Raw genomic sequence first — 56,391 nt, 5'->3', positions numbered from 1 at the left:
GTAGAGCCGTGCCGCCGTCGCCAGGTCGCCGTCGCGTTCGTGGAGGTATGCCGCCACCGCGGTGTGACGGGGCAGCGAGTCGTCCAGTTCCGCGAGCGCTGCCAGGCCCGCGCGCGGTCCGTCGGCCTCGCCCACGGCGACCGCGCGGTTGAGGCGGACGACCGGGCTGTCGGTCAGGTGCGTGAGCTCGTCGTACCACTCGACGATCTGCACCCAGTCGGTCTCCTCGGCGGTGGGCGCGTCGGCGTGCAGTGCCGCGATGGCCGCCTGGGCCTGGAACTCGCCGAGCCGGTCGCGGGCGAGCGCCGCCTGGAGGATGTCGACGCCTTCGGCGATCGCCTTGGTGTCCCACTTGCCGCGGTCCTGCTCGGCGAGCGGCACCAGGCTGCCGTCGGGCGCGGTCCGCGACGCGCGCCGGGCGTGGTGGAGCAGCATGAGGGCGAGCAGCCCCGCCACCTCGGGGTGGTCGATCGCCGCCGCGAGCTGCCGGGTGAGCCGGATGGCCTCGGCGGCGAGGTCGAGGTCGCCGGAGTAGCCCTCGTTGAAGACCAGGTAGAGGACGCGCAGCACGGTGGCGACGTCGCCGGGCCGGTCGAACCGCACGTCGGAGACGGTGCGCTTGGCGCGGCTGATGCGCTGCGCCATGGTCGCCTCGGGCACCAGGTAGGCCTGGGCGATCTGCCGGGTGGTGAGGCCGCCGACGGCGCGCAGGGTGAGCGCGACCGCGGACGACGCCGTCAGCGAGGGGTGGGCGCACAGGAAGTACAGCTGGAGCGTGTCGTCGACCGCGGACGCGGCCCCGGGCGCCGGCTCCTCGTCGACCACGTCCTCCCGCCGGCGGCGTGCGGCGTCCGACCGGGTCGCGTCGAGGAACTTGCGCCAGGCCACGGTGATCAGCCAGCCCTTCGCATCCCGCGGAGGGTCGGCCGGCCAGACGCGGACGGCCTCGACCAGGGCGTCCTGTACGGCGTCCTCGGCCGCCGCGAAGTCGGCTCCGCGGCGGACGAGGACGGTGAGCACGCTCGGCGTGAGGCTCCTGAGCAGGGCCTCGTCGATCGATGAGGTCACTTGAAGGAGCACTCCGTGACATTGGGCGCCGCGGCCAGGAACGGGCGCACCTCCAGCCACTCGTGGATCGGCTTGCCGCCCGCACCGGGGGCGGCGGACAGTTCCCCGGCCAGCTCGACGGCGCGCTCGTGGCTGTCGACGTCGATCACCATCCACCCGGCGATGAGGTCCTTGGTCTCGGCGAACGGGCCGTCGGTGACCGGCGGGCGCCCCTCACCGTCGTACCGGACCCAGCTCCCTTCGGAGGCGAGCGCCTGGCTGTCGACCAACTCTCCGGTCTTCTCGAGCCGGTCCGCGAAGTCCTGCATGTACTGCACGTGCGCCGAGATCTCCTGGGGCGTCCACTGGTCCATGGGCACGTCGTTGACCGCCGCAGGAGCGCCGCGGTAGTGCTTGAGCAGCAGGTACTTGGCCATGATGTTCTCCTCGGTGCTGGTGCGACCCATTGTGGTCGCGTTCACCCCGGGGACGGAGCAGGTCGCGGGTTCTCGACATCCGCGGCCGAACTTTTTTCGCCGACCTCCCGAGGCCCCGATCAGGATGAAGTGAGCTGACTCACCCTCTTCGCTGGGCAGCCTTCAGGGGCCGCCGTATAGTTGCGCTATGAGCAACCATGCGGCAGATGGAGAAACAACAGGTCACACGGTGAGTGGCGTGCAGTCCGTCGACCGTGCGGTCAGCGTCCTGGAGATCCTCGCCCACCGTGGCGAAGCGGGTGTCAGCGAGGTCGCCGCCGAGATCGACGTCCACAAGTCGACCGCGTTCCGCCTCCTCGGTGCGCTGGAGGCGCGCGGTCTTGTCGAGCAGACGACCGAGCGGGGCAAGTACCGGCTCAGCTTCGGGATCGTGCGTCTGGCGGGCGCGGTCACGAGCCGCCTGGACATCACCCAGCAGGGCCGGCCGGTGTGCGAGCGGCTCAGCGAGGAGATCGGCGAGACGGTCAACATCGCGGTCCTGCAGGAGCATTACGCCGTCAACCTGTACCAGGTACGGGGCCCGGGAGCGGTCGGCGCGCACAACTGGGTCGGGAGGCTGACCCCCGTGCACGCCACGTCGAGCGGCAAGATCCTGCTGGCCCACCGGCCGGCGAAGGAGCGCGCCGAAGTGCTCGCGGCGTCCGGGATGCAGAAGATGACCCCGCACACGCTCACCGCGAGGACCAAGCTGGAGAAGAGCCTCGCCGAGACCCGGGAGCGCGGATACGCGGTGACGCTGGAGGAACTCGAGATCGGACTGCACGCCGTCGCGGCCCCGATCCGGTCCCGTGAGGGCGACGTCGTCGCCGCCCTCAGCGCCTCCGGCCCCGCGTACCGCTTCACCGAGGAGCGCATCCACGAGCTCGCCCCCGTGCTGATGAGGGGCGCGGACGAGATCAGCCACCGGATGGGTTCGCCGGACTGATCTTCCTCCTCGCTGGAACCCTCATCCACGGAGCCGGGACATCGACGGATCGAACAACGGCTCCTCGGCCACGACCGCCTCGACCCGCTGGTCGAAGTAGCCGATGTGCAACGCCGTACCGGGAGCCGCGAGTTCGGCCGGCAGCCAGGCGTAGGCGATGCCCTTGCCGATCGTGTAGCCGTAGGCCGCGCTGGTGACGTGGCCGACCGCGCGGTCGCCGTCGTACACCGGCTCCTTCCCCATGACGACCGACTGCGGGTCGTCGATGGTGAGGCAGGTCAGCTTCCGTCGTACCTCCGTCCTACGGCGCTCCAGGGCCGCCTTCCCGATGAAGTCGTCCTTGTCGAGCTTGACGGCGAACCCGACGCCGGCCTCGTACGGGTCGTGCTCGTAGGTCATGTCGGTGCCGAAGGAGCGGTAACCCTTCTCCAGGCGGAGGCTGTTGAAGGCGCCGCGGCCCGCGATGATTCCGCCGAGGGGCTCGGCCGCCCGCCACAGGGTGTCCCACAGCTTCAGGCCCTGGTCGGCGGTGGTGTAGAGCTCCCAGCCGAGTTCGCCGACGTACGACAGGCGCATCGCCGTCACCGGGACGCTGCCGATGTAGGCGGGCTTGGCGCGGAAATACTTCAGGCCGTCGTTCGAGAAGTCCTCGTCCGTCAGGGGCTCCAGGACCTTGCGGGCGAGCGGGCCCCACAGGCCGACGCAGCAGGTGCCGGGGGTGATGTCGCGGACCTGGACCGTGCCGTCGGCGGGCAGGTGGCGGGTGAACCAGTCGAGGTCGAGGTTGCCGTTGGCGCCGACCTGGAACCGGTCGCGGGCGAGGCGGGCGACGGTGATGTCGCTGCGGATGCCGCCGTCGTGGTCCAGGAGGAGGGTGTACGTCACCGAGCCGACCGACTTCGCGACCTTGCCCGTGCACAGCCGCTCCAGGAAGGCCGCCGAACCGGGGCCGGTCACCTCCAGCCGCTTCAGGGCCGTCATGTCGTACAACGCGACCGTCTCCCGGGTCACTTGGGCCTCGGCGCCGACGATGGGCGACCAGTACTGCGCTGCCCAGTCGTTCGGGGTGGGCACCGAACGGCCCTCGGTCAGCGCCGCGTTGACCTCGTACCAGTGCGGGCGCTCCCAGCCGTTGGCCTCCAGGAAGAAGGCGCCGTGCTCGCGCTGGCGGGCATGGAAGGGGCTGGTGCGGATCGGGCGCGGGTCGCCCGACGGCTGGAGGGGGTGGACGATGTCGTAGACCTCGACGAAGTTCTGGCAGTCACGGGCCAGGACGTACTCCGGGGAGAGCTGATGCGGCTCGAAGCGGTTGACGTCGCACTCGTGCAGGTCGAAGGAGGAGCAGTACCCGTCGACCAGCCACTCGGCCATGGCCCGGCCGACCCCCGCCGAGTGGGTGACCCAGACGGCCTCGGCGACCCAGAAGCCCTTGACGTCCGGGGACTCGCCGAGGAGCGGGAAGTTGTCGGTGGTGAAGGAGAACAGGCCGTTGATGCCCTCCTCGACCTTGGCGTCCTTCGTGACGGGGAGCAGGGACCGGGTCTCGGTCCAGGCGTCCTCGAAGTCCTCCTCCGTGAACTTCAGGACCGAGGGCATGTCGTCGGCGTCGTCGACGGAGAGGATGTCGTCGGCGGAGATCGGCATGGGGCGGTGGCCGTAGTAGCCGATGCCGATGCCGTCGAAGCGGTCGCGGTAGTAGAGGTCGGCGTCCTGGTGGCGCAGGATCGGGCGGACCGCCTCCTCGGTCTGGCCGGCGAGGGCCGGGACGGGGCCGGTCCAGGCGAGCTGGTGGGCGAGGGGGGTCAGCGGGAGGTTCATGCCGACCATGCGGGCGATCCTCGGGCCCCAGATGCCGGCGCAGCACACGACGATGTCGGCGGGGATCTCGCCCTGGTCGGTGTGGACGCCGGTGACGCGGCCGCCGTCCTGCCGGATGTCGAGGACCTCGTGGCGGGCGAGGAAGCGCACGCCGCGTCCGGCGGCACGGCGGATCTGCGCCTCGACGGCGAGCACCGCCTTGGCGAGCCCGTCCGTCGGGACCAGGAGGCCGCCGAGGACCCGGTCGGGGTTGACCAGGGGGTGCTGCTCGACGCACTCCTCGGCGCTCAGCAGCCGGGACTCGATGCCCCAGGCGGTGATCCAGCCGTGGCGGCGCCGCAGTTCCGTCAGACGCTCGGGCGTGGTCGCCACCTCCAGGCCGCCGACCTGGAGGAAGCAGGGCTTGCCGTCGACGTCGAGGGAGCAGAGCTTCTCGACCGTGTAGCGGGCCAGCTCGGTCATGGTCTTGGAGGAGTTGGTCTGGAAGACCAGGCCCGGGGCGTGCGAACTGGAGCCCCCGGTGGCGGGGAGCGGGCCCTGGTCGACCACGGTCACTTCGGTCCAGCCTCGCGCGGAGATCTCGTCCGCGAGCGCCGCACCGACGACTCCCGCTCCGATGATGACCACTCGGGGACCCGCCATCGCCGCACCTCCGGTTGGCTAACCAGTCGATCCGTACAGTTGCTGCTCACGCAACTTGGTTCAGGTTGCGCAACTCAATGTGCCTGTCGTGCAGGTGGGTGTCAAGGGGTCCGCGACCTCGGGAAACACGCCCGAAGACACGGCGATGCCCGGTGGGCGGTGCGCATCCCGCGCGCACCGCCCACCGGGCATCCGTGAAGGGCATGAAGGGCCTGCCGATGGCCTGCCAGGAGCCTGGCAGGCGCCTACTTGAGCCAGGCGTCCACCTTGTCGCGGTTGGCCTCGACCCACTTCTTGGCCGCGGCCTCGGGGGTCATCTTGTCGACCGCGATGTACTTCGCCACGGCGTTCTGGTCGTCGTTGCTCCAGGTGAAGTTCTTCACCAGGTCATAGGCGGGGCTGCCCGACTTGGCGAACTTCGCGCTGACGATCTTGTCCAGCTCGTACACGGGATAGTCGCAGGCGATCTTCTCCGCGTCGGCGTCGCAGCCCGTCTTGTACTCCGGCAGCTTGACCTTGACGAGCGGCACCTCGGACATGAACCACTGCGGCTCGTAGAAGTAGCCGATCACCCATTCCTTGTTCTTCTCCGCCTTGCGGAAGGCCTGGATGAGGGCGGCCTCGCTGCCCGCGTACACCACCTTGTAGTCCAGCTTCAGGTTCTTCACCAGGGCCTCGTCGTTGGTGACGAACGACGGGTCGCCGTCGAGGAGCTGGCCCTTGCCGCCGGACTCGGACGTCTTGAACTCGGCCGCGTACTTGTCGAGGTTGTTCCAGTCGGTGATGTCCGGGTGCTCCTTGGCCAGCCACGGCGGCACGTACCAGCCGATGAGCCCCTTGTTGCCGGTCAGACCCGCGTCGACGGCGGTCTTCTGGTCGGTGATGTACTTCTTCTTCAGGTCGTCGTGACCCCAGTTCTCGATGACGGCGTCGACCTCGCCCGTCCCGAAGCCCTGCCAGGCGATCTCCTCCTTCAGGTCCTTCTTGACCACCTTGCAGCCGAGGTCCTGCTCCGCGACATACGCGACGACCGCCGCGTTGGCCTCGTAACCGACCCACGGGTTGATCGCGAGGTTGAAGGTGCCGCACTTGCCCGAGCTGTCCGAGCCGCCCGAGCTGTCGTCGCCGACCTTCGCGCCGCCGCATGCGGTGAGGGTGAGACCGAGGACGGCGATGCCGGCCACGCCGTATCTCCAGTGTGTTGCTTGCCTTGCCATGATCAGTGACTCCTTATGCGCCGGCACGTCGCGCCGCTGCCTGGGTGATCCGGTCGAACATGACTCCGAGAAGGACGATGGCGAGCCCCGCGGCGAGCCCCTTCCCGTACAGCTGGCCCTGGGAGAAGCCGGCCACGACGTCGTAGCCGAGGGCCCCCGCGCCCACCAGGCCGCCCACCACGACCATCGACAGCACATAGATCAGGCCCTGGTTGGTCGCCAGGGTCAGGGCGCTGCGTGCCATCGGAAGCTGGACCTTGGTGATGATCTGCCAGGTGTTGCACCCGGCGGAGGTGGCCGCCTCCACGGTGGTCGCCGGCACGTTCCGCACCCCGTCGGCGATGATCTTCATGGCGACGGGGGCCGCGTAGACGACGGCGGCGACGATCGCCGTGAAGCGGGTCGCGCCGAACAGGGCGAGGAACGGCACGAGATAGACGAACGGCGGCATGACCTGGGCCGCGTCCAGGGTGGGCCGGACCAGCCGGTCCACCAGCGCGCTGCGCCCCATCCACACGCCGAAGCCGATGCCGAGCAGCATCACCAGAACCGTGGCGACGACGGTCGACGCCAGCGTGGTCATGCTGTCCGACCACACCCCGGTGCCGACCAGCAGGCCCACGCAGACGGCCGTGGTGATGCCGGCGCGCAGGCCGCCGACGACGACGCCGAGCGCGATCAGGGCCGCGCCGACGAGCCACCACGGGGAGTCCGTGAGCAGCGTCTGGAACGGGTTGAGCAGACCGGTGGTGATGACGTCACGGATGGCGTTGGTGAGGCCCCCCAGGTTGTCCTGCGCCCAGGTGGTCACGCTGTCCGCCCCGCTGGATATGGCGCTGCCGATGCCGCCCTCACCGGGGAACTCCGCCGCCCACACATAGGTGTGGGAGAGGACGACCAGGACGGCCGTGACCGCCGCGCCCACGCCGAGGAGCGGGCGCCGCCAGGCCAGGAAGCGGTTCTTCGAACGCCGGGCCTCCTCCTCGCGTCCGCTCGCCGCGGTGGTGACCCGGTCCAGCACGATGGCCATGACGACGATGGCCAGGCCCGCGTTGAAGGCCGTGCCGACGTCGAGGGACTGCAGTGCCTGGACGACGGTCTTGCCGAGGCCGGGCGCGTCGATCAGGGCCGCGATGGTGACCATGGCCAGGGCGGCCATGATGGTCTGGTTGACGCCCATCACCACGGTCCGCTTGGACATCGGCAGCAGCACCTTCGTCAGGGTCTGCCGTCTCGTGGCGCCCATCGAGTCGGCCGCCTCGACCGTGGTCGTCGGCACGGACCGGATGGCGTGCGCGGTGATACGGATCGCTGGCGGTGCCGCGTAGATCAGCGTGGCGATGGTGGCGGAGGCCGGGCCGATGAGGAAGAACAGCGTCAGTGGTGCCAGATAGACGAAGGTCGGCATCGTCTGCATGAAGTCCAGGAAGGGCGTCACGATCCGGTTGACCCGGTCGGACAGCCCCGCCCACACGCCCAGCGGGATCGCGAACAGCAGCGCCACGAAGACCGCGGAGACGGTCAGCGCCAGGGTGTCCATGCTCTCCTGCCACAGGCCCTGAAGGCCCAGGAAGGTGAAGCCGGCCACCGCAAGGAGCGCCACCCGCCAGTTGCCCACGGCCCAGGAGACGTAGCCCACGATGCCTACGACACCCAGCCAGCCGATCGTCGGGACGGGCCGGCCGGCGGCGGGCTGCGAGATCAGCTCCTGGACGAAGGTCACCAGGGAGTCGATGACCAGCCGGATCTCATTGAAGAAGTACAGGAAGAGGGGGTTGGAGTTGCGGTTCGCGCCGATCGAGTCGTTGACGTCGTTGAACCACCGGTGCAGATCGGTCAGGTCGGCCGCCGCCAGGGTCAGGGTCTGCTTGCCGCGCAGCACGAGGAACAGCACCAGCCAGACGACCAGGATCGCGGCGACCACCATGGGCCGGCTGATCCTGCGCTCGGTTCTTGCGGGCGCGGCCGGTTCCTCGACGGCCCCGGTCTTCTCGGGTTTCTCCACGGCGACGGTCATCACGCGTCGCCTTCCCGCCCGGCGACCACCGCGAGGATCTCCTCGTCGCCGACGATGCCGAGCAGCTTGCCGTTCTCGACGACCTTGACCGGCTTCTCGGCGGCCAGTACGGCCCGGGTGGCCTCGCGCACCACGACGTCCGGGCCCAACTCCGGTCCGTCCAGGGCGTCGTCGGGCTGTGCCGGGCGCATGATCCAGCGCAGGGTCAGCACGTCTCCGCGTGGCACGTCCTTCACGAACTCGCGTACGTAGTCGTCCGCCGGGGCGCCGACCAGCTCGTCGCCGGTGCCGCACTGGACCATCTTGCCGTCGCGCATGATCAGGATGCGGTCGCCGAGCTTGAGGGCCTCGGAGAGGTCGTGGGTGATGAACACCATGGTCTTGCCGACCTCGTGGTGCAGGCGGATGACCTCGTTCTGCATGTCGCGCCGGATCAGCGGGTCCAGCGCGGAGAACGGCTCGTCGAAGAAGAGCACGTCCGGCTCGCCGGCCAGCGCGCGGGCGAGTCCGACGCGCTGCTGCATGCCGCCGGAGAGCTGGTCGGGGTAGGAGTTCTCGTAGCCGGCGAGGCCGACGAGTTCGACGACCTCCATGGCTCGCTTGGCCCGTTCGGCCTTGCGCATGCCGCGGATCTCCAGCCCGAACGCCACGTTGTCGACGACGCGGCGGTGGGGCAGCAGACCGAAGTGCTGGAAGACCATGGAGAACTTGCGGCGCCGCAGGTCGCGCAGGCGTCCCGCGTCGGCCTTGCGGATGTCCTCGCCCTCGAAGACGATCTCGCCGGCGGTGGGTTCGATCAGCCGGGTCAGACATCGCACCAGCGTGGACTTGCCGGAGCCGGACAGGCCCATGACGACGAAGACCTCGCCGGGCGAGACGTCGAAGTGCAGGTCCCGTACGGCTGCGGTGCATCCGGTGCGGTCCATGAGCTCGCGGCGGGTGAGGCCGCGCAACTCCTCGGAGTCCGGCACCTGGTCGGCCTTCGGCCCGAACACCTTCCACAGCCTGCGTACGGATATGACCGGGGTGGAGCCCGAGTCCTGCGGCGTGCCGCGCCGCTGCGGCACCTCGGTCTGTGTGGTCACGTTCGACCTCTTTTCGGCGTTCAGCCGCGGAACCAGTGTTGCGGCCGGGGTTGGATGTTCTGCCAGATGTGCTTGGTCTCCCGGTACTCGTCCAGGCCGGTCGGTCCCAACTCCCGGCCCACGCCCGAATGCCCGAACCCACCCCATTCCGCCTGCGGCACATAGGGGTGGTAGTCGTTGATCCACACCGTGCCGTGGCGCAGCCGCCGGGCGACGCGCTGGGCCCTGCCCGCGTCCTGCGTCCAGACGGCTCCGGCCAGTCCGTACTCGGTGTCGTTGGCGATGCGTACGGCGTCGTCCTCGTCGGTGAAGCGCTCGACCGTGAGCACGGGTCCGAAGGACTCCTCGTGCACCACGCGCATGTCCTGTCGGCACTCGTCGAGCACGGTGGGGAGGTAGTAGTGGCCGTCTCCCAGGGCGGGGTCGTCCGGCCGGGCGCCGCCGCAGCGCAGTACGGCGCCCTCGGCGAGGCCGGCCGCGACGTACGCCTCGACCTTGGAGCGGTGCTGCGCGGAGATCAGCGCCCCGGTCTCGGCCTCGGGGTCGAAGGGGCCGCCGAGGCGGATCTGCCGGGCCCGGCGGACGACCTCATCGACGAAACGGTCGTGCAGGCAGTCCTCGACGATCAGCCGGGCGCCGGCCGAGCAGACCTGCCCGGAGTGCAGGAAGACGGCCGTGAGCGCGAAGTCCACGGCCGTCTCGAAATCGGCGTCGGCGAAGACCACGTTGGGGTTCTTGCCGCCGAGTTCCAGCGCCACCTTCTTCACGCTCGCGGCGGCGGTGGCCATGATGCGTTTGCCGGTCTCGACACCTCCGGTGAAGGAGACCATGTCGACAGCGGGGTGCTCGCCGAGCGGTGCGCCCGCCTCGGGCCCGGCGCCGAGGATCAGGTTGGCGGCACCGGCCGGGAGCCCGGCCTCCTCCAGGGCCTTCATCAGCAGGATGGAGGTGGCGGGGGTGAGCTCACTGGGCTTGAGGACGATCGTGTTGCCGGCGAGGAGCGCCGGGGCGACCTTCCAACTGGCCTGCAGCAGCGGGTAGTTCCAAGGCGTGATCAGTCCGCACACGCCGACCGGCTCGTGGACGACACGGCTTACGGCGTCGTCACGGCCGGTGTCGATCACACGGCCGGCGTCGGTGCCCGCGATGCCGCCGTAGTAGCGGAAGCAGGAGACGACATCGGCGATGTCGTACTCGCTCTCCACCAGCCGCTTGCCGGTGTCCAGGGACTCGGCGCGGGCGAACTCCTTGGCGTCGCGCTCGATCAGGTCGGCGGTGCGCAGCAGCAGCGCGCCGCGCTCCCGCTCGGGAGTGCCCGGCCAGGTCCCCTCGTCGAAGGCGCGGCGGGCCGCGGCGATCGCCGCCTCGGTGTCGGCACGTGTCCCTTCCGACACGGTCGCCACGAGGGTGCCGTCGGCGGGGCATCGGATCTCCCGCTGCCCGCCGGCCACCGGCTCACGCCATTCGCCATCCACGTAGAGGTCTGCCACGCGCCGAGCCTTTCACCGAAGTCGTTGCGCATCGTGCACCCGATTGCTTGTGGTGGAACACCCTTGCGAACGACCGGACGGACGTCAAGAGGTTGACCGATGACGATTTGACCATGCGATCACCTTCCTGGCCACCCTTGACCGGAAGCGGCAGCGAGCAGACCATGTTGCGCATCGCTCACCATGTTGTGCAATGCGCACCGACGGAGGCCGACGTGTCCCCCAAGTTCCCCCGATCGCCATCCGGCCGCGAGTACGTTCTCACCCTCTCCTGTCCCGACAGTGCCGGTCTCGTTCACGCCGTGAGCGGCTTCCTCGTCAGGAACTCCGGAAACATCCTGGAAAGCCAGCAGTTCGACGACCGGCTCCAGGACCGCTTCTTCATGCGGGTCCATTTCGACGTCTCCGATCCGAACGTCGACCTGGAAAGCCTGCGGTACCGGTTCGGTCCCGTCTCTCAGGCCTACCGCATCTCCTGGGCGCTGAGCGAGGCCGCCACGCCGGTCCGGACACTGATCATGGTGTCCAGGTTCGGACACTGCCTCAACGACCTGCTGTTCCGCATGCGCTCCGGCTCCCTCAACATCGAGATCCCCGCGATCGTCTCCAATCACCGGGACTTCGAGGGACTCGCGCAGACGTACGGCGTCCCCTTCCACCACATCCCGGTGAACAAGGAGACCAAGCCGGAGGCCGAGGCGCGGCTGCTGGAGCTGGTGGAGGAGCTGGACATCGACCTGGTGGTGCTGGCCCGCTACATGCAGATCCTCTCCGACGACCTCTGCAAGCAGCTGGAGGGCCGCGCCATCAACATCCACCACTCCTTCCTGCCCAGCTTCAAGGGCGCGCGCCCCTACGACCAGGCCTACCAGCGCGGCGTGAAGCTGGTCGGCGCGACCGCCCACTATGTGACGCCGGACCTCGACGAGGGCCAGATCATCGAGCAGGACGTGGTCAGGGTGGACCACTCACTCGACCCCGGCGAGCTGGTCACGGTCGGACGGGACGTGGAGGCGCAGGTGCTGGCGCACGCCGTGAAGTGGCACAGCGAGAGCCGCGTGATGGTGGAGGGCAACCGCACGGTCGTTTTCCGCTGAACGACTCGGCCACATGGGTGAGCGGGCCGGCTCCCCGGCCCGCTCGCCGTATACGACGCCCCTTCAGCCGCGCGTCTACTTCGTCTGCTTCCGGACGTCGGGGTAGCGGTAGTACGCGGCCGTGGACGGCTCCAGCGGCTTCCTGCCGAGGATGAGGTCGGCGGCCTTCTCGGCGATCATCATCACCGGGGCGTAGATGTTGCCGTTGGTGACGTACGGCATCACAGAGGCGTCCACCACACGCAGGCCCTCCACGCCGTGCACCCGCAAGCTGGTGGGGTCGACGACGGACATGTCGTCGGTGCCCATCTTGCACGTGCAGGAGGGATGCAGGGCGGTCTCGCCCTCCTCGGCCACCCAGGCGAGGATCTCCTCGTCGGTCGCGACGCCCGGCCCCGGCGAGACCTCCCCGCCGTTGTAGGGGGCGAGGGCCGGCTGTTCGAGGATCCTGCGGGCCACGCGGACCGCCTCGACCCATTCGCGGCGGTCCTGCTCGGTGGAGAGATAGTTGAAGCGCAGCGCCGGGTGCTCGTTCGGGTCCTTGCTCTTGATCTTCACGGAGCCGATGGCATCGGAGTACATCGGGCCCACGTGGACCTGGTAGCCGTGGCCGCCGGCGGGCGAAGAGCCGTCGTAGCGGACCGCGACGGGCAGGAAGTGGAACATCAGGTTGGGGTAGTCCACGTCGTCGTTGCTGCGGGCGAAGCCGCCGGCCTCGAAGTGGTTGGTGGCGGCCGGGCCCTTGCGGAAGAGCCACTGGAGCCCGATGAACGGGGCCCGCCACTTCGCCATGTACGGCTGCATGGAGACGGGCTGCTTGGAGGCGTACTGGACGTAGACCTCCAGGTGGTCCTGCATGTTCTCGCCGACGCCCGGGAGGTCGTGGACGACGTCGACGCCGAGGGCACGCAGCTCCTCGGCGTTGCCGACACCGGAGAGCTGGAGCAGCTGCGGGGAGTTGATCGCGCCGCCGCAGAGGATGACCTCCTTGGCGCGGACCTGCTTGACCGGGCCCCGGCCGCGCCGGCACTCGACGCCGACCGCTCGGTTGCCCTCGAACAGGACCCGGGTGACGAGGGTGCGGGTTCTGACCGTGAGGTTCGGCCGGTCCATGACGGGCTTGAGATAGGCCTTCGAGGCGGACAGGCGGCGGCCGCGATGGACGTTGCGGTCGAACTTGGCGAAGCCCTCCTGCCGGTAGCCGTTGACGTCCTCGGTGCGGGGGTAGCCCGCTTCCTCGGTGGCCTTGAGGAAGGCGCCGAACAGGGGGTTGGTGGCCGGGCCGCGTTCGAGCACGAGAGGGCCGTCGTGGCCGCGGAACTCGTCGTCCGCGTCGGCCGCCAGACAGTTCTCCATCCGCCGGAAGTACGGCAGACAGTGCGCGTAGTCCCAGGTCTCCATGCCCGCGTCGGCCGCCCAGCGCTCGTAGTCCATGGGGTTGCCGCGCTGGAAGATCATGCCGTTGATGCTGCTGGAGCCGCCCAGCACCTTGCCGCGCGCGTGATAGACGCGCCTGTCGCCCATGTGGGGCTCGGGCTCGGACTCGTACTTCCAGTCGTAGAACCGGTTGCCGATCGGGTAGGTCAGCGCCGCGGGCATCTGGATGAAGACGTCCCACGGATAGTCGGTGCGGCCCGCCTCCAGTACCAGCACCCGGTTCGCCGGGTCCGCGGAGAGCCGGTTCGCCAGTGCGCTGCCGGCCGAGCCGCCGCCGACGATGAGGAAGTCGAAGTGCACAGGTGCCATGGTGCCTCGTCTCGCTCGCGCCGTTGATACGCGAGGCATGCTAGCGGTGGGTTCGCGATACGCACCAGGTTGCGAACCGCGCAACTTTTTGCGGGCTGATCACGGCTCTGTTGCTTGCCGTGGCGTTGTTTACTGCGCGTATAGTTTTACTGTGAGCAACTACAGCATGGACACGGAAACGTCGAACTCGCAGGCCGGCGGGGTCCAGTCGGTGGATCGTGCCATCAGCGTGCTGGAGATCCTCGCCCAGCGTGGTGAAGCCGGCGTCAGCGAGGTCGCGGCCGAGATCGATGTGCACAAGTCCACCGCCTTCCGCCTGCTCGGCGCCCTGGAGGCGCGCGGTCTGGTGGAGCAGGCGGGCGAGCGTGGCAAGTACCGGCTCGGTTTCGGCATCGTCCGGCTGGCCGGCGCGGTCACCGGCCGTATCGACATCACCCAGCAGGGTCGTCCGGTCTGCGAACGTCTCGCCGAGGAGCTCGGCGAGACGGTGAACATCGCCGTCATGCAGGAGCACTACGCGATCAACCTCTACCAGGTTCGCGGCCCGGGCGCGATCACAGCGCACAACTGGGTCGGCCAGCTGACCCCGCTGCACGCCACGTCGAGCGGCAAGATCCTGCTGGCCCACATGCCCGCGAAGGAGCGCGCCGCGCTGCTGTCCACCACGGGCATGAAGAAGGTCACCTCGAACACCATCACCGCGAAGACCAAGCTCGAGAAGAACCTCGCCGAGGCCCGCGAGCGCGGCTACTCCTTCACCCTGGAGGAGCTGGAGATCGGCCTGCACGCCATCGCCGCACCGGTCCGCAACCGGGACGGCGAGGTCGTCGCGGCCCTCAGCGCCTCCGGGCCCGCCTACCGCTTCACCGAGGAGCGTCTGCACGAGCTCTCCCCGGTGCTGCTCAAGGGCGCCGAGGAGATCAGCCACCGAATGGGCTACCTGGGCTGACCCGCCGGTTACGACCGGGGGACGCCGAGACGCTCGTTCACCCAGTCGTGGAAGGCACCGATGTGGTGCTCGCTCGGCACCAGCACGCCCCCCTTGGCGTACAGCCGGGAACTCATGCCGGGCTGAGTGCGTTCGCACGCGTCGAAGTCCTGGCGGTTGACCCGGTCGAAGAGTTCCACGGACCGGCTGACGTCCTTGCCGCTCTCGACGACGTGCGGGAGGTAGAGCCAGTCGCACTCGACGATCGTGCGGTCGACGGACACCGGATACATCCGGTGGAAGATCACATGGTCGGGGACGAGGTTGATGAACACCTGCGGCCTGACGGTGATCGCGTAGTAGCGGCGATCCTGGTCCTGTGCGACCCCGGGGATACGGTCCAGGCCCTCGGACCCGTCGACGGTGAAGCCCTGGACGTCCTCGCCGAACTCGGCGCCGTGTCCGACGTAGTACTGGGCGGCGTAACCGTCCGCGAACTCCGGGAGCACCTCGGTGAGTTCGGGGTGAATGGTGGCGCAGTGGTAGCACTCCATGAAGTTCTCGATGATGAGCTTCCAGTTCGCCCGGACGTCGTAGACGATCCGCCGGCCCACGGAGAGGCTGTCGATGTCGTAGCGCTCGATCGCCTCGACGTCGCCGAGGCGGGCGACGATCTCACCGATGACCTCCTCCTCGAAGGAGGGCGGGTTCTCCGCGAGGCACACCCACACATAGCCGAGCCACTCACGTACGGCCACGCTCACCAGGCCGTACTCGGTGCGGCCGACGTCGGGCATCTTCGTGAGGTTGGGTGCCGCGACGAGCTTGCCGTTCAGGTCGTACGTCCAGGCGTGGTACGGGCACTGGAAGGCCCGTTTGACCTCGCCGGACTCCTGGGTGCAGAGCTTGGCTCCGCGGTGCCGGCACACGTTGAAGTACGCGCGGATGCCGTTGTCCCTCGCCCGGGTGACGAGGATGCTCTCGCGGCCCACGTCGAAGGTGCGGAAGGCGCCGGGCTTCGCGAGGTCGGACGCGCGCGCGACGCAGAACCACATGGTCTCGAATATGCGCTCCTGCTCCTGGGCGAAGATCACCGGATCGGTGTAGGAGGAGCCGGGGAGAGTGGCGATCAGACTGTCCGGCAGGCTGGTCGAGGTCACGGTGCACTCCTCGGAGAACGTCGTGGAGGGGTGATGTCTCAGGGGCGGGGTCAGGACATCGCCGCGGCGAGTTGCTTGCGCCAGCGGGTGAACAGGCGCGGCTGGTTCATCCCGAGCACGGCGACCGGGTCCCCGGCACGCCGGTAGACGGCGAGCACGTCACGGTCGCCCGGGGCGCCCGCCTCGACGGTCACGCTGTCGGCGCCGGCCGCATGCCCGACGAACTGGATCTTCACGCCGTACTGGTCGGACCAGAAGTACGGCGGCCGGGGCACACCCGGTGCCACCGCACCCCCCGCCAGCAGCGCGGCGACCGCGGCGTCGGGGCGCTCCCGCGCACCGGTCCAGTGCTCGACCCGGCGGTGGAAGCCCGCACGGGGGTCGTACCAGTTGGCGCAGTCGCCGACCGCGACCACACCGGCCAGGCTGGTACGGCCGTCCGCCCCGCACTTGACGCCGTTGTCTAGTTCGACGCCGGAGCCGTCCAGCCACCGCACGCACGGACTCGCGCCGACCCCGACCACGACGATGTCGGCGGGGAGGCTGCGGCCGTCCTCCAGCAGGACGGCGTCGACGCGGGTCTCCCCGCTCAGTCCCTTGACGCCCACACCGCACAACAGCCGTACGCCGTGGTCGGCGTGGAGCGCGGAGACGACGGCGCCCATGGTCTCGCCGAGCGGTCCGGCGAGCGGTGTCGGCGCCACCTCCACCACGGTCACGTCGAGCCCGAGGGCGTACGCGGTGGAGGCGACCTCCGCCCCGATGAAGCCGCCGCCGATCACCACCAGGCGTCCGCCGCGGGCCAGTTCGTCGCGCAGGGCGCGGGCGTCGTCCAGGGTGCGCAGGGTGTGCACCCCGGACAGGCCCTCGGAGCCGGGCAGCGTACGCGCCGCGGCACCGGTCGCGAGGACCACTCCGTCGGCGCGCACCTCGTGTCCGTCGGCGAGCCGGACGGTGCGCTCCGTGCGGTCGAGTCCGACGGCACGGGTGCCGAGCAGCCACTCGGCCCGCAGGTCCTCGTCGTCCGTCTCCAGCGCGAGTTCCGTCTCGCCGAGGGTGCCGGCCAGGAACTCCTTGGACAGCGGGGGCCTGTCGTAGGGGCGGTGGAGCTCGTCCCCGATGACGACCAGCCGTCCGTCGTAGCCCTGCTTGCGCAGGGAGCGGGCCGCCGACAGACCGGCGAGCGAGGCGCCGACCACGGCCACCGTCCTCACGCGACTCCCCCGGCGAGCCGGGCTGCGATGCAGGGCGGCAGGTTGGGGGCGTCCATGGACAGCCGGACGTGGACCACGCCGTCCTCGACGACGACCTCGTGGGTCCGGACCGGAAGCTTCGCCGGCGGGGCGTCGACCGCGCCGGTACGCAGGTCGAACTTCGAGGCATGCAGCGGGCATTCCACCTCGCAGCCCTCCAGCCAGCCGTCGGCGAGCGACGCGTCCTGGTGGGTGCAGGTGTCGTCGATGGCGAAGAGCTCGCCATCGTCGGTGTGGAACACCGAGACCGGCGGATCGATATCGAGCCGGAGGGCCTCGCCTCGCGGGAGATCCACGAGACGGCACGCGGGAATCATCATGACACCTCGGTGCGTATAGCGAAACGGATTGCGATGAGCGCAACGCCAGTTTGAAGGCCGCCCGGAAGCGTTGTCAAGGCATCCATGGGGCTCGTTCGGACAGGCCGTTCACGCGATTTCCGGGCAGCTCGAAAAGCCCGAACCACCTGCGGAAACAGGTGGAACGGGCGCCGTACGAGGACCATCCGGGGGGGGCGGTCAGAAGCCGCGGTCGAGCCACTCCTGGAGGTGCGGGGCCTCCGCGGCCACGGTCGTGGTCTCCCCGTGCCCGGTGTGCACGACGGTGTCGCCCGGCAGCGTCAGCAGCCGCTCCCGGATCGACTCGACGATGGTCGGGAAGTGGCTGTACGACCTCCCCGTCGCTCCCGGCCCGCCGGCGAACAGGGTGTCGCCGCTGAAGAGCGCCGTCAGGTCCGGCGTATACAGACAGACCGCGCCGGGGGCGTGGCCCGGCGTATGCAGCACGGTCAGTTCGATGCCGGCCACTGTGAGCACCTGGCCGTCGGACAGGTCGCCGTCGGGCATCCGGTCGGGGTGGGTCTGCTTCCACAGCGGCAGGTCGTCGGAGTGGAGCAGGACCGGGGCCCGGGTGCGTTCCGCGAGTTCGGGAGCGGCGTCGATGTGGTCGTTGTGGGCGTGGGTGCACACGATGGCCCGCAAGGTGCGGTCCCCGAGGGCTTCGGCGATCGCCCCGGCGTCGTGGGCCGCGTCGATGACGATCGCCTCGGTGTCGTCGCCGACGATCCACACGTTGTTGTCGATGTCCCAGGTGCCGCCGTCCAGGGAGAACGTCCCCGAGGTGACGAGGCGTTCGATGCGGGCCGCCATCAGAGGACCACCACGGAACGCAGGACGTCGCCGTGGTGCATGCGCTCGAAGGCCTTCTCGACGTCGTCCAGCGCGATGGTCTCCGTGACGAAGGCGTCCAGGGGCAGCCGGCCCTGCAGATGGAGGTCGATCAGCATCGGGAAGTCCCGGCTCGGCAGGCAGTCGCCGTACCAGGACGACTTCAGGGCGCCGCCGCGTCCGAAGACGTCCAGCAGCGGCAGCTCCAGCTTCATCTCCGGGGTCGGGACACCGACGAGGACGACCGTGCCGGCGAGGTCGCGGGCATAGAAGGCCTGCTTGTACGTCTCCGGGCGGCCGACCGCCTCGATGACGACGTCGGCGCCGAATCCGCCGGTCAGCTCACGGATCGCCTCGACCGCGTCGGAGTCCTTGGAGTTGACGGTGTGCGTCGCGCCCAGCTTCCTGGCGGTCTCCAGCTTGCGGTCGTCGATGTCCACCGCGATGATCTTCGCCGCGCCTGCGAGGCCGGACCCCGCGATCGCCGCGGCCCCGACGCCTCCGCAGCCGATGACGGCGACCGAGTCACCCCGGCCGACGTTGCCGGTGTTGATGGCAGCGCCGATGCCCGCCATCACCCCGCAGCCCAGCAGGCCCGCCACGGCCGCCGACGCGGCCGGGTCGACCTTCGTGCACTGTCCCGCCGCCACCAGCGTCTTCTCCGCGAACGCGCCGATGCCCAGCGCCGGCGACAACTCGGTGCCGTCCGGCAAGGTCATCTTCTGCTTCGCGTTGTGGGTGGCGAAGCAGTACCACGGCCGGCCGCGCAGACAGGCCCGGCACTGCCCGCACACCGCACGCCAGTTGAGGACGACGAAGTCGCCGGGCGCGACATCGGTGACGCCCTCCCCCACCGACTCCACGACACCGGCGGCTTCGTGGCCGAGCAGGAAGGGGAAGTCGTCGTTGATGCCGCCCTCGCGATAGTGCAGGTCGGTGTGGCACACCCCGCACGCCTCGATCTTCACCAGCGCCTCGCCCGGGCCCGGGTCCGGCACGAGGATCGTCTCCAGGCTGACGGGGGCACCCTTGCCCCGCGCGACGACAGCACGGACCTGGTGCGTCATGGCCACTCCTCGGCTGGTCGAGACCGGAATCAGATGTTGCTCATTACGGCACACATCTCGTACGTCGCAACACAGCATCAGGGAGAGCCGAACGGCGGTCAAGGGCCCGACAAACCGTGGCGCGACCCCTTTCGCGGAGCGGGGCGCCGTGGCATGCTCACACCATCACAGACATGAACATTGTTCATATGCATGAACCCTCTCATCGGTCAAGGAGTGGATCATGACTGCACGCTCCCGCTTGGGTGTCCTGCTGGCGGTCCTGGCCGCGTTCACCACCGGCGCCGCCCCCGCCGCCTCGGCTCCGGCCGAGGTACAGCGGGCGCCCCGCATCCCCCACACCGCCGTCCTGGACGGTCAGCGTCTGCACCAGACGAAGATCCGCCTCGACCGCGGTGACCCCCAACTCCGGCAGGCACTCCGGGCGTTGCGGACACGCGCCGACAGATGGCTGGACCAGGGCCCCTGGACGGTCGTCGACAAGCCCCGGCCCGCGCCCGGCGGCGACGTCCACGACTACCTCAGTCAGGCGCCGTACTGGTGGCCGACCAAGGCCCCGACCCCGGACAACCCGTGGGGCTGCCCGTATGTGCAACGTGACGGCGAGCGCAACCCGGAGGTCGACTCCGGCACCGACCGCCAGGACGTCGAGAAGACCTTCGACTCCAGCTACGACCTCTCGCTCGCCTGGTACTACACCGGCGACAAGCGGTACGCCGAGAAGGCCGGGCAGGTGCTGCGGACCTGGTTCCTCGATCCGGCCACGAGGATGAACCCGAACCTGGACCACGCCCAGTTCATTCCGTGCAAGTACGACGGCCGCGCCATCGGCATCATCGACTTCTCGCAGTCGTACACCAGCGTCCTCGACGCACTCGCCCTGCTTCAGGCGGGCGCTCCCGGCTGGACCGCGAAGGACCGCACCGGCATGACGCGGTGGAACACCGCCTTCCGGGACTGGCTCAGGAACAGTGACTTCGGCAAGCAGGAGGCCGCGGCCACCAACAACCACGGCACCTTCTACGACATGCAGCTCGCCGCCCTCGCCTACGCGACCGGCGACGAGGACCTGGCCCGCCGCACGGTCCTGGACGCCCGGAGCAAGCGCATCGCGCCGCAGATCGCGTCCGACGGCAGCCAGCCGCAGGAGCTGACCCGGACCAGGAGTTGGCACTACTCGACGTTCGACCTGGTCGCCTACACCCGGCTCGCGGCCATCGGCCGGCACGTCGGTGTGAACCTGTGGGCCTACCGAGGACCTGACGGGCAGAGCCTGTTCAAGGCCGTGGACTATCTGCTGCCCGCGGCGACGGGAGCAGCCGCCTGGCCGCACCCCGAGATGGAGTTCCACCGGTACGCGGCGACCGACGTCGTGCACGCGGCCGCCGACGCCGGGGACCGGCGGGCACAGCGAGCCGTTCCGCTGCTGGAGGAGCCGCCGGGCGGCGACCTGTGGGCCCTGCGCCCGGCGGCGGAACAGCTGGACTCCATCGCGGGGTGACCGCCGGCCCGCCGGTTCAGACCCCGGAGAGGTCGATCGCGCGGTCGACGTCCTGCGGCTGCAACACCCGCAAGATGCCTTCCAACAGGTAGTAGTCGGCGTACGGCAGGGAGACCTCGATCCCGTCCTCGGCCGGCCGGTTGCGCGTGCAGCGGGCCACCACCGCTTCCGCGCGGGCCGAGTTCCTCGTCAGGCACGTCTCCGCGAGCGCGGTGAGCAGCCGCAGCGCCACCTCGCGGTAGGCCTGCCTGCCGGTGGCCGCGGACAGGTCGAGCAGTCCGCACGCCATGATCGCCCCGGCCGACGCGTCCTTGATGTCGTACGGCTGTTGCGGCGCGCGATAGTCCCACACCGGGACGTGGTCGGGGGTGAGCGCCCCGATCGCGAAGTCCGCGAGTCTGCGGGCGGTGGCCAGGAACTCGGCGTTCCCGGTGCGGCGGTACATCGTGGTGAACCCGTACAGCCCCCACGCCTGACCGCGCGACCAACAGGACGTGGGGCTGTACCCCTGCACGGTGTTCGGGCCGATCGCGGCGCCGCTCTTCGGGTCGAAGTCGTAGACGTGGGGCGTCGATCCGTCCGGGCGCAGGAAGACCCGCTGAGCCGTCTTCGCGTGCTCCACTGCGATGTCCAGGTACTTGTCGTCGCCGGTCCGGCCGCTCGCGAACGCCAGCAGGTCGAGGTTCATCATCGTGTCGATGATGACCCGGCCGGCGTTCCCCTGGTCGTTCAGCGCGCCCCACGCTCTGATGAAGCGCCCGCGCGGGTTGTACCGCTGGATCAGGGAGTCGGCCGCCCGCACGGCACCGGTCCGCCATGCCTCGTCGCCCGTCAGCCGCCAGGCGGTGACCCAGGACGGGTAGAACAGGAAGCCGAGGTCGTGCGTGCCGGTGTCGTACTGGCGCGGGGCCAGCTTCTGCGCGGAGGCCAGCGCCTGGGTGCGGAAGGTGTCGTCCTTGCTGTAGAGCCACGCCATCCAGAGCGTGCCCGGCCAGAACCCGCCGACCCAGTCGCCGTTCTGCGAGTAGGTCCACTTCTCGAACTTCGTGCCGACGGGGAAGGCGGTCACGGTCGGTGCGACGGTGTGCAGCTTCTCGACGGCGTAGTCGGCCGCCGCGCGGAGTTTGCGCAGGGTCGGTGCCGGCGCCCGGCCGGCGTTCACGTCCGCGGCCGTGGCGGGTGTCGAGGAGGCGCCAATCGCTGCGGCGCCGACCGCCGTGGCCAGCACCGTCCGCCGGGAAACGCTCATGCCGGTTCCTCCAACTGGTCAAGGGGAGAGCGGAGTTGACCGAGCGTTGCACGGCGGACACGGTGCTGTACACCCACGTGAGCCATGTTCATCAGTGTGAACGACTTGTCGAGCCGACGACGGTCATCGGTGGCAGCGCAGAACATGTCGTGCAGGGACTGCGAGGCGGACAGTCCACGGACACCGCCTCGCGCACCACGGGGAGCGCGTGACGAAGTCGTGGAGGGCCGCCTCGTCCGGGAACGCGGTGAGGACCAGCAGTTGGCGTTCGCCGGTGACGAAGCTGACGTACCGGACGTGCGGCGACCCGGCGAGCGCCGCCGTCACCGAGTCGACCGCCGCCGGAACGGCACGCACCCACAGCACGGCCTCCACCGGCAGCCCGAGCAGCACCGGCTCGATGACGGCCCGGACGCGGACGCGGCCCTCCCGGCGCAGCGCGCCCAGCCGGCGGCCGGCGGTGGCCTCGGACACCCCGGACACCCGCGCCAGTTCGTCGTACGTGCACCGTCCGTCCTCGGCCAGGGCGTTCACCAACAGCCGGTCGGCGCGCGAGAGTTCGCCGACACCGTCGGACGGGGGCAACAGTCGGCCGACGCGGGGGCGGCGGTACTCACGGGGGCGCGCCGGGCGGGCCCGGGAGTTCGTCCATGACCAGTCCCGCGAGCCGGTCGCGGGGGCACTGCACCTCCGCGAGGCAGTCCCAGCTCCCGGTCAGCACGTGGGCGAAGACGCACTCGGGGCGGCGCGCCAGCGCGGTCGCGACGACGCGGGCCTGACCGGGAGCGCAGCGCACCCCGACCACGGTGCCGCGTCCGCGTACCACCATGGCGCCGATCCGTACGAGCCCGGATCCGGGTGCGCGGCTAGGTTGGCGGCTGTGGATCTCAACGCCGTACGCACCTTCGTCGCCGTCGCGGACGCCGGCCAGTTCCAGAAGGCCGCCGTCGACCTGGCCCTCACCCAGCAGGCCGTCTCCAAGCGGGTCGCCACGCTGGAGAGGGACCTGGGTGTGCGGCTGCTGACCCGCACACCGCGCGGCGCGGAGCTCACCATCGACGGGCAGGCGTTCCTGGCCCATGCCCGGACCCTGATCCAGGCCGAGGAGAGGGCGAGATCCTCGGTACGTCCCGGCAGCCGTGCCCTGCGCGTCGACGTCGTCGGCCGACGGGTCTCGCTGGCCGGGGTGCTGCGCGAATTCCACCGCGCCCATCCCTCGGTCGCCCTGGACGTGGTGATCCTCCCCGGCTCCGAGGAGGCCGTCGCGGCCGTCCGGGACGGCGTCATCGACGCCACGTTCCGCGCGGTCACGATGCCCGGGCAGCGGATCCCCGACGGCATCGAGATCACTCCGGTCCACGACGAGCCGCTCCACCTGTTCACCGGCCCCGCGCACCCGTTCGCCGGCGCCTCGGCGGTCACCCCCGCTCAGCTGGCGGGCCACCGGATCTGGATGCCGGGCAACGTCCCCGGCGCGGAGTGGACCGCGTACTACGAGGCGCTGGCCGCGGACTTCGGGCTGACCATCGAGGCCACCGGCCCCAACTTCGGGGTCGAGGCCCTCATCGACACGATCGCGGCCTCCCCGACACTGGCGACCTTCCTCGGCACTCAGACGCCTCTCGTCCGGCCCGCCGGGTACGACATGCGGCTCATCGCGCTGCGCGACCCGACACCGGTCTACCCGCACTCACTCCTCTGGCGCGCCGACAACCCGCATCCGGCCCTCACCGCCCTCCGGGAGCACTTCACGTCGGTCCGCCGGGACCCACCGGGCGGCGAGATCTGGACACCCACATGGACTCGGCGCGGGTGAACGGGCCTTGGGGCAGCCACCTTCGGCGAGGGTGCGCCCAAGCGCACACGGCTGACCGCCGACCGGCGATCACGGGGTCCTGAAGTCGTCCACCCGTTCTCCCTCGGCCTGGGACGGCTCGGTCCTGGGGACGTCGGGGTGCTGCTCGACGGCCGCGCGCTCCGCCGGTTCATCGCGTTCGCCCTCGGCCTGGGAAGGGGTGTGCGAGTACAGCCAGCGGTCGTAGTCCGAGGCTCGGGTCTTCATGGCTGACCTCCGTTGGTCGCTCATCTCCATGCTGCGCCCGGCCCGTCGCACCGACCAGCCCGGCTCACCCGGTGAGTCCGAGCGCGGCGCAGGCGGAGCGGAGCCTGGGTGTGCAGATCTGCTGGGTGGTGTAGAGGCCGCCGTCGACGAGGGTCTGCTTGAGGTTTGCTGCCGTCACCGCTCGCGGCGTGAGCAGGATGGACGGGATGTCCTGGTGCGTCGGACTGTCGGTGGTCGTCGTCGAGACCTCGTCGGCCCCCTCTCCGTTGCCGAGGGCGACGGCCATGGCGGCGGCCGCGGCGGCCTCCTTCTCGAACGGCTTGTACACGGTCATGTACTGCTCGCCGGCGACGATGCGCCGCGCGGCCTCGAGGTCGGCGTCCTGCCCGGTGATCGGGGGAAGTTCGCGGACACCGGCGTTCTTGAAGGCCGAGACGACGCCCGCGGCAATGGCGTCGTTGGCCGCGACCACACCGCTGATGCGGTCCGCCCCGAGGGCGGAGATGGCGGCGGTCATGTTGGCGTGGGCGTTCTCCGGGCTCCAGCCCACGGTGTCGTACGACCTGGCGATCTTGGCCTTGCCCGCGATGACGGACAGCGCGCCCTTGCGGAACCACGCCGCGTTGGCGCTGCTCGGATCGCCGTTCATCATCACGACCGTTCTGCCGTTGCGCCTCTCCCGCATGGCCTTCAGGATCGCCTCGCCCTGCAGCCGGCCGACCTGGTCGCCGTCGAAGCTGACGAAGCCGGAGATCGGGCCCTCGGCGAGCCGGTCGTACGCGACGACCGGGACACCCGCCCTGCGCGCCTCCTGGATCGGGGAGCGCAGCGCCTTGCTGTCGGCGGGGTCGAGGATCAGGACCTCGACCCCCTTGGTGATCATGGAGATCATCTGTTCCCGCTGCCGCGCCGCGTCGTTCTCGGCGTTGGCGTACACCATGGTGCAGCCGGGGCACAGCTGCCTGAGGTGCTGCTCGATCAACGGCTTGTCGGACTGCTCCCAGCGGGGAGTGACCCGGTTCGGGAGCAGCAGGCCGACCATGAAGCTGTCCGCGCCGCCGGCCTCGTCGTCTCCGCCGCAGGCCGCCAGGGGCACCGTCAGCAATCCCACGACGAGCGCCGCGACGACGTGCAGCGTACGGGTCCTCATGGCAGCTCGCCCCGTTCCGTTGCGAGGTTCGAGTCGGCGGGAGCGGGCTCGCGCCGCGGCACGGTGACCTCGCTCCACACCTGCTTCCCGCCGGCCACCGGCACCGAGCCGAACGAGTCCGACACCGCTTCGACGAGGAGCAGGCCCCGGCCGCCGGTCGACTCCCAGTCCACGATCACCGGCTTGGCGGGAGCCCGCGGCGAGGCGTCGCTCACGCTGACCCGTACCCGGTCGCCGCGCAGCATCAGGTCGAGGGTGACCGAACCCTGGGTGTGCACCAGGGCGTTGGTGACCAGTTCGGACACGACGAGCAGCACCGCGTCGGCGGCTTCCTGGACGTGCCACTTGCGCAGGGTGCGCGCGGTGAAGCGGCGGGCGTGCATGACCGCGTCGGGCAGCCGCCACACCACCCAGCTGGACCGGATCGGCCGGGTCCGCATGCCGTCGTAGCGCAGCAGCAACAGCGCCACGTCGTCCTCACGCCGGCCGATGTCGCCGAGCAGCGCGTCGGCCATCCGCGCCGGATCCGCCGGGTCGGCCGCGGCGAGCGCGCTGCGCGTCCGCTCCATGCCGACGTCCAGGGGCAGATCGGCGGCCTCGACCAGGCCGTCGGTGACCAGGGCGAGCACCGAGCCGGGGGTCAGTGCGACCGCTGTCATGGGGAAGTCCGCCTCGGCGAGGATCCCCAGGGGCGGCCCGCCCTCGACCTGCACCTCCTCGGTGGCGCCGTCGGCGTGGCGCAGCAGCGGTGACAGGTGCCCGGCCCGCACGAACAGGGTGTTGCCCTCCTCCATGTCCAGTTCGACATAGCAGCAGGTGGCGAACAGGTCGGTCTCCATGCCGACCAGAAGACGGTTGGCGTGGGAGACGACCACGTCGGGCGGGTGGCCCTCCACGGCGTACGCCCTGACCGCCGTACGCATCTGGCCCATGATCGTCGCGGCGGCGGCACTGTGCCCCTGCACATCGCCGATGACCAGCGCCACCCGGTCCTGGGACAGGGCGATGACGTCGTACCAGTCACCGCCCACCTGGAGCCCGCGACTGGCGGGCAGATAGCGGGCGACGGCCGTTCCGCCGGGCAGTTCGGGCAGGCGACGGGGCAGCAGACTGCGCTGCAGCATGGTCGCGAGTTCCTGCTCGGCGTCGTAGGCGTGGGCCCGTTTGAGGGCCTGCCCGATCAACGCCGCGGTGGCGGTCAGCAGGGACCGCTCCTCGGGGATGAACTCGTGCGGCTGCTCCCACCCGACGAGGCACACGCCGGTGACCCGGCCCTTGGCCGGGAGCGGCAGGACGGCCAGGCCGCCGGCGCCGATGCCCGCGAGTCCGGGTTCGAGGGCCGTGCCCGCGGGCCACAGATCCATCCGGCCGTCCTGGAGGGCCATCTGCAGGGTGGGCAGGGCGCCGACCGGCGCGTCGGGCCACTCGGAACGCCACTGGGCCCGCCACAGGTCGGGCCAGGCGTCGGGCTGCGGCGGGTCGAGCAGGGTCACGACGAGGCGGTCCTCGCGCACATCGGCGAGCGCCACCCGGTCGGCGCCGAGGGGCTCGCGCAGCGCGGTTACCGCGACCCGGCCGACGTCGCGGACCGTCGCGGCGTCGTCGAGTGCGGCGGTCAGCCACTGGATCCGGGAGACGTCGTCGGCGCTGCGGCTCTTGACCGAGGTGGCCGTGACCACGCCCAGCACCTGCTCCGGCCGGTCGTCGGTGTGCGGTACGACCCGGCAGATCAGGCTCAGCCAGCGCATCTCACCGGTGGGGCAGCGGACCCGGAACTCCAGCTCCCGCCGGCCGGGCGTCTGGGCGGACGGCTCCAGGACCGACATCAGCGCGGGCATGTCCTCGGGGAGGGCGTGCGCGAGGAGGGTGTCCGCCTTGCCGTCGAAGTCGTCCGCGGTCGTGCCGACCAGTTCGAGCAGGGTCCCGTCCGCCTCGATCAGTCCGGTGTCCGGCTCCAGCACGAAGGAGCCGACACGCAGATTCCGCAGGGCACGGCTGAGCAGGCCCGAGGCCGCGGGCCGGCCCGACTCGGCCTGCAGCAGACCGGCGAGCGCGTCGGCGTACCGCTCCAGGAAGCGCTGCTGCCCGGCGTCGAAGCCGTCCGCGGAGGCCCCCACGACGACCAGGCAGCCCAGCCGGATGCCTTCCCTCTCCAGGGGCAGCGCGCCGAGCGACGCCGCCCTCGCTCGCGGCGGGGTGGGGGCGCCGACGGGGTAGGAGGCGAGGGCCGCGGCGTTCAGCCACAGCGGACGGTCGGTGCGGAAGGCGTGTGCCGCGGCCGATCCGCCCGACAGGGCGAGCCGCTCGGGCAACCGGTACTCGGGAGTGGCGCCCCCGGCCGTCTCCAGCAGCTGAAGCTCGCCGTCGCCGGCATTGGGCGCGTAGACGGCCGCCAGCGCCGCTCCGGCGAACGTCAGGGCCCGGTCGCTCGTGGCGGCCTGCGACCCCGTTGGCGGTGAACCGGTGTCTGCGGTGCCGACCTCGGATGCCCCCGGGGCCGAAACTCCGGTCCGGGCACGGCCGTCATGAGGCATGTCCGCAACCAACCTCCCGTCCGTGCCGGAGGTGCCGGAGGAGATCGGGGCACCTCCCGCCGCCCCGGTCGCTCCCCCACCAGAATCGCATACATGGATGACCCGGACATATCTGCCTTTTTTGCCCTAGATTTACTCCTGTTCCTCCGTATTGCTCCTGGTCATCCTCAGGCCCTCGCTGCGTTCGCAGATCACCGCGGCCGGTGTCAGACTGACGACTGAGAAGGCCAGGTGTCGCCGTGCTCCATGAGGCTGCCGCCGGTGCAGGAGTGGGCGAAGGCGCGCCGCACTGGCCCCACGCCTCGGCCGCCGTGGACACGCACCCCCGGCACGGCGGTGCACGCGCACCGCGCCCTCCACACCCGCCACGCAGGCCGAACCCCGGACACCCGCTGACGGCCGGTCACGGGCGACCAGGAGCGCAGCTTCGCCACGCAGGGTGAAGGACAAGGGAGATCTCTCATATGAAGGCCCGCATACGGGACGCGGTTCTGGCCCTGACCGCGGTGTCCACGGCCGTCGCCCTCGCGGCCTGCGGGGCGGACGGCGGGAGCGATGCCGCCGAGAGCAGCGATCCGGTGATCGGTGTGCTCCTGCCGGACGCGACCACGGCCCGTTGGGAGACCCAGGACAAGCCCATGCTGGACAAGGAGATCAAGAAGCGGTGTGCGCAGTGCACGGTCGATCAGGTCAACGCCAAGGGCGATGTGGCCCTTCAGCAGGAGCAGATGAACTCGATGATCACCAAGGGTGTCGACGCCATCCTGCTCGTGGCGGTGGACGCCAGGTCGCTCGCCGCCTCGGTCCGCAAGGCGGATGAGGCAGGCATCCCGGTCATCGCCTACGACCGTCTCGCCGAGGGCCCGATCTCGGGTCACGTCTCCTTCGACGGCGAGGAGGTCGGCAGGCTCCAGGGCAGAGCACTGCTGACGGCCATGGGCAACGAGGTGCCCGGCGCCCAGATCGTCATGATGAACGGCGATCCGACCGACCCCAACGCGGTGCTGTTCAAAAGGGGCGCGCTGTCCGAGCTCATGGGGAAGGTGAAGATCGGCAAGGCGTACGACACCCTCCAGTGGCGGCCCGAGACCGCCAACCTGAACATGTCCGGCGCCATCTCCGCCCTCGGCGCCGGCAACATCCAAGGGGTGTACGCCGCCAACGACGGCCTCGCCTCCGGCAGCATCTCCGCCCTCAAGGCGAACAAGGTGGAACCGCTGCCCCCGGTCACGGGGCAGGACGCCGAACTCGGCGCCGTGCGGCGCATTCTCGGCGGCGATCAGTACATGACCGTCTACAAGCCCTTCGAGCCCGAGGCCGCCGCCGGCGCCGCCCTGGCCGTGGCCGCGGCCCGCGGGGAGAACCTCGACCGGGTGGCCAAGGACGAGGTGACGACACGCGGTGGGCGGACGGTCCCCGCGGTCATGCTCACCCCCATATCCGTCACCGCCGACAACATCAAGGACACCTTGGTGAAGGACGGGGTGTACACGGTCCAGCAGATCTGCACCCCTCAGCTCGGCGCCGCGTGCGAAGCGGCCGGGCTGACCTGACCACCGGTTCGCCCCTGGCCGGACCCACGGGAAGGAGATCGTCCCCGTGTCTGCTCCCCTGCTGGCGTTGCACGGTGTGTGCAAGCGCTACGGCGCCGTCGAGGTCCTCGAGGACATCGACCTGGAGATTCACGCCGGCCAGGTCGTCGCCCTCCTCGGCGACAACGGAGCCGGCAAGTCCACCCTGATCAAGGTGATCTCCGGCGTCACTCCCGCGGACCGGGGCGTCATCGAGTGGGAGGGCCGTACGGTCCACATCAGGCGCCCCAACGACGCCCGGGACCTCGGCATCGCCACCGTCTTCCAGGATCTCGCGCTGTGCGGGAACCTCGACGTCGTCGGGAACCTGTTCCTCGGACGGGAGATCCGCAGGTTCGGGTTCCTCGACGAGATGGAGATGGAGCGCCGCACCCTCCAGCTGCTGGAGCGGCTGACCAGGGGCGTACCCGAGCTGCGCGCCCCCGTCGTGTCCCTGTCCAGCGGTCAGCGGCAGACGGTCGCCATCGCCCGCTCGCTCCTGGGCGACCCGCGGCTCCTCCTGCTGGACGAGCCGACCGCGGCGCTGGGACTCCAGCAGACCACCGAGGTCATGGACCTCGTCGACCAACTGCGCGACCGCGGGCTCGGGGTCCTTCTCATCAGCCACAACATGGGCGACGTCAAAGCGCTCGCGGACCGGGCCGCCGTGCTGCGGCTGGGCCGCAACAACGGCTTCTTCGACGTGAACACCGCGTCCCAGGAGCAGATCATCTCCTCCATCACAGGGGCGACGGAGAACGCGCCCCACCGGCAGGCCCACCAGGAGGCGGGATGGTGAAAGGCACGCGCGACAGGGCGGACAGCCCACAGGCCGAAGCCGCCGCACCCGCAACCGAGGCCCGTCAGGACCGTCGCGGGCAGACCGCCACCCGTGCCATGGAGAACTGGATGGCCTTCTCGCGGCGCAAGCTGAGAGCAGGGGAGCTGGGCTCGGTCCCGGTCGTCGTCGTGCTCGCCGTCGTGTGGATCACCTTCCAGTCCCTCAACCAGAACTTCCTCTCCCCCCGGAACCTGTCCAATCTCAGCGTGGACATCGTGGGCACGGGCCTCATCGCGGTCGGCATCGTCTTCGTGCTGCTGCTGGGCGAGCTCGACCTGTCGGTCGGCTCGATCAGCGGGCTCGCGGCGGCCATCTTCGCCGTACTGAACGTGAACAACGGCATGCCCGAATGGCTCGCCCTCATCATCGCGGTCCTCGCCGGGATGGCCGCGGGAACCGTGCAGGGCTACTCCTTCGCCAGAACCCGGGTACCTGCGTTCGTCGTCACGCTCGCGGGGCTGCTCACCTGGAACGGCCTCATGCTCTACATCCTGGGCACCAGCGGCACGATCAACCTCGACGAGAACGGCCTCGTCGCCAAGCTGACCAGCTACTACTTCACCCATGACGCCGTCGCCTACGGCCTGGCGGCGGTCGCCGTGGGCCTCGTCTTCCTCGTGTCCTACCAGGACCGACGGCGCCGTGTGGCCGCCCGGATGCCGCACCGCTCGCTGCAGGTCATCGTGATCCGCGCCGGAGGGCTCGCGGTGATCGCGTTCGCCTCCGCGTATCTGCTCAACCGCTTCCAGGGCCTGCCGCTCGCCCTGCTGATCTTCCTGGTGGTGGTGGCCGGACTCGACATCGTCCTGCGCCGCACGCACTACGGACGGCAGGTCTACGCCCTCGGCGGCGGGGTCGAGGCGGCCCGTCGCGCCAGCCTCCGCGTGACGCGGGTGCAGACGGCGGTGCTCGCGGTCTCGGGCACCATGGCCGCGGTCGGCGGCCTGTTCCTGGCCTCGCGCATCACCTCGGTGAGCCAGAGTTCGGGCTCGGGGGTGCTGCTGCTCAACGCCATCGCGGCGGCCGTCATCGGCGGCACCAGCCTGTTCGGCGGCCGTGGCTCCACCTGGTCCGCGGTGCTCGGCATGCTCGTCATCCAGTCGATCGCCTCCGGCATGGCCCTCACGGACACCCCCGCCGCCGTCCAGTTCATGATCACGGGCGGGGTGCTCTTCGCCGCCGTGGTGATCGACGCGCTGTCGCGACGGTCGCAGGAGGCACATGGGCGCGCTTGACCCCGCCGAGGAGACCGCGCTGTCGCGGAGGGGGCCGGCCTGCGCAAAGGCGTCCTTGTCCCGTCCACGGGATGCTGGACGAGGGCGACCGACGAGCACGGCCGGGAGGTGAGGGCGATGTGGGCCGTCAACCCGATGGATGGCGACGCCGTGCTGGCTACCTTCGGTGCTCTCGGGGTCCTCGCGGTGATCTTCGCGGAGTCGGGTCTGCTGGTGGTCGGCTTCTTCCTGCCCGGCGACACCCTGCTGATCCCGGCGGGCGTGCTGTGCGCGGCGAGCGCCGACCAACCGGCGCGGCTGGTGCTGTGGCAGGTGCTGCTGTGCGCGGCGGTCGGCGCCGTGGCCGGCGGCCAGGTCGGCTATCTGCTCGGGCGGCACGGCGGGCGGGCGTTCCTGGCCCGCACCTCGAAACAGCGCGTACTGGAGACGGCGGAGCGGGCGGAGCGGCTCCTGGCCCGGTACGGCTACGGCAAGGCGCTGGTGATCGGCCGTTTCATCCCGATGGTGCGGACCGTCCTGCACCCGGCGGCCGGTGCCCTCGGCGTACCCGTAAGGACCTTCACCGTCTGGCAGATCGTCGGCGGCCTGCTCTGGTCGCAGAGCCTCGTCCTGGCCGGATACCTCCTCGGGGCCTCCGTCCCCGACATCGACGACTACCTGCTGCCGCTGGTCGCCCTCGTCGTCGTGGTCTCTCTGCTGCCCCTCGTGCCCATGCTGAACGAGGCCCGACGGGCGAGGCGCGATCGCTAACCGGCCGCCGCTCGACCGAGGCTCAGCCCCAACATGCCCCCGATGCCCGCCTCCTGACCCCGCGCGAATCCCTCGCTCGACCAGCCGGACATCGTTCGAAAACTCAACGAGTTCGGCGGTCGCGGCTACACCCTTCGAGACGACCGACCTCGCCTCCGGCACCTGGACCCCGTCCACCGGCTACGACCTCCCGGCCAAGCCCCGCCACGGCACGATGCTTCCGGTCACCCAGGCCGAGTACGACCGTCTGCTGCGCACCTACCAGCCGGACCAGCTCGTCGAGAGCGTCGAGGCCGTGCAGGTGAGGACCAGGACCGGGCAGGCCCCCGCCCTGCCGGCCACCGTCGTCGCCGGTTACGCCGACGGCGTCGAGCGCCCCGTCTCCGTCGGCTGGGAACGTCCCGGAGTCGAAGTACGCGCAGGACGGCACCTTCACGGTGACAGGCAGCCTGCCGGACGGCGCCGCGCTCCCGGACGGCGCCGCGCTCCCGGTCCGCGCCGAGGTCACGGTGTGGGAGGTCGGCCCGGACGTCCCGGCCGGCCTGCTCCTGCACTACGACTTCGACGAGACCGGCGGCAGCATCGCCCGTGACTCCAGCGGCCAGGTCACCCTGACGGGCGGCTGCAGCAGCGACACCGCCGCCGTGCCGACCGGCAGGGGGACCGCCGTGACCGCCGCCTTCGGCGACCCGGGCACCCGGGAACCCACACCTGCACCGTCGACTGGAAGGACGGCACTGCCGACGGCCGGCACGGTCGCCGGCACCACCTGCCGGGCCCGGCACACCTACACCAAGGCCGGCATCCACCGCCCGGTGATCACGGTCAAGGACGACGACGGCGCGACGGACAGCACCACGCTCCCCTAGCTGATCGCCTACGACCGCACCGCGGGCCCCGCCCTCGGCACCGGCTTGATCACCTCCCCGACCGGCGTCACCGCCACCGACGGCCCGGACACCTTCCGCATCAACACCTGGACGAAGTCCACCGGCGACGTCCTCTACGACAGCACCACCGCCACGAAGCCCACGGGTTTCATCACCGTCGCCGGCACTCGAAGCCGGCGCCTGCCGCTCGGCGGTCGCCCGAGCAGGTTGGTCGGCACGGGTGCAACCCTCTCGCAACCTTCCCCGTGCTCCCCTTGCTCCCATGGATGAGGAGACCCCGCCGTACGACGAGACCCCCCGCGTCGAACTCACCCCCGCGGCCGCGGACCTGCTGCGCCGGCTGCGGGCTGCGCACGGCCCGCTGATGTTCCACCAGTCCGGCGGCTGCTGCGACGGCAGCGCGCCGATGTGCTACCCGGAGGGCGAGTTCCGTACGGGCGGCTCGGACGTGTTGCTCGCGGAGCTCCACGTCGAGGGGGTCGAGGAGCCGGTGACGTTCTGGATGGCGCGCAGTCAGTACGCGGTGTGGAGCCACACCCGGCTGATCGTCGATGTCGTCGAGGGCAGAGGCAGCGGCTTCTCCCTGGAGGCACCCGAGGGGGTACGTTTCCTCACCCGTTCTCGCGTCGTCGGCGCCTAGAAACCCCGCAGGTCATCGCCATCTGGTGCACTTCCCCTGAGTCCTGCCACATTTGACGAGACATCAGGGGGAACTGTGACGCGTCGTCAGAAACGGTTCGGAACGGCCAGAGCGGCACTCACGCTGCTCACGGCACTCGGCGCGCTGGCCGGTACGGCCCTGGTGGGGGCGGCACCGGCCGGCGCCGCGCAGGGCACCCCGGTCGCGCCGGGTGTCTCGTACGACGAGTTCGACATCGCCGCGGCGAGGGGCACGGCGCACGCCCACGTCCTCACCGTCAACCTGCGCAACCCGCGCGTACGCCTCGATCTGCTGCATCCCGGAGCGGTGGCGGCTCGGGCGACCGTCTCGCAGCAGGCCATCGCGCAGGGCGCCGTCGCGGGCGTGAACGGCGACTTCTTCAACATCAGCGAGGCGCAGCATCCCGGCGTCCAGGCGACCGGCGCGAGTGTGGGGCCGGCCATCGCGCGCGGCCGGGCCCTGAAGGGCGCGGTGCCGAACGGCCAGCGTTTCGGGCCCGCGCTGCCGCCCGGCACGAGCACGGAGGACGTGTTCGGGCTGGGTGTCGACCGCCGGGCCCGCCTCGACGGCCTGAGCCTGGACGGCTCGATCCGCACCCCCGAGGGCCGGCTGCCGCTGCGCGGCCTCAACCAGTACGCCCTGCCGGTGGGCTCCATCGGGGCGTTCACCGCCAAGTGGGGCAGCGTTTCCCGGGTGCGCGCCACCTGCGGGACGGACGAGGACCGGGCGGCTCCGTGCAGCACGGACACCTACGAGGTGGCGGTCCGCGGGGGCCGCGTCGTGTCGACCGCCGACGCTCCGGGAAGCGGGCCGATCGCGGCGGACACCACCGTGCTCGTGGGTCGGGAGGCGGGGGCGCAGCAACTGCGGAAGTTCTTCGAGGGCGAGCGCGTGACGGTACGGCACCGGCTGGTGGCGTCGGAGTCACGGGTCCCGTTCCGCTTCGCGCTCGGCGGCTATCCGGTCCTCGACGACGGACAGCCCCTGCCGGGCCTCGACAACCGTTCGTCTGCCGTGCGCACGGCCGTGGGCATCGCGGACAACGGCCGGCGCCTGCTGCTGCTCGCGCTGGACGGCGCACCCGAGTACCGCACCGGTCTGACCATCGCGGAGGTGGCCTCCGTCATGCGGGAGTTGGGCTCGGTCGACGCGTTCAGCCTGGACGGCGGCGGTTCCTCGACGCTGGTCGCCCGCGCGCCGGGAGCGGGGGCCGTCTCGGTACGGAACCATCCGTCCGACGGTGTGGAGCGCCCTGTCCCCAACGGCATCGGCGTCTTCTCGGCGCCCTGAGGCCCGGCTCGCCGAGGTTCACGGTCTGAGGCCGCTGACGATGTCCGCCGTGGCCGTCAGACCGCTGTTGATGGTGGGCGCCATGCTCGTGCTGGCCAGGTAGAAGCCGAGCAGCAGGCACACCAGCGCATGGCTGATCTTCAGTCCGCCGTTGCGGACGAAGATCACCGCCAGGATGAACAGCAGCAACACCACAGAGATGGAAATGGCCATCGTCAACCTCCTCCGCCACGCCGCCTTGTCAAGGTTCGCGGCGTTCGGCCGCAAGTGTGGCGTAGCGGAGGGTTCGTCCGGGCGGCTGACCTGTCCTCCGAACGTGTGGTGTTCCCGCGCGCCGTTCTAGTGGGTCCGCCGCCGGGCGTCGAGGAAGGCCTCCAGACCGGCGAGGTCGTCGGTGTTGAGGAAGTCGACGTCGGCGGCCAGCAGTTCGCCCCACAGCGCGTCCCGGGCCGGGCCGGCCACGTCCGGGGTGGCCCAGAAGCGCACCTTCTGCCCACGGGAGTGCGCCGCCCGGACGATGCCGCGCAGCTTCTGCCGCTCGGCGTCCGGGAAGTCTCCGACGCCGAGCCAGGTGAAGTTGAGCGTCCAGTTGTCGCTGATCAGCGAGATGAAGGAGGCGGGCGCCGAGCTGCCGAGGTCGGCGAGGCGACCGTCGTAGAAGGCGCGGCGGACGGTCTGCGCCTCCATCGGCGTACGGGCCGCACGGTCGCCGGAGATCACGGCGGTGACCGCCCCGGGGAGGACCCGGCCGTGGGCGTACGTCGTGAACAGGTGCTTGTAGCGCTTGAGGTGCTTGTCGAGTTCGAGGTACGTCGAAGCGCCCTCGGTCTTGAGGTCGATGAGCAGCTGGATCGGCTTGTGGTGCCCCCGGTGGACCGAGCCGTGGTTGGCCCGCACGCGGGCGGCCAGCGGGTCGAGGTAGAGGGACTCCAGCGTGCGCCTGGGGTCGAGGTCCTCAGGGTCGTGGGCGACGAGGAGCTGGTCGCCGACGAGATAGATGTCTGCTTCGAGGCTGCCGAAGCGGTGGTCGAGGGCGTCGAGGAGCGGACGCGGGTGCTCGTAGTCGTTGTGGGCGTGGGCGCGCCACAACGGGCGCGGGCGGTGCTTCTGTTCACCGGCCAGCGCGCCGGTGGCGGGCAGGGCGACCGCGCCCGCGAGGGCGGCGCCGAGGGTGGTGAGGGCTCTGCGACGGGTGGTGAGGGCCATTGTGCTCTGCCTCCCTGACGGGGTGTTTCAGGCGTTGGGAACCGCTGCGAGTATGCGATTCCGAAGGCCCAAACAGCAGAGCTGAGCGGTGAGTTGGCCGGACTGCCGCCCTGCGTTCACTTCACCGGTGCGGCGCACACGGAAAAGCCCGCCCCAGGTCGGGCGGGCTTTTCGCGGGGTTCGTTCAGGTGTACGTCAGGGAGCCTGCAGGTCGACGAGTTCGGCCAGGGCCGCACGGTGGGCGCCTGCCGTCCCGTAGGCGATGGAGTCGGCCTTGGCGCGCTTCAGGTACAGGTGGACCGGGTGCTCCCAGGTCATCCCGATTCCGGCGTGCAGTTGCAGCGCCTCCTCGGCGGCGTGCACGGCGACGGGCGCCGCGTAGGCCTGGGCGACGGCCACCGCCACGTCGACGTCGTTCCCCGTCGCGAGCGCGTCGGCGGCGCCTCGGGCGGCGGCGCGGAGGTTGACGACCTCCAGCCACAGCTGGGCGAGCCGGTGCTTGATTGCCTGGAAGCCGCCGACGGGCCGGTTGAACTGCTTGCGGTCCTTCAGGTAGCGGACCGTCTCCGTCAACGTCCACTCGGCGAGCCCGAACTGTTCGGAGGCGAGCAGCCCGGCTCCGGCGCGCAGGGCGCGTCGTACGGCGGGTTCGGCGGCCCCCAGCAGCCGGCCGGACGCCCCGTCCAGGCGCACCGTGGCCACCGGGCGGGTCAGGTCCAGGGACGTCTGCGGAGTGACGGTGACGGCGTCGGAGTCGACCGCGTACAGCCCGCCGTCGTCCGCAGGCACGAGCAGCACGTCGGCAACCGCCGCGTCCGCGATGCCGGTCAGCTCCCCGTGCAGGGCGCCGCCCTGATGCCGTACGGCCTTGAAGGCGCCGCCGGGAACGACGTTCAGCGCCACGGCGAGGACGCCGATCCGCCGCCCGGACGCCAGCTCGGCCAGTAGACCCCCGTCGGTCTCGCAGCCGAGCAGGGCCTCGGTGGCCACGACAGCGCTGGTCAGGAACGGCACGGGTGCGACCGCGCGCCCCAACTCCTCCAGCACGACGGCGACTTCGCGATGCGTGGCGCCCTGTCCGCCCTGCTCCTCCGGGACCAGGAGCCCGGCCAGACCCATCCCGTCCGCGAGCGCCTTCCAGGCCGCGAGGTCGTGCGGGGCGTCCGACTCGGTGCGCGCGATGACTCCGGGCGCGTCGCAGTGGTCGGCGAGCAGGTCCCGTACGGCGGCCCGCAGCGCCTCTTCGTCCTCCGAGTACAACAGGTCGCTCATCGGGCGAGGTCCTTCCATGCGACGTCCTTGTCGGTGCGCGGCTCGGACGGCAGGCCCAGGACGCGCTCGGCGACGATGTTCAGCAGGACCTCGCTGGTCCCGCCCTCGATGCTGTTGCCCTTGGAACGCAGGTAGCGGTATCCGGCGTCGCGGCCGGTGAAGTCCACGAGCTCCGGGCGGCGCATGGTCCAGTCGTCGTACAACAGGCCCTCCTCGCCGCTCAGTTCGACCTCCAGGCCGCTGATCTCCTGGTTGAGCCGGGCGAAGGCGAGCTTCATGCCGGCGCCCTCGGGGCCGGGCTGGCCCGCGACGAGCTGCTGGCGCAGTCGCTCCGCGGTGAGGCGGGAGACCTCGGACTCCACCCACAGCTTCAGCAGCCGCTGGTGCAGGTCGTGGGTGCGCAGCTCGGGCCGCTCGCGCCAGGTCGTGGCGATCGGGCCGATCATGCCGCCCTCGCGGGGCAGCCGCATGCCGCCGATCGCGACGCGCTCGTTGTTCAGCGTGGTCTGCGCGACCCGCCAGCCGTCGCCGACCTCGCCGAGGCGACGCGAGTCCGGGATGCGGACGTCGGTGAGGAAGACCTCGTTGAACTCGGCCTCGCCGGTGATCTGCCGCAGCGGCCGGACCTCGACTCCGGGGTCGGTCATGTCGCAGAGGAAGTAGGTGATGCCCGCGTGCTTGGGCACGTCCGGGTCGGTGCGGGCGATGAGGATGGCCCAGCGGGCGATGTGCGCGCTGGACGTCCAGACCTTCTGCCCGTTGACGACCCAGTCCTCGCCCTCGCGGACGGCGCGCGTCCGCAGCGCGGCGAGGTCGGATCCGGCGCCGGGCTCGCTGAAGAGCTGGCACCAGACCTCCTCACCCGTCCACAGGGGCCGCAGGTACCGCTGCTTCTGCTCCTCGGTGCCGTACTTGAGGATCGTCGGCGCGGCCATGCCCAGCCCGATGCCGATGCGCCGCGGGTCGTTGTCGGGGGCGCCCGCGGCCTCCAGCTCGGCGTCCACGACGGCCTGGAGGGAGCGGGGGGCGCCGAGTCCGCCGAGGCCCTCGGGGTAGTGCACCCAGGCCAGACCCGCGTCGAAGCGGGCGCGCAGGAAGTCCACACTGTCGGTGCCGGTGGGCGGGTGAGTGTCCAGCAACTCGCCTGTCCGGCGCCGGAGTTCGGATGCGTCGATCGTCATGCGGCGGCTCCGTTCTCCAGCGACGGCACGACGGCGATACGACCGGTGGTGACACCGTCGGCGACCTTCTGGACGGCGACCGCGGCACCGCTCAGCGGCACCCGCTCGCTCACCAGCGGCTTGATCGCGCCGCGGGCGGCCAGCTCGGTGAGCTGTTCGTGGCAGTGCTGGATCAGCTTCGGGTTCTTGGTGTTGTACAGGCCCCAGTGCAGGCCGAGGATCGAGTAGTTCTTCACCAGCGCGTGGTTGAGAGCCGGGCTGGGGATCGTGCCGCTCGCGAAGCCGACGACCACGATCCGCCCCTCGAAGGCGACGACCTTGGCGGACTGGGCGTAGGCCTCACCGCCGACGGGGTCGTAGATGACGTCGGCGCCCCGGCCGCCGGTGGCCTCCTTGACGGCGCCGATGACGTCCTCGGCACGTCGGTCGATGACGACGTCACAGCCCAGCTCCCGGGCGACGGCAGCCTTGTCCGCGCCGCCCACGACACCGATGACCCGCGCGCCGGCCGCCCTGCCGAGCTGCACGGCCGCGCTGCCGACCCCTCCAGCGGCAGCGTGGACCAGCAGCGTCTCGCCGGCTTCCAGACCCGCCCGCCGGTGCAGGCCGAACCAGCCGGTCTGGTAGCCGATGTGCAGGGCGGCGGCCTCGGCGTCGTCCAGCGCCTCGGGGGCGGGCAGGACGGCGGCGGCGTCCGCGACGGCGTACTCGGCGAAACCGCCGTACGGCAGCGCGGGGTTGGCGAGGACACGGCGCCCGTCCTCGGTCTCGCCGCAGATCTCCACGCCGGGCGTGAAGGGCAGCGGCGGCCGGACCTGGTACTGGCCCCGGCACAGCAGGGCGTCCGGGAAGTTGATGTTCGCGGCACGCACCTTCAGCAGGATCTGGCCGTCACCGGGCGTGGGCGTCTCGACCTCCTCGAGCCGCATCACCTCGCTCGGCTCGCCGTTCTCGTGCACTTGCCATGCCTGCATGCGGTGCCTCCACGGGGGACTGCTTCGTCTGACCGGGGTCGGTTCGCATACTAAGCGGTCGCTTGCCGATCAGGGAACAGTCATGTGGGGACAGTCATGTGCGTCACGACTTCTTGGGCCGCGCCCGCACATGCATCCGCTCCCCCTGCGGCCCGAACAGACTGAGGAACTCCACCGGCCCCTCCCCCGTCGACCCGAACCAGTGCGGCACCCGTGTGTCGAACTCGGCGGCCTCTCCCGCCGCGAGCACCACGTCGTGCTCGCCGAGCACCAGCCGCAGTCTGCCCGACAGGACGTACAGCCACTCGTAGCCCTCGTGCGTGCGCGGCTCCGGATCGAGCCTGCGCTGCGGTTCGAGCACCTTGAAGGCCTGGAGGCCGCCGGGCTGCCGGGTCAGCGGCCAGTGCTTGCGGCCGTACTGCTCGATCGGCTTGGTGGCGCGCACCCTCGGATCTCCGACGACGGGGTTGCCGACCAGTTCGTCCAGCGGCACCTGATGGGCCCGCGCGATCGGCAGCAGCAGTTCGAGGCTGGGTTTGCGCAGGCCGGACTCCAGCCGGGAGAGCGTGCTCACCGAGATGCCGGTCACCTCGGACAGCGAAGCGAGGCTCACCTCGCGTTCCTTGCGCTTCTGCCGCAGCCTGGGACCCACGCCCGCGAGAACTTCATCGGTAGTCATGCCGGTATTGCAGTTTCGGCAAACTTGTTTGTCAATCCCGCGCCCTTCGCGGCACGGTCCGGGTGGAGGTGGTCACCATGACCGAAACGTACGAAGTGATCGTCGTCGGGGGCGGTGCGGCGGGCCTCTCGGCCGCCCTCGTCCTGGGCCGGGCCCGGCGCCGCACGCTGGTCGTCGACGCGGGCGAGCCGCGCAACGCGCCCGCCGCGCACATGCAGGGCTATCTGACCCGGGACGGCATGTCCCCCGCCGAGTTCCTGGCGATCGGCCGCGAGGAGATCGCCCGGTACGGCGTGGAGCTCGTCCGGGACACCGTCGTGGACGTCACCAAGGGCGAGGACTTCGCGGTCGAGCTGGCGAGCGGACGCAGCGTCCGCGCCCGGCGGCTCGTCGTCGCCACCGGCCTCAAGGACGAGCTGCCGGATGTCCCCGGCGTCGCCGAGCGGTTCGGCAAGGATGTGCTGCACTGCCCGTACTGCCACGGCTGGGAAGTCCGTGACCAGGCCTTCGGTGTGCTGGCGACCACCGCACTGAGCGTGCACCAGGCGCTGATGGTGTCGCAGTGGTCGAAGGACGTGACCTTCTTCCTGCACGAGGTCGCCGAGTCGGACCTCGCGGACGACGACCTGCGCAGGCTCGCGGCGGCCGGCGTGCAGGTGGTGCCCGGCGAGGTGGCCGGGCTGGTGATCGAGGACGACAGGCTCACGGGCGTGCGCCTGGCCGACGGCACGGTGCACACGCGCGAGGTCGTGTTCACCGCGCCGCGCGCCGTCCCGCAAACGGATCTGCTGGTACAACTGGGCGCCGAGCTGACCGAGACCCCCTTCGGCGCGTACCCCGTGGTCGACGGGACGGGCCTGACGACCGTCCCCGGTGTCTGGGCGGTCGGCAACGCGATGGGCTTCGCCGAACAGGTCGTGAACGCGGCGGCGGGCGGCTACCGAGCAGGGGCCTTCATCAACGGGGAGCTGCTCTTGGCGGACCTCGACGCAACCCCCTAGGGGCGCGGGGCTGTATCGACATGCGGCCCCGCCGCGTGGGCGCGACCAGCCACAACGCACCCGCAGACGAAACCCGACGCATTCGTCGGGGTGTAAACCGGCGGAGCCCGTCGCACGATGGCTGCATGCTGCTGACCCGGCTGGCCCAGGTGTCCCAGGAGGTCGCCGCGACCTCCGCGCGGTCCCGGAAGATCGCTCTGCTCGCGGAGCTGTTCCGGGACGCCGAGGCGGACGACGTACCGATCGTGATCCCGTATCTGGCGGGACGGCTGCCGCAGGGGCGGCTCGGCATCGGCTGGAAGGTGCTGAGCCGCCCGGTCGCCCCGGCCGCCGAGCCGACCCTCACGGTGCGCGAGGTGGACGCCCGGCTGACCGGGCTCGGCAAGGTGTCCGGCACCGGTTCGCAGGCCGAACGGGGCCGTCTGGTCGGCGAGTTGATGGGCGCGGCCACCGAGAACGAGCAGCGGTTCCTGTTCGGGCTGATCACCGGCGAGGTGCGGCAGGGCGCACTGGACGCCGTGGCGGTGGAGGGCCTCGCCCAGGCGACCGGGACACCGCCGGCGGACGTGCGGCGGGCGGTGATGCTCGCCGGGTCGCTCCAGACGGTGGCCGAGGCCCTGCTCGCGGACGGCCCCGCCGCCCTCGAACGCTTCCGGCTCACCGTCGGCCGCCCCGTCCTGCCGATGCTGGCGCACAGCGCCTCCTCGGTGTCCGAGGCGGTCGACAAGCTCGGCGCCTGCGTGGTCGAGGAGAAGCTGGACGGCATCCGCGTCCAGGTCCACCGCGACGGCGACGCCGTACGGATCTACACCCGCACCCTGGACGACATCACCGACCGGCTCCCCGAACTGACCGCGACCGCACTTGAGCTGAGAGGCGAGCGCTTCATCCTGGACGGGGAGGTCATCGCCTTCGACGACCAGGGCCGACCCCGCTCCTTCCAGGAGACCGCCGGCCGCGTCGGCTCCCGCGTGGACGTGGCGACGGCGGCCAAGGATGTCCCCGTCTCCCCCGTCTTCTTCGACGCACTGTCCGTCGACGACCGCGACCTGCTCGACCTGCCCTTCGTCGAACGGCACGCGGAACTGGCCCGGCTGGTCCCCGAGCCGATGCGCGTGCGCCGCAGCCCGGTCTCCGGGCCCGAGGACCTCGCGCGGGCCGAGGACTTCCTCGCCGAGACCCTGAAGCGCGGCCACGAGGGCGTGGTCGTCAAGGCGCTCGACGCCCCCTACAGCGCGGGCCGGCGCGGCGCCTCCTGGCTGAAGGTCAAGCCCGTGCACACCCTCGACCTGGTGGTGCTGGCCGCCGAATGGGGCCACGGCCGCAGGACCGGCAAACTCTCCAACCTCCACCTGGGCGCTCGCACGGCGGACGGCTCCTTCGCCATGCTCGGCAAGACCTTCAAGGGCATGACCGACACGATGCTGAGCTGGCAGACCGAGCGGCTCCAGGAACTCGCGGTCGAACACCAAGGCTGGGGAGTGACCGTGCGCCCCGACCTGGTCGTCGAGATCGCCTACGACGGCCTGCAGCGCTCCACCCGCTACCCGGCCGGCGTGACCCTGCGCTTCGCGCGCGTGGTCCGCTACCGCGAGGACAAGCGGCCCGAGGAGGCCGACACGGTCGAGACCCTGTTCGCCGCCCACCCGGACGTGAAGCCGTGACCGCGGAGGTGAAGCCGTGACGTCGCCCGGCGGGAAGCGTGAGAAGCGCAGCGCGGGACTGCTGCTGTTCCGCCACACCGATGACGGCCTGGAAGTGCTGCTCGGCCATATGGGCGGCCCGTTCTTCGCCAAGCGTGACGCCGGGGCGTGGACGGTCCCGAAGGGCGAGTACGAACCCGACGAGCCCGCCTGGGACGCGGCCCGCCGCGAGTTCCGGGAGGAGCTGGGTCTTGCACCGCCCGACGGGGAGGCCGTACCGCTCGGCGAGGTCAAGCAGTCCGGCGGAAAGATCGTCACGGTGTGGGCGGTCGAGGCCGACCTCGACCCGGCGACGGTCGTCCCCGGCACGTTCGTGATGGAGTGGCCGCCGCGCTCGGGACGGACCCAGGAGTTCCCGGAGCTCGACCGGGTGGCGTGGCTGGGCGTCGACCGGGCGCGCGAGGTCGTCGTCAAGGCGCAGGCCGCGTTTCTCGACCGGCTGGCGGAGCACTCGGCCTGAGCGGCCGTACACGCGTTGCGGTAGCCACCGCCGCGCGGGAAGGTCGAAGCATCAGCCCGCTCCCAGGAGGTCGGTCATGCCCATCGCGACGGTGAACCCGGCGAACGGCGAGACGCTCAAGACGTACGAGGCCATGGGTGCCGAGGAGATCGAGCGCAGGCTCCAGCTCGCCGAGGCCACGTTCCGCACGTACCGGACGACCAGCTTCACCGACCGGGCTCGCCTGCTGGTCCAGGCCGCGAGTCTCCTGGAGGAGGACCAGGACGACATCGCCCGGACGATGACCACCGAGATGGGCAAGCCCATCAAGCAGTCGCGCGCGGAGGTCGCGAAGTGCGCCAAGGCGATGCGCTGGTACGCCGAGCGGGCCGAGGAACTGCTCGCCGACGAGGAGCCGCCCGACTCCGACGTGAAGGACTCCGGCGCCTCGCGGGTCCGGGTGCGCTACCGGCCGCTGGGTCCGGTGCTCGCGGTGATGCCGTGGAACTTCCCGCTCTGGCAGGTGATCCGCTTCGCGGCCCCGGCGCTGATGGCGGGCAACGTCGGCCTCCTCAAGCACGCCTCGAACGTCCCCCAGACCGCCCTCTACCTGGAGGACCTGTTCCACCGCGCGGGCTACACGGAGGGCTGCTTCCAGACCCTGCTCGTCGGGTCCGGACAGGTCGACGAGATCCTGCGCGACGAGCGCGTCAGGGCGGCCACGCTCACCGGCAGCGAGCCGGCCGGCCGCGCGGTCGCCGCCACCGCCGGGGAGATGATCAAGAAGACGGTGCTGGAACTGGGCGGCAGCGACCCGTACGTCGTGATGCCGTCGGCCGACCTCGACCGCGCCGCGCAGATCGCGGTGACGGCGCGCGTACAGAACACCGGTCAGTCGTGCATCGCCGCCAAGCGGTTCATCGTGCACACGGACGTCTACGAGGCGTTCGCCGAGCGGTTCGTGGAGGGCATGAAGGCGCTGGTGGTCGGTGATCCGATGCAGGAGGAGACGGAGGTCGGCCCGCTGTCCAGCGAACGAGGGCGCGACGACCTGGAGGAGCTCGTCGACGACGCCCGGCGCAGTGGAGCGGCCGTCCTGTGCGGCGGCCACCAGCTCCGCCGGCCCGAGCTGCCCGGCTGGTACTACGCGCCCACCGTGCTCGCCGGCATCACCCGTGAGATGCGGATCCACCGCGAGGAGGCGTTCGGGCCGGTCGCCACGCTGTACCGGGCCGACGACCTGGACGAGGCGGTACTGATCGCCAACGACTCACCGTTCGGGCTGAGTTCGAATGTGTGGACCCGCGACGAGGCCGAGGTCGACCGGTTCGTACGGGATCTGGAGGCCGGAAGCGTGTACGTCAACGGGATGACGGCGTCCCATCCGGCGTTCCCGTTCGGCGGAGTGAAGCGGTCCGGATACGGGCGTGAGCTGTCCGGGCACGGAATCCGCGAGTTCTGCAACATCACCACGGTTTGGCAGGGTGCGTGAGCGCCGCGCGACTACGATCCCGGGTGTGAACCGCGAAGTTACTCTGCCGCTGATCGTCGATGACCGCGGGACCTTGCAGGTGGCTGCCTCCGATGTGAGCAAGCTGCTGCGCACGGTGGGGGGTCGGTGGCTGCACCTTGTCGAGGCCGGGGAGGACGGGCTCGACGAGGACACGGTGGCTGCGCTGACCATCGAGCTGGCGAAGCTCGCGGATCGCATCGATGTGGCGTGCATCGCGCACAGCAGCGGCACCGCACCCTAGGAGAGCTCCGCAGGACGCGAGGACGCCCTGCGGCAAACCCCTGCGGCGCTACCGAATCGACATGCCCGACAACGTACGGGCGATCACCAGCCGCTGGATCTCGCTCGTGCCCTCGAAGATCGTGTAGATCGCGCTGTCGCGGTGCATCCGCTCCACCGGGTACTCCCGCGTGTAGCCGTTGCCCCCGAGGATCTGTATCGCCTGAGCGGTGACCTTCTTCGACGTCTCGCTCGCGAACAGCTTCGACATCGACCCCTCGGCCGCCGTGAACGGCTTCCCGTTCACCGCCATCCAGGAGGCACGCCACACCAGCAGCCGCGCGGCATCGATCTGCGTCGCCATCTCGGCCAGCTGGAACGCCACACCCTGGTTGTCGATGATCGGCCGCCCGAACTGCTCACGCGTCATCGCGTAGTCGAGGGCGACCTCGTACGCGGCACGGGCCGTACCCACGGCCATCGCGCCGACGGCCGGCCGCGAGGCCTCGAACGTGGCCATCGCCGCGTTCTTCACCCGCTCGCCGCCGCCCGCCTTGGCCCGCTCACGGGCCCGTGCCAGCCGCTCGTCCAGCTTCTGCTTGCCGCCCAGCAGACAGGAACCCGGCACACGCACGTTGTCCAGGACGACCTCGGCGGTGTGCGAGGCACGGATGCCGTGCTTCTTGAACTTCTGGCCCTGGGCCAGGCCGGGAGTGTTCGGCGGGACGATGAAGGACGCGTGCCCCTTGGACCCCAGGTCCGGGTCGACCACCGCGACGACCACGTGGACGTTGGCGATACCGCCGTTGGTCGCCCAGGTCTTCGTGCCGTTGATCACCCACTCGTCCTTGGCCTCGTCGTACACGGCACGGGTCCGCATCGAGGCCACGTCGGAGCCGGCGTCGGGCTCGGAGGAGCAGAACGCGGCAAGCTTGACATCGTTGGCATCGCCGTACATCTGGGGCACCCAGGTGCCGATCTGCTCCTCGGTGCCGTTCGCGAGGACGCCGACGGCGGCGAGGCCGGTGCCGACTATCGACAGGGCGATGCCCGCGTCGCCCCAGAACAGCTCCTCCATCGCCATGGGGATGCCGAGACCGGTCTGGTCGAAGTACTGCTGGGCGTAGAAGTCGAGCGAGTAGATGCCGACCTTCGCGGCCTCCTGGATGACCGGCCAGGGAGTCTCCTCACGCTCGTCCCATTCGGCGGCCGCGGGGCGGATCACATCGGCCGCGAAGCCGTGCAGCCAGTCCCGGACCTCCTTCTGTTCGTCGTTGAGCTCCATGGTGAACTCGGCCATGTCCCCTCCAGCGGCGTACGTGCATGCTTGATGCTTGTTACTAGCGGTAACCCTAGTTTGTTACTCGTGGGTAGATAAAGTCAACCCGCGATGCCCGGTCGGCAGTCCGTTCGATGGTTCCGGCTGGTTGAGTGTTAGTTTGCGCATGCGTCATCGATTCACCACGGGTGGGGAGAGCTCATGGACACCACGCAGCGGACCGAGCAACAGCGGTCCGCCGACCGCCGTCGGCGCGAGCTGCTGGAGGCCGCCGACAGAGTGGTGCTTCGCGACGGCCCGCAGGCCTCGATGAATGCGATCGCGGCCGAGGCGGGGATCACGAAGCCGATTCTGTACCGGCACTTCGGTGACAAGGGCGGACTTTACGCGGCGTTGGCCATGAGGCACACGGACGCGCTGCTCGACTCGCTGCGGGCGGCGCTGGACGCCCCCGCGGACCGGCGTGAGCGCGTCGAGGCCACGTTGGACACGTACCTCGCGGCGATCGAGGCGCGGCCTCAGGTGTACCGGTTCCTGATGCATCCGGCGGAGGGGGGCCAGCCGGGGGACCCGGGGTTCGACGTCGGCAAGCACTCGGCGCCGTTGCTGCGCAGGATGGGCGAGGAACTGGCCACCGTCATCGAGGAGCGGTTGGATCTCGGTCCCGGCAGTCAGCAGCTGGCCCGGGTGTGGGGGCACGGGATAGTCGGGATGATGCATGCCGCGGGTGACTGGTGGCTCGGGGAACGACCGTGCTCGCGGGCGGAGTTGGTGCGGAGTCTGGCCGACCTGTTGTGGGGGCGGTTGGCTGCGGCGGGGGACAAGATAGGCGGCCCGGGGTTCTGACGGTCCCTAGGTGGGCAGCGTCGGCCTGTGCCAAGAGGCTCGGGCCACCTGTCGCATCAGGCGTCTGTGGCGCCAGCCCGTTACGCGGTCCGCGTAGAGCCTGCCTTCCAAGTGGTCGTACTCATGCTGCAAGCACCTCGCGAAGAAGCCCGTCCCGTGGATCGTCACCGGCTCCCCCGTCACCGTGAAGCCCTCGATCACCGCATGGTCGTACCGCTCGGTGCCCGCCTCCAGGCCCGGCAGGGACAGGCAGCCCTCCGGGCCGCGGAGCACCACCCCGTCCGTCTCCACCACCCGAGGGTTCACCACATGCCCGAGGTGCCGGACGTCCTCGTCGTCCGGGCAGTCGTACACGAACACCCGCAGCGGCTCGCCGATCTGGTTCGCGGCGAGGCCCACGCCACGCGCCGCGTACATCGTCGCGTACAAGTCCTCCACCAGCGTCGCCAATTCGGGGCCGAAGTCGGTGACATCCTTGCAGGGCGCCTGGAGCACCGGGTCACCGAGCACGGTGAGGGGACGGACGCGCCCGCGCGCGCCCGGAATCGAGCCGTTTCGCATGGCCGCAAGGGTACGGCGATTCGGGAGTGCGAATGGATCTCGATAGGCTGACCACCACCACGTTGCCGTCAGGCAGAGGCGCGGCGCGTACGCAAGGAGGATCGAGAACTGATGTCAGGCAACTCGGACCCGCTTTCGCCGCGGGCCAAGCTGGCCGTGACCGCGGGCAAGGCGGTCGCGGCGGCATCGCGTGCCGCGGGGCGCGGTAGCGGTTCGGTGATCGGCGGCCGGGTGGCACTCAAGCTCGACCCCGACCTGCTCGCCCGGCTCGCGCAGAACCTGGACGTGGTCCTGGTGTCGGCGACCAACGGCAAGACCACGACCACCCGGCTCATCGCGGAGGCCCTGCGGGCCGCCGGACCGGTCGTCTCCAACGCGCTCGGCGCGAACATGCCGGCCGGCATCACCTCGGCACTCGCGGGCAGCTCGGAGGCTCGCTACGGCGTCATCGAGGTCGACGAGAAGTACCTCGCCGGGGTCGCCCGGGACACCGACCCCAAGTGCATCGCGCTCCTCAACCTCTCCCGTGACCAGTTGGACCGCGCCGCCGAGACCCGCATGCTCGCGGAGAACTGGCGCGAGGGACTCGCCGGCTCGAAGGCCGTGATCATCGCCAACGCCGACGACCCGCTGGTCGTGTGGGCGGCCTCCTCGTCCCCGAATGTGATCTGGGTCGCCGCCGGGCAGATGTGGAAGGACGATGCCTGGTCCTGCCCGTCGTGCGGCGGTGTGATGCAGCGGCCGGGCGACGACTGGTTCTGCGGTGAGTGCGGTTTCCGGCGTCCCACGCCGAGCTGGGCACTGTCCGGTGATCACGTCCTCGACCCGCACGGGTCGGCCTGGCCCATCCACCTCCAGCTGCCCGGCCGCGCCAACAAGGCCAACGCCGCCTCCTCGGCCGCCGTGGCCGCCGTGTTCGGGGTGCCGCCGCAGGTCGCCCTGGAGCGGATGTACCAGGTGCAGGCCGTCGCGGGGCGCTACGACGTCGTGCAGTTCGAAGGGCGGGACCTGCGGCTGCTGCTCGCCAAGAACCCGGCCGGCTGGCTGGAGACGTTCTCCCTGATCGACCCGCCGCCGACCCCGGTGATCCTCTCCGTGAACGCGCGCGGCGCCGACGGCACCGACACCTCCTGGCTGTGGGACGTCGACTACACGCGGCTGACCGGGCACCCGATCTGTGTCGTCGGCGACCGCAGACTCGACCTCGCGGTGCGGCTGGAGGTCGCGAACCAGCAGTTCCAGGTATGCGACACCCTCGACCAGGCCGTGCAGCTGTGCCCGCCGGGCCGGATCGAGGTCATCGCGAACTACACCGCGTTCCAGGACCTGCGCCGCCGCGTCGGCAACTGACGTACTCAGACGTACTCACAAGGACAGTGACTTCATGAGCGACAACAGTCTGCGGGTCGTCTGGATCTACCCGGACCTGCTCAGCACGTACGGCGACCAGGGCAATGTCCTCGTCGTGGAGCGCCGGGCACGGCAGCGCGGCCTGGACGTGGCCCGTCTCGACGTGCGCAGCGACCAGCCGATCCCGACCTCCGGCGACATCTACCTGATCGGCGGCGGCGAGGACCGGCCGCAGCGGCTGGCGGCCGAGCGGCTGCGCCGGGACGGCGGTCTCACCCGGGCCGTCGAGAACGGCGCCATCGTGTTCTCGGTCTGCGCCGGGTACCAGATCCTGGGCCACGAGTTCATCAACGACCTCGGCCAGCGCGAGCCCGGTCTCGGCCTGATCGACGTGGTGTCGGTGCGGGGCGAAGGTGCCAGGTGCGTCGGTGACGTGCTCGGCGACATCGACCCGCGCCTCGGTCTGCCCCCGTTGACCGGTTTCGAGAACCACCAGGGCGTCACCCACCTCGGCCCCACCGCCCGCCCGCTCGCCAAGGTCCGCTTCGGCAACGGCAACGGCACGGGCGACGGTACGGAGGGTGCGTACAACGACACCGTCTTCGGTACGTACATGCACGGGCCCGTGCTCGCCAGGAACCCGCTGATCGCCGACCTGCTGCTGAAGCTCGCGCTCGACGTGAACGCGCTGCCGCCGACCGACGACCGCTGGTACGAGGCGCTCCGCAACGAGCGCATCGCTGCCGCGCAGCAGCCTGCCTGACCGTCGTCGCACCGGCTCGTACACCTGGGTTCCAGGCTGCTGTCACCAGCCCGTCTGACGGTGCGTCCGCACAGGTGAGCGGGGTCGTCCAGCAGGCGGACGCAGGGTTCGGCCCCGCCCCCCGATGCCGCTAGGGTGGCGGGGATTCGAGCCGGACAGCGTGGTCCGGTCCCGGCCCACGTTGAGAAGGTTTTTCGGGCTATGCGCATTGGTGTCCTCACGTCCGGCGGCGACTGCCCCGGCCTGAACGCCGTCATCCGGTCCGTCGTGCACCGCGCCGTCGTCGACCACGGCGACGAGGTCATCGGCTTCCGGGACGGCTGGAAGGGCCTCCTGGAGTGCGACTACCTCAAGCTCGACCTCGACGCGGTGAGCGGCATCCTGGCTCGCGGCGGCACGATTCTCGGTTCCTCCCGGGTCCAGCCCTCCCATCTGCGGGACGGCGTGGAGCGGGCGAAGGGCCATCTCGAGGAGCTCGGCCTCGACGCGATCATCCCGATCGGCGGCGAGGGCACGCTGAAGGCGGCCCGGCTGATGTCGGACAACGGCCTGCCCGTCGTGGGCGTGCCGAAGACCATCGACAACGACATCGCGGTCACGGACGTCACCTTCGGTTTCGACACGGCCGTGGGCGTTGCGACCGAGGCCCTGGACCGGCTCAAGACCACCGCCGAGTCCCACCAGCGGGTGCTCGTGGTCGAGGTCATGGGCCGGCACACCGGCTGGATCGCGCTGCACTCCGGCATGGCGGCCGGCGCGCACGCCATCGTCGTGCCGGAACGGCCCTTCGACATCGAGGAGTTGACCCGGGTGGTCGGCGCGCGGTTCGAGGCGGGCAAGCGCTTCGCGATCGTCGTGGCGGCCGAGGGGGCCAAGCCGAGGCCCGGCTCCATGGCGTTCGACGAGGGCGGCAAGGACATCTACGGGCATGAGCGGTTCGCCGGGATCGCCCGTCAGCTGTCCATCGAGCTGGAGGGGCGCCTGGGCAAGGAGGCCCGGCCGGTGATCCTCGGGCATGTGCAGCGGGGTGGTACGCCCACCGCCTACGACCGGGTGCTCGCGACGCGGTTCGGGTGGCATGCGGTGGAGGCCGTGCACCGGGGTGAGTTCGGCAGGATGACCGCACTTCGCGGGACCGACATCGTGATGGTGTCGCTGGCGGAGGCCGTGGAGACGCTGAAGACCGTGCCGGAGGACCGGTACGAAGAGGCTGAGTGCGTGCTGTAGCTCCGGTTCGCCCTTGAACTGATGCCCCCGGTCGCAATGCCGACCGGGGGCAGTTCTAGTCTGTGTGCGGACAGACTTGCACAACCCCCACGAAACAGGAGCCGGCGGATGGATCACAGCGGGCACGGCATGATGATGGATTTGCCGCCGTTCACGCTGGGACGCGGGCTCGCGTGGTCCGCGGACCCGTTCTTCCTCGTCGCCTGTCTGGTGGGCCTCGCGCTGTACGCGTGGGGGGTCGTGCGGCTCGCACGGCGCGGCGACAAGTGGCCCGTGGGGCGGACCGTGTCGTACGTCGCCGGGGTGCTGTCCGTGATGCTCGTCATGTGCACCGGGCTGAATGACTACGGGATGGTCATGTTCAGCGTGCACATGGTGCAGCACATGGTGATCAGCATGTTGTCGCCGATTCTCCTCCTGCTCGGTGCGCCGATGACGCTGGCGTTGCGTGCGATGCCGCCGGCCGGGCGGGGGCGCAAGGGGCCGCGGGAACTGCTGCTGGCTCTGCTGCACAGCCGGTACATGCGGATCATCACGCATCCGGCGTTCACCATTCCGCTGTTCATCGCCAGTCTCTACGCGCTGTACTTCACGCCGCTGTTCGACTTCCTGATGGGCTCCAAGACGGGCCACATCGCCATGATGGTGCATTTCCTCGCCGTGGGTGTGGTGTTCTTCTGGCCGATCATCGGCGTGGATCCCGGTCCGCAGCGGCCGGGGTATCTGATGCGGATGCTGGAGTTGTTCGCGGGAATGCCGTTCCACGCGTTCTTCGGCATCGCGTTGATGATGGCGTCGGAGCCGATGGTCGAGACGTTCAAGAACCCGCCCGCCTCACTCGGCATCGACGCGCTCTCCGACCAGAACGCGGCCGGCGGCATCGCCTGGGCGTTCAGTGAGATTCCGTCCGTGCTGGTGCTGATCGCGCTGCTGTTCCAGTGGTACGGCTCCGAGCAGCGGCAGGCGAAGCGGCAGGACCGGGCCGCCGACCGGGACGGTGACAAGGAACTCGAGGCGTACAACGCCTATTTGGCCTCATTGAACGCACGCGGGAACTGAGGAAACCGAAAGGCTGCGCCTTTCAGTAGCATGAAGCGCGTCGGGGGAACCGCCGGGGGGAGCGGTAATGGCGCTTCGCGTTTTCGTGCACAGGTCCGAAATAGCGGCGATTCGGAGGATCGCCGTCCTGTTGGTCTTCGTTCTGGCGCTCAGTGGGTGCGATCGGAACACACCGTTGTCCGTGGTGAAAGCGGTGGCCGCGGGAGTTCCGTCGCTCGCGCCCTTCTTCGACGAGAACCAGGGGCTGGGGCGGGACGCCCAGGTCAGGGCGCCGGCGGCGCACGGCGGTTTGCAACAGGGCGACACTCCTGGTCTGTACGGGGGTTCGAAACAGCCGACGATCTGCGACGTCGTACGGCTGGAGGAGTTCCTCACCGACCCGGCCAATGAGCGCAAGGCACAGGCGTGGGCAGCCGCGCTCTCCATCAGTGCAGCAGAGATTCCGGGATATCTCGGCCGCCTCACACCCGTACTCCTGCGTCACGACACTCTCGTGAAGAACCACGACTACAAAAAGAGCAAAGCCGTCCCCTTCAACGCTCTGCTGCAGACGGGAATCGCGATTCTCGTCGACGAGCGGGGGCTTCCCGCCGTGAAGTGCTCGTGCGGAAATCCGCTGCGGCCCTTCGAGGGTGACACGACGCGGATAAAGGTCGAGTTCGACGACCGCAACGAGGAGTGGAAGGGCTACGAGAAGTCGTCCGTGGTGGCCGTGCGGCCCGCGCCGCGGAAAGTGGAGCAGCTCGCTCTCGTCGACGTCCAAGAACCTGACCGGGGCGTCAACCGTCCCGTCGGCACCACGGGCGAGGACGACACGGAGTTCGACACGCGGGAGCGGCGTGCGGTGCCCGACCTCACCGGGACGACGTTCGGGCAGGCGAGCCGGCGGCTGGCCGGCAAGGGGCTGGCGGCCGCCCTCGTCGGCGGAGGGCTGCCGCCGGACAACGCCCGGGTCACGGCATCGGATCCGCCGGCCGGGACGGAGCTGCGGTTCGGGGAGTACGTGACGTTGAGCGTGGCCGGAGGGGCGACGTCCGGTGGCTCGTCGACCGGGACGTCCACTCCCCCGCGTTCGGGGTCGGGGTCGGAGCCCGGGTCTTCCGAGTCGACGCGGGACCCGTCGAGCTCGCTGCCGTCGTCGTCCTCGTCGTCCTCGTCGTCCTCGTCGTCCTCGTCGCCCACGTCGCCGCCGTCCGGGTCGGCTCCACCGCCGTCGTCCTCCGGATCCGGCAGCTCCGGACCGAGCAGCCCCGGTCCCACCAGCGGGCCCCCGACCTCGGGCCCGCCGTCCTCCGCGACGCCGCCCTCGTCCGATCCGGCCTCCTCCGACCCGCCGTCCAGCTCGGCGAAGCCCCCGTCGCCCGAGGACCCCACGTCCAGCGCACCACCCCCGCCCCCGACCGGCTCACCGCCGCAGACCACCAGCTCGGCCCCGACCAGCGCCCCGGTCACCAGCAGCGCGCCGCCGCCCGAGACCAGCCGGCCCGCGACGAGCGCACCGTCCACCGGCCGGCCCAGCGCAAGTTCGACCGCCTGACAACCACGCGGCGCACCCGCAGAACCCGGGAGTCACCGGATGCCTTCAGGATCACCGACGTCGGGAGTGGGCCGGGTCGTCGCCGGCCGCTATCTGCTGCTGAACCGGCTCGGCAGCGGCGGCATGGGCCATGTCTGGCTCGCCCATGACCGGAGACTCGCCTGCGAGGTCGCGCTGAAGGAGATCGTGTTCCGGGATCCCGTCGAGGCCGGCGAGCGTGAGGCCCGGGTGGCCCGTGCCCGTACGGAGGCCCGGCACGCGGCGGGGCTGCGCGGGCATCCGCATGTGGTCACCGTGCACGACGTGCTGGAGCACGAGGGGCTGCCGTGGATCGTCATGGAGTACGTGACGGGCGCCGTCGATCTGCGTGACCTGATCGACCGGCGCGGGCCGCCGGCACCCGCGGAGTGCGCCCGCATCGGGCTCGCCGTCCTCGACGCGCTGACCGCCGGACACGAGCGGGGCGTCATGCACCGGGACGTGAAACCGGCGAACATCCTGCTGGCTCCGGACCGCACCGGGGCGCGGTACGGGCGGGTGCTGCTCACGGACTACGGCATCTCGGTGCAGCCGGACGCCGGTGAGACGCGGTACACGCTGGCGTCGGTACTCCTGGGCACGGCCGGCTATCTGGCACCGGAGCGGGTCACGGGCGGGGCGCCGACGCCGGCGACGGATCTGTTCTCGCTGGGCTGCACGCTGTACCACGCCGTCGAGGGCCGGGGGCCCTTCGACCGCGAGTCGCATCTGGCCCAGGTCACCGCGGTGGTCATGGAGGAGCCCCCGCCGGCCGCGCGGGCCGGGACGCTGGGGCCCGTCCTGCGGGCGTTGCTGGAGAAGGATCCGGCACTGCGGATGTCCGCGGTGGAGGCGGAGGCGGCGCTGTCGCGGATCGTCACCGCGGAGGTCGACGCGTACGCGCGGACACAGACCGACCTGGGTTCGCAGCCGCACTGGGACGGGGCGCCGCCGGGGCGCACGCCCTGCGCGACGGGCTTCGGCTCCCTGCCCCTGCCGGTGTCCGAGCGGCCCGGCGGCCCACCGGGCTTCGGTCCGGCGACCGGTGCACACGACGGCCCGCAGGGCCTCGGTCCCGGTCCCGATCCCGGTCCCGACGGGCAGCGCCGAGCCCGTCCCCGCATCCTCCACGCGGTCCTCGGCGGCATCCTCGGGCTGGCCCTCGCGGGAGTGGGCGTCTGGTACGCCATGGCCCAGTCGCCGGACACCACGGGGACCGCGCGGCCGTACGGCGACACCGTCGGACTCGGCAGTGCGCTCAAGGACGGTGACTGCGTGCTCGCCGACTGGCCCGGCACGGCTCCCTTCCGGGGCACGCCCCGGCTGAGTGTTGATCCCGGTTGCCGGGAGAAGGTGCCCGACGGGCAGGTGTTGGCGTTCGTCGGGGCCGCGTCCCCCGCCGAGGCGCGGGAGAAGGGGCCGGGGGCGTGCGAGGAGCGGACGGAGGAGGTCCGCGGGAGGCTGGCGGACGTCCGCAGCTTCGCCGTCGTACCGACCGAGGCGGGCTTCGAGGCGGCCGGGCGGCGCACCGCCTGTCTGGTGCTGGGCGCGCACGGTCCGGTGTACGGGCCGCTGGGCGGGCATCGGAAGCCGGGGTCGGCCTTCGCCGACACGGCGACCATGCAACGCAGGGACTGTCTGGACGTCCGCTCCCACCGGGACGCCCGCCTGGTGTCCTGCGCGGACCCGCACGACGAGCAGGTGCTCGGGTTCACCCGACTGGGCGCCGACGTCACGCTGGCCGAGGCGCGCACCGAGTCGGACACGGCGTGCGCCCGGGAGGTGCCGCCGCGCGACTACGGCTTCGATCCTTCCGTCTACACGGCGGGCTCCTGGACGAGCGAGGGGGCCTGGAAGACGGGCACTCATTTCGTCGTGTGCACCGTCAGGAAGCAGAACGGGGGCACCATGGAGGGGGACGAACCCTAGGAGGGTGTTGCGATGCCCGGTTCTACGGACGGTTCTACCAAGGCGATGGGGGTGGTCACCGTCGGCGGACTCGTCGTGGTGACTGCCTACACGGTGGCGCTCGGGAGCAATGGCTGGCTGTGGTTCGGGTGGGTGGTGCTGGGGCTGATCACGCTGGGGATGGTGGCCAGTCGTGGCAGCTGAGCCTCACTCCCGGGTGAGCCGCCCCGCGGAGTGCACGCCCGGCTGGTACTTCGGCAGCCGGGCGGTGATCTTCATGCCCGCTCCGGGGGCGGTCTCGATGACGAGCCCGTAGGCGTCGCCGTAGACCTGCCGGAGCCGGTCGTCGACATTGGACAGCCCGATGCCGCCCGACGGGCTGACCTCGCCGGCGAGGATGCGACGCAGCAGGACGGGGTCCATTCCGGCGCCGTCGTCCTCGATGACGACGAGGGCCTCGGCGCCGGCGTCCTGTGCGGTGATGCTGATGTGGCTCTTGCCGGGGAGCGCCGTCCTGCCCTCCAGGCCGTGCTTGACGGCGTTCTCGACGAGCGGCTGGAGGCAGAGGAAGGGCAGGGCCACCGGCAGCACCTCGGGGGCGATCTGCAGGGTGACCGACAGGCGGTCGCCGAAGCGTGCCCGCACGAGCGCCAAGTAGTGGTCGATGGCATGCAGTTCTTCGGCGAGGGTGGTGAAGTCGCCGTGCCTGCGGAAGGAGTAGCGGGTGAAGTCGGCGAACTCCAGGAGCAGTTCACGGGCGCGCTCGG

General features: G+C 70.6%; 52 protein-coding genes and 1 pseudogene (2 of these 53 cut by a window edge). 25 read left to right on the top strand and 28 right to left on the bottom strand.

Annotated elements, in window-relative coordinates; genetic code table 11:
- Window positions 1-1,056, bottom strand: partial view of an RNA polymerase sigma factor gene (locus tag OG331_RS41820; protein WP_406210656.1) — the 5' portion only. Its footprint begins 90 nt before the window's first position; only the first 1,056 of its 1,146 coding nucleotides appear in the window; the start codon lies at window positions 1,054-1,056; the stop codon falls past the left edge of the window.
- Between the two features lie 8 nt (window positions 1,057-1,064).
- On the bottom strand, window positions 1,065-1,484 hold the full coding sequence (locus OG331_RS41815; protein WP_406206842.1) for a YciI family protein: 420 nt from the start codon (window positions 1,482-1,484) through the stop codon (window positions 1,065-1,067).
- A 187-nt stretch (window positions 1,485-1,671) separates the two neighbouring features.
- Here OG331_RS41815 and OG331_RS41810 point away from each other — a divergent pair, with 187 nt between their 5' ends.
- Window positions 1,672-2,469, top strand: a complete 798-nt coding sequence (locus tag OG331_RS41810) for an IclR family transcriptional regulator (protein ID WP_406206839.1) — start codon at window positions 1,672-1,674, stop codon at window positions 2,467-2,469.
- A gap of 21 nt (window positions 2,470-2,490) precedes the next feature.
- Here the strand turns inward: OG331_RS41810 and OG331_RS41805 are convergent, their stop codons facing one another.
- The 5 genes from OG331_RS41805 to OG331_RS41785 all read right to left on the bottom strand — a co-directional run bounded on the left by OG331_RS41805 (window position 2,491) and on the right by OG331_RS41785 (window position 10,738).
- Window positions 2,491-4,929, bottom strand: a complete 2,439-nt coding sequence (locus tag OG331_RS41805; RefSeq protein WP_406206836.1) for an FAD-dependent oxidoreductase — start codon at window positions 4,927-4,929, stop codon at window positions 2,491-2,493.
- A 245-nt stretch (window positions 4,930-5,174) separates the two neighbouring features.
- The gene (locus OG331_RS41800) at window positions 5,175-6,146 is read right to left on the bottom strand and encodes an ABC transporter substrate-binding protein (RefSeq protein WP_406206834.1); all 972 of its coding nucleotides are present in this window, start codon (window positions 6,144-6,146) and stop codon (window positions 5,175-5,177) included.
- A 13-nt stretch (window positions 6,147-6,159) separates the two neighbouring features.
- On the bottom strand, window positions 6,160-8,163 hold the full coding sequence (locus OG331_RS41795) for an ABC transporter permease (protein WP_406206831.1): 2,004 nt from the start codon (window positions 8,161-8,163) through the stop codon (window positions 6,160-6,162).
- Window positions 8,163-9,248, bottom strand: a complete 1,086-nt coding sequence (locus tag OG331_RS41790; protein WP_406206829.1) for a glycine betaine/L-proline ABC transporter ATP-binding protein — start codon at window positions 9,246-9,248, stop codon at window positions 8,163-8,165. Before OG331_RS41790 ends, OG331_RS41795 begins: the two co-directional genes overlap by 1 nt.
- Window positions 9,249-9,268: 20 nt before the next feature.
- Window positions 9,269-10,738, bottom strand: a complete 1,470-nt coding sequence (locus OG331_RS41785) for an aldehyde dehydrogenase family protein (protein ID WP_406206826.1) — start codon at window positions 10,736-10,738, stop codon at window positions 9,269-9,271.
- Window positions 10,739-10,953: 215 nt separating this feature from the next.
- Between OG331_RS41785 and purU the strand changes: the two genes are divergently transcribed.
- Window positions 10,954-11,835: a formyltetrahydrofolate deformylase gene (gene purU, locus OG331_RS41780; protein WP_406206823.1), complete on the top strand. Its 882-nt coding sequence runs from the start codon at window positions 10,954-10,956 to the stop codon at window positions 11,833-11,835.
- A gap of 75 nt (window positions 11,836-11,910) precedes the next feature.
- On the opposite strand, the gene betA is transcribed toward purU, so the two are convergent.
- The gene (gene betA, locus OG331_RS41775) at window positions 11,911-13,581 is read right to left on the bottom strand and encodes a choline dehydrogenase (protein ID WP_406206820.1); all 1,671 of its coding nucleotides are present in this window, start codon (window positions 13,579-13,581) and stop codon (window positions 11,911-11,913) included.
- A gap of 166 nt (window positions 13,582-13,747) precedes the next feature.
- On the opposite strand from betA, the gene OG331_RS41770 reads away from it, so the two are divergent.
- Window positions 13,748-14,530: an IclR family transcriptional regulator gene (locus OG331_RS41770; RefSeq protein ID WP_406210653.1), complete on the top strand. Its 783-nt coding sequence runs from the start codon at window positions 13,748-13,750 to the stop codon at window positions 14,528-14,530.
- A gap of 8 nt (window positions 14,531-14,538) precedes the next feature.
- Here the strand turns inward: OG331_RS41770 and OG331_RS41765 are convergent, their stop codons facing one another.
- The 5 genes from OG331_RS41765 to OG331_RS41745 all read right to left on the bottom strand — a co-directional run bounded on the left by OG331_RS41765 (window position 14,539) and on the right by OG331_RS41745 (window position 19,155).
- Window positions 14,539-15,669 carry an aromatic ring-hydroxylating dioxygenase subunit alpha gene (locus OG331_RS41765; RefSeq protein ID WP_406206817.1) on the bottom strand — a complete coding sequence of 377 codons (1,131 nt, stop codon included), beginning with the start codon at window positions 15,667-15,669 and terminating at the stop codon, window positions 14,539-14,541.
- A 50-nt stretch (window positions 15,670-15,719) separates the two neighbouring features.
- Window positions 15,720-16,883 carry an NAD(P)/FAD-dependent oxidoreductase gene (locus OG331_RS41760; RefSeq protein WP_406206814.1) on the bottom strand — a complete coding sequence of 388 codons (1,164 nt, stop codon included), beginning with the start codon at window positions 16,881-16,883 and terminating at the stop codon, window positions 15,720-15,722.
- Window positions 16,880-17,242, bottom strand: coding sequence for a bifunctional 3-phenylpropionate/cinnamic acid dioxygenase ferredoxin subunit (locus tag OG331_RS41755; protein WP_406206811.1), 363 nt, complete (start codon window positions 17,240-17,242; stop codon window positions 16,880-16,882). Before OG331_RS41755 ends, OG331_RS41760 begins: the two co-directional genes overlap by 4 nt.
- A gap of 198 nt (window positions 17,243-17,440) precedes the next feature.
- Complete coding sequence (locus OG331_RS41750) at window positions 17,441-18,070, bottom strand: MBL fold metallo-hydrolase (RefSeq protein WP_406206808.1); 630 nt, start codon at window positions 18,068-18,070, stop codon at window positions 17,441-17,443.
- Window positions 18,070-19,155, bottom strand: a complete 1,086-nt coding sequence (locus OG331_RS41745) for an S-(hydroxymethyl)mycothiol dehydrogenase (RefSeq protein ID WP_406206805.1) — start codon at window positions 19,153-19,155, stop codon at window positions 18,070-18,072. The genes OG331_RS41750 and OG331_RS41745 overlap by 1 nt, the downstream gene beginning before the upstream one ends.
- A gap of 223 nt (window positions 19,156-19,378) precedes the next feature.
- Here OG331_RS41745 and OG331_RS41740 point away from each other — a divergent pair, with 223 nt between their 5' ends.
- Entirely contained in the window at window positions 19,379-20,656 is a 1,278-nt protein-coding gene (locus OG331_RS41740) for an alginate lyase family protein (RefSeq protein WP_406206802.1), read from the top strand.
- 16 nt (window positions 20,657-20,672) lie between these two features.
- On the opposite strand, the gene OG331_RS41735 is transcribed toward OG331_RS41740, so the two are convergent.
- From OG331_RS41735 to OG331_RS41725, 3 genes are all read right to left on the bottom strand, one after another.
- Window positions 20,673-21,905 (bottom strand): glycoside hydrolase family 88 protein, encoded by a 1,233-nt coding sequence (locus tag OG331_RS41735; protein ID WP_406206801.1) that lies wholly within the window; start codon window positions 21,903-21,905, stop codon window positions 20,673-20,675.
- 123 nt (window positions 21,906-22,028) lie between these two features.
- Window positions 22,029-22,490, bottom strand: a complete 462-nt coding sequence (locus tag OG331_RS41730) for an Lrp/AsnC family transcriptional regulator (RefSeq protein WP_406206798.1) — start codon at window positions 22,488-22,490, stop codon at window positions 22,029-22,031.
- Between the two features lie 28 nt (window positions 22,491-22,518).
- On the bottom strand, window positions 22,519-22,734 hold the full coding sequence (locus OG331_RS41725) for an Lrp/AsnC ligand binding domain-containing protein (protein WP_406206795.1): 216 nt from the start codon (window positions 22,732-22,734) through the stop codon (window positions 22,519-22,521).
- Window positions 22,735-22,785: 51 nt separating this feature from the next.
- On the opposite strand from OG331_RS41725, the gene OG331_RS41720 reads away from it, so the two are divergent.
- The gene (locus OG331_RS41720) at window positions 22,786-23,721 is read left to right on the top strand and encodes a LysR family transcriptional regulator (protein WP_406206792.1); all 936 of its coding nucleotides are present in this window, start codon (window positions 22,786-22,788) and stop codon (window positions 23,719-23,721) included.
- 69 nt (window positions 23,722-23,790) lie between these two features.
- Here the strand turns inward: OG331_RS41720 and OG331_RS41715 are convergent, their stop codons facing one another.
- The 3 genes from OG331_RS41715 to OG331_RS41705 form a co-directional block, all read right to left on the bottom strand.
- Window positions 23,791-23,967 carry a hypothetical protein gene (locus OG331_RS41715; protein WP_362379010.1) on the bottom strand — a complete coding sequence of 59 codons (177 nt, stop codon included), beginning with the start codon at window positions 23,965-23,967 and terminating at the stop codon, window positions 23,791-23,793.
- Window positions 23,968-24,031: 64 nt separating this feature from the next.
- A complete protein-coding gene (locus tag OG331_RS41710) occupies window positions 24,032-25,117 on the bottom strand; it encodes a sugar ABC transporter substrate-binding protein (RefSeq protein WP_406206789.1) in 1,086 nt (361 codons plus the stop codon).
- On the bottom strand, window positions 25,114-27,651 hold the full coding sequence (locus OG331_RS41705; protein ID WP_406206786.1) for a SpoIIE family protein phosphatase: 2,538 nt from the start codon (window positions 27,649-27,651) through the stop codon (window positions 25,114-25,116). Before OG331_RS41705 ends, OG331_RS41710 begins: the two co-directional genes overlap by 4 nt.
- A 464-nt stretch (window positions 27,652-28,115) precedes the next feature.
- Here OG331_RS41705 and OG331_RS41700 point away from each other — a divergent pair, with 464 nt between their 5' ends.
- The 7 genes and pseudogenes from OG331_RS41700 to OG331_RS41670 all read left to right on the top strand — a co-directional run bounded on the left by OG331_RS41700 (window position 28,116) and on the right by OG331_RS41670 (window position 34,889).
- Complete coding sequence (locus OG331_RS41700) at window positions 28,116-29,204, top strand: sugar ABC transporter substrate-binding protein (protein WP_406206784.1); 1,089 nt, start codon at window positions 28,116-28,118, stop codon at window positions 29,202-29,204.
- A gap of 37 nt (window positions 29,205-29,241) precedes the next feature.
- Window positions 29,242-30,021: an ATP-binding cassette domain-containing protein gene (locus OG331_RS41695; protein WP_406210650.1), complete on the top strand. Its 780-nt coding sequence runs from the start codon at window positions 29,242-29,244 to the stop codon at window positions 30,019-30,021.
- The gene (locus tag OG331_RS41690; protein ID WP_406206781.1) at window positions 30,015-31,298 is read left to right on the top strand and encodes a sugar ABC transporter permease; all 1,284 of its coding nucleotides are present in this window, start codon (window positions 30,015-30,017) and stop codon (window positions 31,296-31,298) included. Before OG331_RS41695 ends, OG331_RS41690 begins: the two co-directional genes overlap by 7 nt.
- A 117-nt stretch (window positions 31,299-31,415) precedes the next feature.
- Window positions 31,416-32,048, top strand: coding sequence for a DedA family protein (locus OG331_RS41685; RefSeq protein ID WP_406206778.1), 633 nt, complete (start codon window positions 31,416-31,418; stop codon window positions 32,046-32,048).
- 102 nt (window positions 32,049-32,150) lie between these two features.
- A pseudogene (locus OG331_RS41680) lies at window positions 32,151-32,650 on the top strand (Ig-like domain-containing protein); the annotation flags it as partial.
- A 550-nt stretch (window positions 32,651-33,200) separates the two neighbouring features.
- Window positions 33,201-33,578, top strand: coding sequence for a DUF779 domain-containing protein (locus OG331_RS41675; protein ID WP_406206775.1), 378 nt, complete (start codon window positions 33,201-33,203; stop codon window positions 33,576-33,578).
- 75 nt (window positions 33,579-33,653) lie between these two features.
- Window positions 33,654-34,889, top strand: coding sequence for a phosphodiester glycosidase family protein (locus OG331_RS41670; protein WP_406206772.1), 1,236 nt, complete (start codon window positions 33,654-33,656; stop codon window positions 34,887-34,889).
- A gap of 18 nt (window positions 34,890-34,907) precedes the next feature.
- Here the strand turns inward: OG331_RS41670 and OG331_RS41665 are convergent, their stop codons facing one another.
- The 6 genes from OG331_RS41665 to OG331_RS41640 form a co-directional block, all read right to left on the bottom strand.
- Window positions 34,908-35,102, bottom strand: coding sequence for a hypothetical protein (locus OG331_RS41665; protein ID WP_328883155.1), 195 nt, complete (start codon window positions 35,100-35,102; stop codon window positions 34,908-34,910).
- A 126-nt stretch (window positions 35,103-35,228) separates the two neighbouring features.
- Window positions 35,229-36,095 (bottom strand): phosphatidylinositol-specific phospholipase C/glycerophosphodiester phosphodiesterase family protein, encoded by an 867-nt coding sequence (locus OG331_RS41660; protein WP_406206769.1) that lies wholly within the window; start codon window positions 36,093-36,095, stop codon window positions 35,229-35,231.
- A 195-nt stretch (window positions 36,096-36,290) separates the two neighbouring features.
- A complete protein-coding gene (locus OG331_RS41655) occupies window positions 36,291-37,367 on the bottom strand; it encodes an acyl-CoA dehydrogenase family protein (protein WP_406206766.1) in 1,077 nt (358 codons plus the stop codon).
- Window positions 37,364-38,548 (bottom strand): acyl-CoA dehydrogenase family protein, encoded by a 1,185-nt coding sequence (locus OG331_RS41650; RefSeq protein ID WP_406206763.1) that lies wholly within the window; start codon window positions 38,546-38,548, stop codon window positions 37,364-37,366. The genes OG331_RS41655 and OG331_RS41650 overlap by 4 nt, the downstream gene beginning before the upstream one ends.
- Window positions 38,545-39,522 (bottom strand): NADPH:quinone oxidoreductase family protein, encoded by a 978-nt coding sequence (locus OG331_RS41645; RefSeq protein WP_406206760.1) that lies wholly within the window; start codon window positions 39,520-39,522, stop codon window positions 38,545-38,547. Before OG331_RS41645 ends, OG331_RS41650 begins: the two co-directional genes overlap by 4 nt.
- A gap of 103 nt (window positions 39,523-39,625) precedes the next feature.
- Complete coding sequence (locus tag OG331_RS41640; RefSeq protein WP_406206757.1) at window positions 39,626-40,201, bottom strand: helix-turn-helix domain-containing protein; 576 nt, start codon at window positions 40,199-40,201, stop codon at window positions 39,626-39,628.
- Between the two features lie 77 nt (window positions 40,202-40,278).
- Here OG331_RS41640 and OG331_RS41635 point away from each other — a divergent pair, with 77 nt between their 5' ends.
- From OG331_RS41635 to OG331_RS41615, 5 genes are all read left to right on the top strand, one after another.
- Window positions 40,279-41,202, top strand: coding sequence for an NAD(P)/FAD-dependent oxidoreductase (locus OG331_RS41635; RefSeq protein ID WP_406206754.1), 924 nt, complete (start codon window positions 40,279-40,281; stop codon window positions 41,200-41,202).
- A 125-nt stretch (window positions 41,203-41,327) separates the two neighbouring features.
- The gene (locus OG331_RS41630; protein WP_406206751.1) at window positions 41,328-42,866 is read left to right on the top strand and encodes an ATP-dependent DNA ligase; all 1,539 of its coding nucleotides are present in this window, start codon (window positions 41,328-41,330) and stop codon (window positions 42,864-42,866) included.
- A gap of 16 nt (window positions 42,867-42,882) precedes the next feature.
- The gene (locus OG331_RS41625) at window positions 42,883-43,365 is read left to right on the top strand and encodes an NUDIX domain-containing protein (RefSeq protein WP_406206748.1); all 483 of its coding nucleotides are present in this window, start codon (window positions 42,883-42,885) and stop codon (window positions 43,363-43,365) included.
- 76 nt (window positions 43,366-43,441) lie between these two features.
- Entirely contained in the window at window positions 43,442-44,836 is a 1,395-nt protein-coding gene (locus OG331_RS41620; protein WP_406206745.1) for an NADP-dependent succinic semialdehyde dehydrogenase, read from the top strand.
- A 25-nt stretch (window positions 44,837-44,861) separates the two neighbouring features.
- Complete coding sequence (locus OG331_RS41615) at window positions 44,862-45,098, top strand: DUF6213 family protein (protein ID WP_328429254.1); 237 nt, start codon at window positions 44,862-44,864, stop codon at window positions 45,096-45,098.
- 48 nt (window positions 45,099-45,146) lie between these two features.
- Here the strand turns inward: OG331_RS41615 and OG331_RS41610 are convergent, their stop codons facing one another.
- Window positions 45,147-46,376 (bottom strand): acyl-CoA dehydrogenase family protein, encoded by a 1,230-nt coding sequence (locus OG331_RS41610; protein WP_328429253.1) that lies wholly within the window; start codon window positions 46,374-46,376, stop codon window positions 45,147-45,149.
- A gap of 180 nt (window positions 46,377-46,556) precedes the next feature.
- Between OG331_RS41610 and OG331_RS41605 the strand changes: the two genes are divergently transcribed.
- Entirely contained in the window at window positions 46,557-47,201 is a 645-nt protein-coding gene (locus OG331_RS41605; protein WP_328883145.1) for a TetR family transcriptional regulator, read from the top strand.
- Window positions 47,202-47,207: 6 nt separating this feature from the next.
- Here the strand turns inward: OG331_RS41605 and def are convergent, their stop codons facing one another.
- Entirely contained in the window at window positions 47,208-47,762 is a 555-nt protein-coding gene (def, locus tag OG331_RS41600; RefSeq protein ID WP_406206741.1) for a peptide deformylase, read from the bottom strand.
- A gap of 111 nt (window positions 47,763-47,873) precedes the next feature.
- On the opposite strand from def, the gene OG331_RS41595 reads away from it, so the two are divergent.
- The 7 genes from OG331_RS41595 (at window position 47,874) to OG331_RS41565 (ending at window position 55,828) form a co-directional block, all read left to right on the top strand.
- Complete coding sequence (locus tag OG331_RS41595; RefSeq protein WP_328429250.1) at window positions 47,874-49,112, top strand: MurT ligase domain-containing protein; 1,239 nt, start codon at window positions 47,874-47,876, stop codon at window positions 49,110-49,112.
- Window positions 49,113-49,146: 34 nt separating this feature from the next.
- A complete protein-coding gene (locus OG331_RS41590; RefSeq protein WP_406206738.1) occupies window positions 49,147-49,875 on the top strand; it encodes a type 1 glutamine amidotransferase in 729 nt (242 codons plus the stop codon).
- Between the two features lie 201 nt (window positions 49,876-50,076).
- Entirely contained in the window at window positions 50,077-51,102 is a 1,026-nt protein-coding gene (locus OG331_RS41585; RefSeq protein WP_389447369.1) for a 6-phosphofructokinase, read from the top strand.
- A 108-nt stretch (window positions 51,103-51,210) separates the two neighbouring features.
- Window positions 51,211-52,161 (top strand): cytochrome c oxidase assembly protein, encoded by a 951-nt coding sequence (locus tag OG331_RS41580; RefSeq protein WP_406210647.1) that lies wholly within the window; start codon window positions 51,211-51,213, stop codon window positions 52,159-52,161.
- 181 nt (window positions 52,162-52,342) lie between these two features.
- The gene (locus OG331_RS41575; protein WP_406206735.1) at window positions 52,343-53,698 is read left to right on the top strand and encodes a DUF6777 domain-containing protein; all 1,356 of its coding nucleotides are present in this window, start codon (window positions 52,343-52,345) and stop codon (window positions 53,696-53,698) included.
- Window positions 53,699-53,737: 39 nt separating this feature from the next.
- Window positions 53,738-55,645, top strand: coding sequence for a protein kinase domain-containing protein (locus OG331_RS41570; RefSeq protein ID WP_406206732.1), 1,908 nt, complete (start codon window positions 53,738-53,740; stop codon window positions 55,643-55,645).
- Between the two features lie 12 nt (window positions 55,646-55,657).
- Window positions 55,658-55,828 (top strand): hypothetical protein, encoded by a 171-nt coding sequence (locus OG331_RS41565; protein ID WP_328429244.1) that lies wholly within the window; start codon window positions 55,658-55,660, stop codon window positions 55,826-55,828.
- 3 nt (window positions 55,829-55,831) lie between these two features.
- Here the strand turns inward: OG331_RS41565 and OG331_RS41560 are convergent, their stop codons facing one another.
- Window positions 55,832-56,391, bottom strand: the 3' portion of a protein-coding gene (locus OG331_RS41560; RefSeq protein ID WP_406206729.1) for a sensor histidine kinase. Its footprint extends 655 nt past the window's final position; 560 of the gene's 1,215 nt are visible here — the last part of the coding sequence; its start codon lies off the right edge, out of view — the gene reads right to left on this strand; its stop codon occupies window positions 55,832-55,834.

It is taken from the genome of Streptomyces sp. NBC_01017 (assembly GCF_045162795.1).
GTDB lineage: Bacteria > Actinomycetota > Actinomycetes > Streptomycetales > Streptomycetaceae > Streptomyces > Streptomyces machairae.
The sequence above is the reverse complement of the archived record's forward strand: the minus strand, read 5'-3'. Positions and strand labels throughout refer to the sequence as shown.

Coding starts and splice junctions, on each gene's coding strand:
- OG331_RS41655 (WP_406206766.1), bottom strand. CDS start 37,367: ATGAGCGACCTGTTGTACTCGGAGGACGAAGAGGCGCTGCGGGCCGCC.
- OG331_RS41580 (WP_406210647.1), top strand. CDS start 51,211: ATGGATCACAGCGGGCACGGCATGATGATGGATTTGCCGCCGTTCACG.
- OG331_RS41710 (WP_406206789.1), bottom strand. CDS start 25,117: ATGAGGACCCGTACGCTGCACGTCGTCGCGGCGCTCGTCGTGGGATTG.
- OG331_RS41815 (WP_406206842.1), bottom strand. CDS start 1,484: ATGGCCAAGTACCTGCTGCTCAAGCACTACCGCGGCGCTCCTGCGGCG.
- OG331_RS41620 (WP_406206745.1), top strand. CDS start 43,442: ATGCCCATCGCGACGGTGAACCCGGCGAACGGCGAGACGCTCAAGACG.
- OG331_RS41590 (WP_406206738.1), top strand. CDS start 49,147: ATGAGCGACAACAGTCTGCGGGTCGTCTGGATCTACCCGGACCTGCTC.
- OG331_RS41735 (WP_406206801.1), bottom strand. CDS start 21,905: ATGAGCGTTTCCCGGCGGACGGTGCTGGCCACGGCGGTCGGCGCCGCA.
- OG331_RS41690 (WP_406206781.1), top strand. CDS start 30,015: ATGGTGAAAGGCACGCGCGACAGGGCGGACAGCCCACAGGCCGAAGCC.
- OG331_RS41685 (WP_406206778.1), top strand. CDS start 31,416: ATGTGGGCCGTCAACCCGATGGATGGCGACGCCGTGCTGGCTACCTTC.
- OG331_RS41660 (WP_406206769.1), bottom strand. CDS start 36,095: ATGGCCCTCACCACCCGTCGCAGAGCCCTCACCACCCTCGGCGCCGCC.
- OG331_RS41635 (WP_406206754.1), top strand. CDS start 40,279: ATGACCGAAACGTACGAAGTGATCGTCGTCGGGGGCGGTGCGGCGGGC.
- betA (WP_406206820.1), bottom strand. CDS start 13,581: ATGGCACCTGTGCACTTCGACTTCCTCATCGTCGGCGGCGGCTCGGCC.
- OG331_RS41795 (WP_406206831.1), bottom strand. CDS start 8,163: ATGACCGTCGCCGTGGAGAAACCCGAGAAGACCGGGGCCGTCGAGGAA.
- OG331_RS41745 (WP_406206805.1), bottom strand. CDS start 19,155: ATGACGCACCAGGTCCGTGCTGTCGTCGCGCGGGGCAAGGGTGCCCCC.
- OG331_RS41715 (WP_362379010.1), bottom strand. CDS start 23,967: ATGAAGACCCGAGCCTCGGACTACGACCGCTGGCTGTACTCGCACACC.
- OG331_RS41595 (WP_328429250.1), top strand. CDS start 47,874: ATGTCAGGCAACTCGGACCCGCTTTCGCCGCGGGCCAAGCTGGCCGTG.
- OG331_RS41800 (WP_406206834.1), bottom strand. CDS start 6,146: ATGGCAAGGCAAGCAACACACTGGAGATACGGCGTGGCCGGCATCGCC.
- OG331_RS41770 (WP_406210653.1), top strand. CDS start 13,748: ATGGACACGGAAACGTCGAACTCGCAGGCCGGCGGGGTCCAGTCGGTG.
- OG331_RS41665 (WP_328883155.1), bottom strand. CDS start 35,102: ATGGCCATTTCCATCTCTGTGGTGTTGCTGCTGTTCATCCTGGCGGTG.
- OG331_RS41650 (WP_406206763.1), bottom strand. CDS start 38,548: ATGACGATCGACGCATCCGAACTCCGGCGCCGGACAGGCGAGTTGCTG.
- OG331_RS41610 (WP_328429253.1), bottom strand. CDS start 46,376: ATGGCCGAGTTCACCATGGAGCTCAACGACGAACAGAAGGAGGTCCGG.
- OG331_RS41675 (WP_406206775.1), top strand. CDS start 33,201: ATGGATGAGGAGACCCCGCCGTACGACGAGACCCCCCGCGTCGAACTC.
- OG331_RS41750 (WP_406206808.1), bottom strand. CDS start 18,070: ATGGCGGCCCGCATCGAACGCCTCGTCACCTCGGGGACGTTCTCCCTG.
- OG331_RS41605 (WP_328883145.1), top strand. CDS start 46,557: ATGGACACCACGCAGCGGACCGAGCAACAGCGGTCCGCCGACCGCCGT.
- OG331_RS41640 (WP_406206757.1), bottom strand. CDS start 40,201: ATGACTACCGATGAAGTTCTCGCGGGCGTGGGTCCCAGGCTGCGGCAG.
- def (WP_406206741.1), bottom strand. CDS start 47,762: ATGCGAAACGGCTCGATTCCGGGCGCGCGCGGGCGCGTCCGTCCCCTC.
- OG331_RS41805 (WP_406206836.1), bottom strand. CDS start 4,929: ATGGCGGGTCCCCGAGTGGTCATCATCGGAGCGGGAGTCGTCGGTGCG.
- OG331_RS41630 (WP_406206751.1), top strand. CDS start 41,328: ATGCTGCTGACCCGGCTGGCCCAGGTGTCCCAGGAGGTCGCCGCGACC.
- OG331_RS41645 (WP_406206760.1), bottom strand. CDS start 39,522: ATGCAGGCATGGCAAGTGCACGAGAACGGCGAGCCGAGCGAGGTGATG.
- OG331_RS41725 (WP_406206795.1), bottom strand. CDS start 22,734: ATGGTGGTACGCGGACGCGGCACCGTGGTCGGGGTGCGCTGCGCTCCC.
- OG331_RS41585 (WP_389447369.1), top strand. CDS start 50,077: ATGCGCATTGGTGTCCTCACGTCCGGCGGCGACTGCCCCGGCCTGAAC.
- OG331_RS41755 (WP_406206811.1), bottom strand. CDS start 17,242: ATGATGATTCCCGCGTGCCGTCTCGTGGATCTCCCGCGAGGCGAGGCC.
- OG331_RS41700 (WP_406206784.1), top strand. CDS start 28,116: ATGAAGGCCCGCATACGGGACGCGGTTCTGGCCCTGACCGCGGTGTCC.
- OG331_RS41565 (WP_328429244.1), top strand. CDS start 55,658: ATGCCCGGTTCTACGGACGGTTCTACCAAGGCGATGGGGGTGGTCACC.
- OG331_RS41570 (WP_406206732.1), top strand. CDS start 53,738: ATGCCTTCAGGATCACCGACGTCGGGAGTGGGCCGGGTCGTCGCCGGC.
- OG331_RS41705 (WP_406206786.1), bottom strand. CDS start 27,651: ATGCCTCATGACGGCCGTGCCCGGACCGGAGTTTCGGCCCCGGGGGCA.
- OG331_RS41740 (WP_406206802.1), top strand. CDS start 19,379: ATGACTGCACGCTCCCGCTTGGGTGTCCTGCTGGCGGTCCTGGCCGCG.
- OG331_RS41810 (WP_406206839.1), top strand. CDS start 1,672: ATGAGCAACCATGCGGCAGATGGAGAAACAACAGGTCACACGGTGAGT.